Source organism: Chitinophaga pendula (assembly GCF_020386615.1).
In the GTDB taxonomy this organism is placed as follows: Bacteria; Bacteroidota; Bacteroidia; order Chitinophagales; family Chitinophagaceae; genus Chitinophaga; species Chitinophaga pendula.
The window spans coordinates 6,663,258-6,720,928 of sequence record NZ_CP077769.1 but is presented as its reverse complement, the minus strand read 5'-3'; the positions used below and the strand labels follow the sequence as shown (position 1 = coordinate 6,720,928).

Here is a 57,671-nt window from a genome sequence, read left to right as displayed (position 1 = left end):
GGATATTAATGCATAGAATAGTGCTTGATTGCGAAAGAATGAAATATCCTAACACCGGTCTGTTTGAATTTGGTAAACATCTTGGATATTCGCTGCTGGATCCTGCAACACGTCACACAAATGAAGAGATACATTTCTACATGTGGCCGTTTCAGAAAGGATTCTTCGGCCGTGACCAACATTATATCACTGTCAACTTGTTAGACAAATTCTACATGCCGCCGCATCGTAATATCGATGTGTGGCATACCTGCTTCCAGGGCTCACAATATAAACCTACGCGTAAAGAGACCAAACGGGTACTTACCATTCACGACCTCAACTTTATACACGAAAATAAGCCTCCCCACAAGATCCGGAAGTATCTCAAAAGGCTACAGCAGACAATCAATGAATCTGATCACATTGCAACCATCTCTCACTTTGTGATGGCAGATGTAAAGAAACATCTGCAGCTTGATCATAAGGCAGCCAGCGTAGTATTAAACGGCTGCGAACTGAAAACATTTCCGGGATTCGATACTCCCAGATATCGCCCTACTCAACCATTCCTTTTCGCGATCGGTACTGTATTCCCCAAAAAGAATTTTCACGTATTGCCTTGTCTGCTCAGAGGTAATGAATATGAATTGATCATTTCAGGCATCGCGGATCCTGCCTATACGGCCAGGATTATAGAAGAAGCCCGGCATCATGGGGTAGCTGACAGGGTCAGGATCACAGGCACCGTTACAGAAGAGGAGAAATATTGGTATTATGCCCACTGTACAGCGTTCGTATTCCCGAGTCTGGCAGAAGGATTTGGATTTCCGGTAGTAGAGGCAATGCATATGGGTAAACCGGTGTTTTGCTCCCGTTATACCTCTTTGCCAGAAGTTGGTGGAGATATAGCCTATTACTTTAACAGTTTCGACCCAGACGATATGCAAGCCACCTTTTACAAGGGTATGGAGCATTATCATACACATCAACCTCAACAAAAATTAAAAGAGCGGGCACATTCCTTCAGCTGGAAAGAAACGGCCCGCCAATATTTCGATATTTACAGAAGCTTGTATTAAACAGCTTGTGCTATCGGATGAGTTTATAGTTCCGGTAATCAAATAAGCGTTTGCCTGTCTTTTTCTCTATCCAATAGAGGATAGCATATTTCACTTTCCTGAATTTCTTCCGGCTCGTATCGAAGTTAAAATCCCAGTTCTTTTGAGAAATACGCGGTAACATCACCTGGGGATGCACTCCCTTAAAATGTTCCAGGGAATCTATATTGTTGTAGTCATAAAGTTCCTGGCTGGCTTTTTCTCTGATAGCAGCTTCATTTTCCCCATTATATAACTGCAGGGAGTTGGTTGTTTTCTTTGCTTGCAGATAGGGGTCTTTTACCCATCCATAGTGGTAAATAGCCGCAGCTACAGACTTTACATGCAATTTTTCATTGTCCTTACGAAATCCCTGTGCGTCCCGGTAAGAACGTATACGTTTATCATTGCGAACGATCCTGATCTCATGCTGATACCAGGTACGGGAATCTCCTACATAGTCGTAACTGCCATAAAAGTGAACATAGTTGAATAAGAGGCCTTCTACACTTGTATCATCTTTATATTTGATCATAGCGTTCCTGATCGCTTCGTATCCATCCTCATGTACGACCTCGTCTGCCTGGATATAAAAAGCCCAATCTGCATCCGCACTTATCGCGGCATATGCCTTATCTGTTTCCACTGCCAGCACACGACCATCCTTACGTAAAGAATCATCCCAAACAGAATGAGTAATACGGATTTTAGGAGAGTTAATAGACTGTATCAGTCCCAGTGTATCGTCTTCAGAATTGCCTACACTCACAACTACTTCATCGCATAATGGTAAAATGGATTTTATTGCTTCCACAACGGGGTAATCATACTTAATAGCATTGCGCACAAAGGTAAATCCGGATACTTTCATCTATGAAACACCAATAGCTTAATCACACTATACGGCACTGCAATTTAATGCAATAAAGACATACTTAGGTAGACATAGCCAGGCTTATCGGTAGCTATCGGATACTTTATTTGTAACTTTAAAAAGATACCTTTACAACACTTACATGATGCATTGTAACCTGGAGATCATATAGCATGGAATACCAACAATATCTGACGGGATTGACAAAAGGGGATATCAGAGCACTGGCCCGTTGTATTTCCCTGGTTGAAAACGAAGCACAGGGATATGAGCAGTTACTGACCCATCTCCCTGCCTCCGGGACAACCCGTGTTATAGGTGTTACCGGCCCTCCGGGTGCAGGTAAGAGTACCCTGGTAAATGCACTGATTGCTGCTCTGCTACACCGGCAACAGAAAATTGCCATCATAGCCATCGATCCTTCCTCCCCCTTCAATTTTGGTGCGCTGCTGGGCGACCGTATACGTATGAATCAACATTTCAATGATCCTAATGTATACATCCGTTCACTTGCCAGCAGGGGAGCGTTGGGTGGACTTAGCGCGAAGATCATAGAAGTCTGTGATCTGGTAAAAGGGGCCGGTTTCGATTATCTCTTTATTGAAACAGTAGGGGTAGGACAGAGTGAAGTAGAAATCGCCGGGATCGCTGACACCACTATCGTTACCGTAGTGCCAGAAGCTGGTGACGAAATTCAAACAATGAAAGCGGGACTTATGGAGATCGCCGACATTTTCGTTGTGAATAAAGCAGATCGCGACAATGCTAATGATTTTGTTAAAAATCTACGATTGTTAGCCCATAGCCGCATGAATGAGAACTGGCAAATACCAGTGATCAAAACGATTGCCACCCGGCAGGAAGGCATTGAAGAAGTCATAGACCATATACAACAGCACCAACAACTCATTACTCATAACAGGGAACGACATACACTTCTCCTTGCTGAAAAGGCCTATCAGCTGATACAACATCGCCGGATGAAAAACCTCAGCAAATACCAGTTGCAACAACAGATCGCTCAGTACAGCGAATTAACCTCCTTTAATATCTACCGCTTTGTCCAACAATTCGAAGAAGACGCACAAGTATAGTTAGCCGCCAATCTCCCCGTTTTTTCTTACATTTGCGCCATGCGACGATATCCGATACGTCAGATTTTGGTTGTTTATGCAATATTTAATTACGGCCTCTGATAAGCCGTAAGGGTATACTGTTCCTCTTTTTTATACCCATTACTCCCGTTAATTTTCCTCTACATTTTTACTGCATATTATTTCTAATTGTCTAAAAATTAATCATTATGGCATGGTTATTCTTAGTGCTTGGCGGTTTATTTGAGATTGGCTTCACCATTTCTCTTAAGTATTCTGAAAACTTCTCCCGCCTTTGGCCTTCTCTTGCGTTTGTAGCGTGTATATCCTTAAGTTTCTTTCTTCTGAATAAAGCTATTACCGGTGGCATACCCATGGGTACTGCCTATGCGGTATGGACAGGGATAGGTGCTGCAGGTACTGTAATCGCAGGTATCTTACTATTTAAAGAGCCCGCAGCCGTTTGGCGCATATTCTTCCTGATGATGCTTATCGGTTCTATCATCGGTTTAAAATTCGTGTCTTCCGGAGGCCACTAATATTTGTGATGAACTCACACCTGGAATGAACTATTAACCATATTTTTTGTTAGTAGTTAAACGGAAATTTTCAATTCTATATTAACCGTCCTTTCCCCAACAGGTGAATGACTTCACAAAACTAGTGTTTATGGAGGTTGCTATTTTTGATGCGTATGCGCAAAAGAAACAAGGAGGCTATATGCATTTCAATATCATAGTAGCTGCGGATACGCAATATGAGCGTGTTTTACATTTTGGAAAGGAATACCTCCAATCAAAGCTAAAAGGGACACATCCCCTTTCTGCCAGAGAATGCAGGTTCTGTCATACACAAGAAGTGATCCCCGCCTGGGAAAAAGCGATCCTGCAATACGGGTATTATATCTACGAGAAAAAGAATTTCGCATAATATCAAAAAAGGGGAAGGGCTATTAAAAACAGCCCTTCCCCTTTTCTATATAATTCTTTTTTCCCTAAAAGTTTTCCCCGTTATCATCCGTAGTCAGGATGCGATACTACTCTGGGCTCTGGTTGCTACGCCACCAGCGGTACCCCAGTACAGCGATCAACACCAATGGTGTAATCGCAAGGTAAAGGATACCTGAATTCAACCCTTTTGCTGGACCTTCTCCTAATTGCTGGGCAGTCTTCGTACACAAAGAACATTGTGCCATTACCTGCGCGCTAAAAGCAATTAATACACCCAATATCAACACTTTCTTTTTCATACTATCAAAGTTAGCGAATAACAGATATGTTGAAAAACCTTTTATGCTATGCGTAATAAGGAGAGATCATCACGTATACCACCACACCGGTCACAGCTACATAAAACCATATAGGCCATGTAATTCTGGCGATCTTCTTATGTCTTACATAGTCCGTCTGAAATGCCCGTAACAATGTAAACAATACCAATGGTACGATAATGGCAGCCAGCACTATATGTGTGAGCAAAATAAAATAATATACATAACGGGTACCGCCTATCAAGGCCTTCTCAGCAGCATCAACAATACCATCATGATTTAAGTCGCCAAATTTGGTCGAATCCGTATAAAAATGGTATGTCACGTATGAGATCAGAAACACGACGGATAAAATAACAGCGATCAGGTTGGTAATCTTGTGCGCTTTGATCTGACCTATCCTGATAAAATACAGGCTCCCTGCCAGTAATACAGCTGTAGCAGAGTTCAGGATCGCATGGAACAGCGGCAGTATATTAACGTTAAAACCTGCTTCACCTTCCGGTCTCGGCAAATAAAACAATATCGCCACCAATACCGGAATGACAATAGATATAATAGTAATGGCAACGTTCAGGTTCTTATTCTTCAGATCCATGATGGTCTTGTCTTTAAAATTGCGGAGCACAATATTGGATGGTGGTAGCGGATGCAATCAATATGACAGATAGCTAGTGCTGCTGTCCGGAAAAAATACGTTTAAGTAATCCGGGCTTGCTCCTGTCTTTCTCCAGATGAAGGGTAGCGATATCATTTGCAACCTGTTTGATCGCATTAGAGTCCAGGCCGTCATAATAGCCACGGATATGTCTGTTTTTGTCTATCAACACCAGCTTTTCCGTATGAATAAAATCATCAGGTCCACCGTTCCCTTCCGTAACACTCACAAAAAACTGATGTCTGGCCAGATCATAAATGGCCTTTTTATCACCGGTAAGCATCCACCAGTTGTCCGGGTTGATCTGGTGTTTGTAGCCATATTCCCGTAGCCGGTCTACAGTATCCCGGGTAGGATCTACTGTAAATGACAGTATCTGTAGTAAAGTATCGTTTTTAACGTAAGCATCCTGTATCTTCCTCAGGTTAGCAGTGAGAGTGGGGCAAATAGAAGGACAGGAAGTGAAGAAAAAATCAACCAGCAGTACTTTGCCTTCCATATCTTTCAGGCTTACTTGTTGTCCTAGCTGGTTAGTAAGGGAGAAATCGGCGATCTTATGAAAGACGGTATCCGTGTGAGGTTTACCATCTTTCATAATAGTATCTATCCTTTCTGGTATATAATAGCGGGGTACAGGCAGTACGTTTTTACTGTAGTGATTGGTGATTAAATAGCCAGTAATTGGAACCAGCACCGCCAACATAAGTCCTATGAGCCCCTTCCTAGAAATGATATGCCGTTTTAATGATTCGATTAATCGTTGTAATAACTAGTGATGTCCTGCTTCGTTAGATACTTTCTCTACAGGAGCAGGAGTACCGGGAGACAGATCTTTACGCATGTTCTTCCAAGAATCACCATCTGCCAGGAAAGCGATGATAAACCAAATGAACAGCAATAAAGGAATCAGAATGGTATAGATCAGGTTCTTGATCTCATGACGTAAGTGCATGAATTCGGCCACGATAAAGAACGCCTTGAACACAGTCAGGATAATGAATATACCGTTCAGGAACAATCTATTTGGAAAACCCGTTTCCAGATGCAAGAATGCCAAGCCCACTTCCACAACAGTGATAGCCAATAAGATCCAGAATGTTTTCCAGATATGTTTGGTGGATGAATCAACCTGGTGACCGTGACCTTCTGCACTATGTGTATGCTCCATTATAAAATAATTTAAATCTCAGTTTCTTTTAAAAATACAATGCTTTAAATCATCCCACTACACCGCTCAATCTTCGCCTATTAATTCTATTCCTTACTTATTACAACAAATAGAAACAAGTGAATACAAATACCCATACCAGATCCACAAAGTGCCAGTACAGACCTACTTTCTCCACCATCTCATAGTGACCACGATGCTCATAAGTACCTTTCAGCACATTCATCAGGATCACAATATTCAGGATCACACCAGAAGTTACGTGCAAACCGTGAAAACCAGTAATTGTAAAGAAGAAGTTAGTAAAGTTGGAAGAAGCAGCGGTACCGTCAACATTCGCAAAAGGATTACGTCCCCACCATGCACCTTCATGGAAAAGATGTGTCCATTCCCAAGCCTGACAAGCCAGGAATAATGCACCACCAATGATAGTCCAGATCATCCATTTGACAACGCTCTTACGATCACGCATATGTCCTGCATGCACCGCCAACACCATTGTTACAGAACTCATGATCAGGATAAAGGTCATGATACTCACAAACACCAGTGGCAGATTAGCATGGCCCATCAAGGGAGCAGACTTGAACACCTCGTTAGGGTCAGGCCAGGATGTGCTCATGAAGCGGATAGTACCATATGATATCAGCAATGCACCAAAAGTAAAAGCATCCGACATCAGGAAGTACCACATCATCAACTTTCCGTAGCTCACGTTAAAGGGAGAATATCCTCCGCTCCACCATTTTTTCTTCGCTGTAACTGCTGTATCCATTTTTAGTTTTGTAATTTTTATAATGTTTATCTAGCGATGCTAAAGAATATTAAAAGATATAACCACAGGACATCTACAAAATGCCAATAGGTAGCGGCCACTTCAGCAGGTACTGCACTGTAGGTACGTACTCTCGTTCGGTAAGCCCTGGCAAACATGATCAGTAAAACCACCACGCCGCCTAAAACGTGCAGGATATGTACACCCGCAATCACATAAATAAAAGAAGCAGAAGCCGGTCCGTTAAGCGGTAACCCGTTTTTATACATCTGCACAAAACCAAACCATTGACATACCGCAAAAGCTACACCTAATATCGCAGTCAATGTGATCAACTGCTTATAGCGGATCATATTGCGCTCCTTGAAGTTCTTCACGGCAAGCTGCATAGTAGCACTGCTGGCCAGAATAACCGCTGTAGAAACCCAGAAGATATGCGGCAGTGCAAATGTCGTCCAGTTTGCCTGAGCTCGTTTTACAACGTATGCACTGGTGAATCCTATGAACATCATTGTAATGCTGGCCATAGCAATCCATAGGGCATATTTGTGCGGATGTATTTTCTTTCGTTGTAAACTCATTGTTTGCATCACTTCTTCCAATACGTTTATACTTTATCTGCCAACAACGCCAGCTGTATCACAGTCAGGTAGATATAAGACCCGAACATCAGCTTTCTGGCTGCCGGCACATCACATTTTCTATACAGCATCACGGCCCGGTAAAGGAAAAATATACCTGCCAATATGCAAATGATAGCTGAGATCCATCCTGACAAATGCAGGAAGTAAGGAGCTACCCCTGCAGGAATAAGCAATAAGGTATACATTGCTGACTGCAGCGCCGTTATTCTGCTGGGTGCACCTGCCGATGGCAACAACCGGAATCCCGCATTGGCGTAATCCTTATGTGCAATCCAGGCTATTGCCCAAAAATGCGGAAACTGCCAGAGGAATTGTATTGCAAACAGTGACCACCCTCCTTCGCTCAGGTTGTTAGCACCTGCCGCCCATCCGATCAATGGCGGTAAAGCACCTGGAATAGCCCCCACCAGCACTGCCAGTGAATTCCATTTCTTCCAGGGTGTATACACAAATCCATAAATGAGCAGGGAGAACAAGCTCAACCCGGCACTTAACCAGTTGAAAGCCATTGCCATTATAAACACTCCACCAGTACCGGTAATAAGTGCTACAATGGATGCCTCAGTAAGAGAGAGTCTTCCTGATGGTAACGGCCTTACAGCGGTACGTGCCATCAGTTTATCCGTATCCCGTTCCAATATCTGGTTAATGGTATTGGCAGAACCAGATACCAACAATCCACCGGCAAATAATAAAAGAACTTTAATCAGGTCAAAACCTACTCCCGGCACCAATAAATAACCCACCACACTGGAAAAAACCACCATGAAGGTTAAATTAAACTTCATGAGCTGGAAATAATCCCTCGCCTTGCTGGCTACTGCATACGATGACGACAATTTTATGGAGTTTTCGCTGATCATTTTTTATACCGGTCAACCGGCTTTCGCCAATTGACCTATTTAAATTTCATACTTCACATTCTTTGCTCCATTCCGCCTTTGCGGAAGTCAAGCATTAGTGCTTGGACTCGTCAGGAGATACAGGTACCGTCTGAGGAATAAAGTCCTTACCGTCCTTACTGTAATCATAAGCCCAACGGTGTACTTCAGGAATCTCACCAGGCCAGTTACCGTGACCAGGATTGATCGGCGTAGTCCACTCGAGGGTAGTCGCATTCCAAGGGTTGGTAGTGGTAACCTTACGACCCTTCAGGATGCTATAGAAGAAGTTGAACACGAACAGCAGCTGTGCAGCAAACACCGCAATTACTACTATAGTGATGAACTGGTTCAGCGATGTAAATTGTTTGAAAGACTCCCAGTTGGAATAGTCGTAATACCTTCTGGGCATACCGGCCATACCTTCGTAGTGCATAGGCCAGAAGATCAGGTAAGCACCTGGCAGGGTAATCCAGAAGTGGATGTATGCCAATGTGTTATTCATATAACGACCGTACATTTTAGGGAACCAATGGTATACACCGGCAAACGTACCGAAGAACGCAGATACACCCATTACAATGTGGAAGTGCGCAATTACAAAGTAAGTATCGTGGAGGTGAATATCGATAGAAGAGTTACCCAACCAGATACCAGTCAGACCACCAGAGATGAAGGTGCTCACAAAACCGATAGAGAAAAGGGTAGCAGGTGTAAAGCGGATGTTACCTTTCCAGATAGTAGTTATCCAGTTGAACACCTTGATCGCCGATGGTACCGCGATCAACAAAGTCAGCAACACGAAGAAGGCTCCCAGGAAAGGATTCAAACCGGTTACGAACATATGGTGCGCCCATACCAGGAACGCCAGGATGGCGATGGCAAACATAGAACCCACCATCGCAAGGTAACCAAAGATAGGCTTACGGGAGTTAACCGCGAGCACCTCAGATACCATACCCATCGCAGGGAGGATGATGATATATACTTCAGGGTGACCCAGGAACCAGAACAAGTGCTGGTAAAGGATCGCGCTACCTCCTTCGTTAGACAGTGCTTTACCGGCAACGAACAGCTCAGACAGGTAGAAACTTGTACCCGCATGACGATCGAACAGCAACAGGATAAAACCTGACAGCAATACCGGGAAGGACAGTACACCGAGGATAGCAGTGAAGAAGAAGCCCCATATGGTCAGCGGCATCTTAGTCATGCTCATACCCTTCGTACGCATGTTAAGAATAGTAGAGATATAGTTCAGACCACCCAGCAACTGCGAAACAACGAACAGTGCCATACTGGCCAACCAAAGGTCCATACCAATTTTTGAACCGATAGATGCATCACCCAATGCACTCAGCGGAGGGTAGGAAGTCCAACCACCGGAAGCAGGCCCTGTCTGTACAAACAGAGAACACATCATCACAACACTGGCCATGAAGAAGAACCAATAGCTCAGCATGTTCATGAAGGGAGAAGCCATATCGCGGGCACCTACCTGTAAGGGAATCAACAGGTTAGAGAAAGTACCGCTCAGACCGGCAGTTAATACGAAGAATACCAGGATAGTACCGTGCATAGTTACCAGTGCATAGTACGCCTCCGGAGAGATGCGGCCACCTTTTGCCCAATGTCCGAGAATAGACTCAAGCCAAGGGAATGTGGCATCGGGATAACCCAGTTGCAAACGGAACAGTACAGAGAAGAAAGCACCAATGATAGCCCAGATAATACCTGTGGTCAGGAATTGCTTGGCAATCATTTTATGGTCCATGCTGAAAACATACTTCGAAATGAAGCTATCCTCATGGTGATGCTCATGGCCATCATGCCCGTTGCCATGATGATCATGCCCGTGCATTACCTCCTGTTGACTGTGCAATGTTGCTTCGTTACTCATAATCGGTTCTGTTTATTATAAACTACACCAGGGAAGTATAGTCGTTGTCTTTTTTCTTTTTAATTATTTTATTCCTACCGAGCTGATTGTCAGTAAATAACCCGCTTACTTTTACGCGCTGGCACACTTGTGGGCTATTTCCCGGACCTTAAGGGCTCACCTGAAGGTCCTTTGCGAATTTACGGCTTTAAATTGGCAGCTACCACTTTTTGAGCACTGTCAGCCGCGGGTGCTGCAGGAGCAGCAGGGGCCGGCGCAGCCGAAGTATTAGCCAGCTCAAACTGAGATTTCTGTTTAGCAGCCCACTCATCAAACTCAGCCTGTGTCTCTACTACAATGTTGGCTTTCATAGAGTAGTGACCGGAACCACACATCTGATCACAGGAGATCTCATATACAAAGTCCGGATTACCGGTCTTTTCTTTCATCTGTTTGGTAGTGAACTTAGGCGTAAACCAAAGCGTAGTAGGAATACCAGGCACAGCATCCATCTTCAAACGGAAGTGAGGCAGACCTACGTCATGAATCACATCTCTGGAACCGATGATCAGTTTTACCGGCTTACCTACTACCAGGTGCATCTCTGTAGCCATGAAATCATCTTTGTTCAGCGCGTCATTCCAATCCTGACCTACAGGGTTGGTAGCATCGTCAATATTCTTAAATACCTTACGACCCAGTTGACCGTCTTTACCAGGATAACGGATCAGCCAGTTAAACTGCTTACCGGTGATCTCAACTGCCATAGCATCCTGAGGAGCATCAGAAGTGATCTGGAACCAGTGCTTCAAACCAAAAGCTACCAGCACAGTCAGCACGATCGCTGGAATAACAGTCCAGATTACCTCCAGACGGTTATTATGCGGGAAGTAGAAAGCTTTACGGCCTTCTTTCTCCTGGTATTTGAAGGCAAACCAGAACAACAGTATCTGTGTAGCCACAAATACGATCCCGGTAATAACCAGCGTAATATGGATCAGGCTGTCAATCCCCTCACCATGATCAGATGCGGATTCGCCCAGAATCTTATCTTTTAATATCTCATTACAGTAGTATACACCAATCAGTCCCAATACCAGGAAAGCGATCATCAGAAACCCGTTGATCCGGTTGGACTGCTGACGAGACTTCTTTTCTCCTTTCAATATGGACACATACTCACTGGCCTTCGCAATCTGGAAGATGACTACGAATATGAGAACAACAACTAAGACTGCTAAAAATCCTGACATTGCTATTTGAAATAATTAAGTTATCTAATTGCTTTTCGTTGTTTGTTTCACTCGTCTACCTACTAGGTGTGGTGTACAATACTTTCTTTCAAATACGGATGGTTTTTCGGCGTCAGCGGCGCTTTCGTCAGCTGATTGGAAACGATCAGTATAATCAGACCCACAAATCCCAGGCCCAGACCCAGTTCGTACCAGGGGAAGTGCAACTCTTTCACCGTCGCAGGCATCACCATCTGGAAGAAATCCAGCCAGTGACCGAAGATGATCACACCAGCCATTACTGCAACAGTAGTATAGTTACGTTTTACATCGCGTTTCATCAGTATGAGCAGCGGTGTAACAAAGTTGATCAACAGGTTCAGGAAGAAAACCGGACGGAAAGGTCCCCATACACGTGGCTGGAAGTAAACAGTTTCCTCAGGAATGTTAGCATACCAGATCAGCATATACTGGGAGAACCACAGGTAAGTCCAGAATACGCTGAACGCAAACATGAATTTACCAAGGTCATGCAGGTGCTCCTCATTTACATAAGGCAGATAGCCTTTACCTTTCAGGTAGATCACGAACAATGCGATCAGGGAAAGACCCGATACCCAGGTGCTGGCAAATGTATACCAGCTGTACATAGTGGAGTACCAGTGCGCATCGATGCTCATCAACCAGATCCACGGAGTAGTAGAACCTACGCTCAGTGCAAATATTACAATGAAACCACCGCACCATACCGTATTTCTCCAGATCAGTTTTTTACCGGTCTCTCTGCTCAGATCCCAGCTATCTTCTTCGATAGACATCCTGCGGAGTCTGATCGTAAAGAATATCCAGAGACCAATAGTAATAGCAGTCGCTATAGTAAAGAAGCTCTTGTTCAGGAAAGGAGATTTGAAATTCAGTATCCGGTCATGTTTTACGTGCTCTGCATTCACCCAGTGGTAAATGTGCTCTTTTTCACCGAATACCAGGATCATCAGCACTAAGAAGGCAATCGCACCCAATACAGGTACCGCCATTGAGATGGCTTCAGGTACACGCCTGAAGGCGATCTGCCAGCCACCATGTGCCAGTGTGGTAGCTCCAATAAAGAAAGTACTGGCCAGTACCACCAAAAGGAAGAAAGTACTGTTCTGTAACAGGCCAGCCCAGAAACGTGTAGCGCCATGCTCACCGTGAAGCGCAAATAATCCGATCAATAAAGTCAGCAAGCCAATGCCCATTAACACGAAGCTGGTCGTTTTTAATCTTGCCGGTACTACAAATTGGTCTTTCATTACTGTATATTAAAATACTTGTTTGAAATTCTTTTTTTAACGTTCTATTTCTTCGCTGCCGCGCTATCCGCTGCAGGTGCTGCTTCCTTCGCAGGAGCAGATCCACCTGGCTGCATGCTCTTAATATATGCGGCAATCTTCCAACGCTGCTCGATATCCAGCTGGCTCGCATAGCTACCCATCACATTAAAACCATAAGTCATTACGTGAAAGAGGCGGCCTTCAGAATAGCTGGCCTTAGGTCCACTCACCAGGTTAGCTGGCGCTGCCGGATAAGGACCATCTCCTCCTTTATACAACGGACCATTACCATCCAATGCCGTACCATGGCAAATACCGCAGTAAATGTTAAACAGGCGCTTTCCTTCTTCCAGATCATTTTTAGTGATCACAAGCGGGTTCTTCACCAGATTAGCAGCCGCAGTATCCTGCGCTTTCAGGTGGTAAGGCAACGCATGCCCCCTTCTTACAGTCCCCTCCACCGGCTTCAGTCCAGACAGACGAGGATTGTAAAACTCATACGCACGGGATTCATACATATCTGGCATGTAAATTTTGCCGGGCTTTCTGGGATCCTTATTGCAGGCCGCGAGGAAAGCTCCGCTTGCCACTGCAACTGCAATCAATATGTTGGAAGTCCTTTTCATCTGTTTATTATTCTTCTTATTTATGCATCCCGGCTACCGGGAGAACCGGCATTACCCTGGTTCTTGTTATTGCTGTTCTTTGTTTACTAAGCGTTTAAAGGTGCTACCGGTTTGTTGAACACCATATCATCACGATCAAAACGTCCTAACCACCAACCGGTCTCCGCAGTCTGCTCATGTACATCCTTCGCACCAGCAGCTGTCAGAAAGTTCTTCAACTCCTCTACATTCGTCTTCTCCGTCAGCTCTATCGCCATCACAAACTTATCATCCGTCTGACGGGGATTGAAAATATGCTTCTTTACAAATGGTGCCAGCTGACACAGATAACAGAAAGTCAACACCATACCCACCGCAGAAAATAATACCGTCAACTCAAAAGTGATCGGAATAAATGCAGGCAGCGGTAAATGTGGCTTACCACCAATATTCAAAGGCCAATCTGTCGTAAATATCCAGCTCATGCAGGATAATGCTGTAGTGGTACCGGTGATACCATAGATAAAACCAGCCGTGTGCAGACTAGTCTCTCTCAGGCCCAACGCATGGTCCAAACCATGTACCGGAAAAGGTGTATACACATCGTGGATCTTGTACCCTGCTGTCCGCACTTTCTTCACAGCCGGAAACAGCACCGCCTCATCCTCAAAGTTGCCTACAACAAATTTTTTAACAGCCATATATTTTAAAGTTCAAATGCTTATTAACAAATTCCTGATTCCTTTTTACCCTTTATGATTAGTGAGCGTGCGCTACATCGTGTGCAAACTTCTCAGCGCTCTCTTCCTCATACTTCACCATCTCATTCTTGTAGTTCTCACCAGAAGTCTTCAATACATGCTTGATCTCCGCAACAGCGATTACAGGGAAGTATTTCGCAAACAGGAAATAGCAAGTAAAGAACAGCCCAAATGTACCTAAGTAGAAACCAACCTCCGGCCAGGATGGAGTATAATAGCTCCAGCTAGAAGGAATATAATCACGATACAGAGAGGTACAGATGATCACAAAACGCTCAAACCACATACCGATGTTCACAATGATAGACATCACAAATGTTACCATCACATTACGTCTCATCTTGGTAAACCAGAACACCTGCGGAGAAATCACGTTACAGGTCATCATGATCCAGTAAGACCATCCCAGCGGACCAGCAGCACGGAACTTGTAGAACGTGTCAAACTCATAAGGCACCGCAGAGTACCAAGCCATAAACAACTCCGTCAGATAAGCACAACCTACTATAGAACCAGTCAGAACGATTACTTTGTTCATCGCTTCCATGTGACCTATAGTGATGTAATCTTCCAGGTTCAGTATTTTACGGGTAATGATCAACAGTGTTTGTACCATCGCAAATCCGGAGAAGATCGCACCCGCCACAAAGTAAGGAGGGAAGATGGTAGTATGCCAACCCGGAATTACAGAGGTGGCAAAGTCAAAAGATACAATCGTGTGTACAGACAGTACCAGCGGAGTAGACAGACCTGCCAGTACCAGAGACAGCGCCTCGTGACGTTGCCAGTGCTTGGTAGAACCCGTCCAACCAAAAGATGCTATACCATATAATAACTTACGCAGTTTCGTTTTTGCCCTGTCACGGATAGTCGCAAAGTCAGGCAGCAAACCAGAATACCAGAACAACAGAGACACCGTAAAGTAAGTAGAGATCGCAAATACGTCCCACAACAGCGGAGAGTTGAAGTTCACCCACACAGGACCACGGGTGTTAGGATAAGGCAGAATGAAAAAAGCCATCCATACACGACCCATGTGAATGATCGGGAACTGACCCGCACACATTACCGCAAAGATCGTCATCGCCTCAGCCGCACGGTTCACACCCGTACGCCATCCCTGACGGAACAGCAACAGGATCGCAGAAATCAGCGTACCCGCGTGACCAATACCTACCCACCATACGAAGTTGGTAATATCCCAACCCCATCCAATCGTCTTGTTCAGATTCCATACACCCACACCGAAATAGATCTGCCAGAACACGGAAAACGCGCCAAAACCTAACAACGTCAGGGAGATGAAAAAGCCTACATACCACAGTTTACCAGGCTTTGCTTCAATAGGACGGATAATATCTTCCGTTACCTGGTGGTAATCCTTCACGCCGTCTACTAAAGGTTCTCTCAGTGTGGATTCGTACTTTAAATGCATAGTTATTTAAGCTTTTATCCCCTAAGGGAGCTTTATTGATCTAAACCTAAAACTTTTCTCTGTTTCTAATCTTTTATCAGATTGCCTTTACACTTACGGATCACCGCAAGATTAATGATGGGCTTCTGCTGCTTTATGTTCAGCCTCCTGATGACCATGACCTTCCGCTTTCGGCGCCGCATCCTTGTTACGGATCTTTGCCAGGTAGCTAATAGAAGGCAGTACGTGCAGGTGCTCCAACACATAGTACATACGATCAGCCTGCTCCTCATTGCGAACTTTGTAGATCGCACTGTCTTTATCATTCACGTTTCCGAATACGATCGCATCAGCAGCACATGCCATTTGACAAGCAGTACGCGCTTCTCCATCTTTCATCGGACGGCCCGCTTTCTTAGCAGTCAGTTTAGCATCCTGCAGACGCTGCACACAGAAAGAACATTTCTCCATCACACCACGGCTACGAACCACTACATCCGGGTTCAGTACCATACGGGTCAAGTTATCGTTCATATCAGCCACATCGTACAGGTTGTCCTCAAAACTATCAGCACCATTCCAGTCTCTCCAGTTCAGACGACGTACTTTGTAAGGACAGTTGTTAGCGCAATATCGGGTACCAATACAACGGTTATACGCCATCTGGTTAATACCTTCAGAGCTGTGGTTGGTTGCACCCACCGGACATACGTTCTCACAAGGAGCGTTATCACAGTGCTGACACAACATCGGCTGGAACACTACTTCCGGATTGTCCACATCACCGCTGAAATAACGGTCAATACGGATCCAATGCATCTCGTGACCAGTGATCACCTCCTGCTTACCTACTACAGATACGTTGTTCTCAGCCTGACAAGCAATCGTACAGGCACCACAACCAAAGCAGGTGTTCAGGTCGATAGACATACCCCATTTGATACCTGGGTAAGCAAAGTCAGGATACAGCGTAGCGTCCTTACGGAAGTTATCACCGTAGATCTTGAACTCCTCACGGTCTTCGTTTACCTCTTTAGGGTTCTTGATGAACTCTTCCAGGGTAGTTTCTTTTACGATCGGACGGCCTTCGTAGCTGTTATGGGTCTGCGTCAGACCGAGTGCATATTTGGCACCAGTAGCCTCAGCAGTAGCATCTACCGCAAAATAGTCGAACGTCTGACCGTTGAAGCTTACAAAAGGATAAGCATTCTTACCGATCTCACCGGCAGCCTTACCTGCATTCTTGCTACGGCCATAACCTACAGCGATAGCAATCACATCAGGATGCATACCAGGCACTATCAGCAAAGGCAGTTCAACTTCCTTGCCGTTAGCTTTTATCTTTAATACTTTCTTCTCAGGTGTGATCTCGTAGTTATCGCCCAGCTCAGTACTGAAAGTTTTAGCCAGTTTCGCGGAAACACAAGCGTAGTTATCCCAGGTAGTACGGGTGATAGGATCCGGCATCTCCTGCAACCAGGGGTTGTTAGCTAGCTTACCATTACCGATACCGATCTTCTCATACAGTACCAACTCCAGATTACCACCTTTTTTAGCACTGTTGATCTTAGCAGCAGCACCGGCAATATCACCGCTGAAAGCAGCACCACCCAGGGCAGCACCGGCAGCCGGCTCGATAATACCATCCTGCAGCGCTTTATCCCACAGGGATTGATCCCCCAGTTTGGTTACCCACTCATTTTTCAGGAAATCTACCCAGGTAGTAGTATTACCACTCCAGGCCAGCAGGCTATCCTCAAAAGCACGTGTTTTGAACAACGGTGCAATAGTAGGCTGCGTAAAGCTGAAATAACCAGTGCGGCCTTCCGCATCACCCCAGTTCTCCAGGAAGTGATGATCAGGAGCACCATATTTACAAAGCACAGAAGTTTCATCCTGGTGGTCGTTGAAGGAAACAGCCAGTTTCACTTTCTTCAGACCTTCCTCAAACTTCTTGGCGTCAAAATAATCATAGGCAGGATTCACACCGTGAATGAACAGCGCGCCTACATTACCGGCGTTCATATCATTCACCAACTGAGCCATTTCGCTGTCAATACCCTGACGGTAGTTGGCCGTAACCGCCCAGTCAATCGTAGTGCCGTTAGCTCCAGCCAGGTTGTTGATCGCATTTACGATGAGCTGTACATTCACATCGTTGGAACCACTCACTACCAGCGATTTGCCGTTATTAGCCTTAATAGCTTTGGCCGCTTTCTGAATACCTTCCGCCAGGCGTTTGTCTGCGATAGCAGGAGCTGTTACAGCACCACCCAGAGCACTCAACAATGCCAGCGCTACAGCACCGGTTTCAGATGGCTTGTGTGTGAAACGCTCGTCAGCATTCGCACCTGTAAGAGACATCAGGCTCTCGAAGTGGAAGTGTTTGCTCATTTCCGGCTTCTTCGCATTGATCTTACGGTTAGCTCCGTACTGACGGCTATGCTCTGCAGGGTTCAACCAGGTACCCAGAAAATCAGCACCCAGGCTCACCACCACTTTAGCATTCTCAAAATGGTAGGAGGGGAGTGCACGCTTACCATAGGAAGCCTCATTCGCCAGCAACATACCAGAATAAGAAACAGTATCATAAGTGACATGGCGGGAGTTCGGGAACTTCGCCAGGAAACCAGCAATCACCTTCTTGGTAGAAGGACTCAATATAGTAGAAGTAAGGAGCACGGCAGGACCTCCAAGGCCAGCCAGCGCTGCACCTACTTGTTTGTCCAGCTCTGTCCAGGTAGTCTCCGTTCCGCCAATAGTCGGGAAACGTAAACGGGAAGCATCGTACAGGCTCAATACAGCACCTTGTACTTTAGCGGTAGTAGCGCCTCCCGTTACAGAAGACATCTCGTTACCTTCAATCTTGATCGGACGTCCCTCGCGGGTCTTTACCACAACAGGTACAAACTCACCATCTACCGCATAAGTAGAAGCGTAATAGTTAGGTACACCCGGCGTAATATCCTCCGGCTTGTTAACGTAAGGAATAGCTTTCTTCACTGGCAGCTCACAGCTGGCAGCAATAGTAGCCGCGGCTGTAGTGAACCCCAGGTACTTCAGGAAGTCCCTGCGCGGGGTTGTAGCATTCAACAGGCTATCACTCTCTACAAAAGGCAAATCCTCATTAAATTCATGCTTCACATTCTCCTGATGAGATTTGGTATTGTGCAACTCCTCCAAGCCTTTCCAATACTTTTTTTGCTCCATGTTATTTATTACGAGTTACGTGATTGAAATTTTGATTTACCGGTCTTCAGATATGCCCAGCTTCCTAACCTGGTAATCGGTCCGAACTCCTCGATCTAACCTTACTTCCCAGCCCCCGGAATCGCCGCATCTCAATAGACCCGGTCGATATATATTAGTAGTGACATTTTTGACATTCAGTACCGCCCACCATCTCAACAGTTACACTGTCAATCTTCTTATCCTTGATATCCTGGTGCAGCTTCTCGAATATGCTGTAGTAGTTGTTGTCAGCAAACTGAACCTTAGTAGTACGATGACAGTTCACGCACCATCCCATAGACAGATCAGCAAACTGATGTACCTCATCCATATTCTGGATCTCACCGTGACAAGTCTGACACTGTACTTTACCGGCTACTACGTGTTGAGAGTGATTGAAGTAAACGTGGTCAGGCAGGTTGTGGATCTTGGTCCACTCAATAGGCTTGCCGGGTTTGCTGTATTTACCGGCTTCAGGGTCCCAGCCTACGTAATCATAAAGTTTGTGTATCTCAGCAGTCCCGTTCACTTTTTTACCTTCTGCAGTAAATAGCTCAGGACCAGTATATTCCGTGATCGCCTTGTGACAGTTCATACATACATTCTCCGCAGGAATCATCGCATGTTTGCTCTTCTCCGCACCAGAGTGACAATACTGACAGTTGATCTGGTTAACACCTGCATGCACTTTGTGAGAATAGAAGATCGGCTGCTCAGGCATATAATCCTTCTGACGACCTAAACCAATCGCTCCGTTGATCGTATAGTAACCACCCACAATGAACAGGATCATCACCACCAGCGCGATATAAGCCTTGTTCTTGTAGAAAGGCACCGGCTCAGATACCGCCTGGCCATCCTTATCAGCAGCCAGCTTGTTCAGGTTACTGTTGATCTGCATCAGGATCAGCGCTACCACAGCAAGTATCAATGTAATGATACCAAACACCAGGCTATTATCACTGGACTCCTGCGCACCAGCAGCTCCCTCAGCACCTGGAGTGCCTTTAGTCCCACCGGGCTCTTTAGCACCTTCAGCCTGAATAAACGCCAGGATGTTGTCTACATCCTCATCCGTAAAAGATGGGAAAGACGGCATCACCTGCTTGTTGTACTCATTGAAGAGCGCAACAGCATAAGCATCACCAGACTTAACGACAGAAGTGGAGTTGTGGATCCATTGGTGTAACAATTTCTTGTCAGACCATCTTTCCTCAACGCCCTTCAATGCAGGACCAGTAAGCTTTTTATGTACATTATGGCAAGATGCGCAATTCTGTTGGAACAATGCCTTACCCTTTCCCGGATCTGCCGCACTAGCGGTTGAAAACGAAAGTACTAGACCCGCGCATAGGACAAGAACACTCACAAAATGCTTGCGCAAACGAATGGAAACACGACGATACACAGCCTATATAGTTTAGATTTGACCTTAAGTTTCTTAAAAGTGCCAGCAAAAATAAGACAGAATGTTGACAATTTATCAACAATTAAAAAAATATTTATGGCCTTTCCTGACCAGTTTAACTGCCTTTTAGCCCGCTTCTATGGCGGATTATAACGTAATAACATTAATCAAAACATGACATTTATCATGTTTTGCAGATACCTTCTTAAAAGAACCCATATAACGTTTATTATTATATATATTACCGGGGCAGCAACCATACCCCCGTCCCGAAAAGTGACATTTATCGCCTTGAATCATAGCTCCTTAGTAACCATTTGACCCGCTCTTACACCTTAGCATATTATTTGTATTAACCTCCTACCGGTAAATAATGTTCGATTTAATCGTTTAAAAAGACAATTATGACCTCCCGGATAGCAATTTTTACCGTCCTCCTGGCCACCACCGTCGCCTGTAACAACCACACTTCTACCAACAATGACCATAATATAATGACCACCGTCCCCGCCAGCCCCCCATCCGTCCCCGCCGGCGCCTATCAGGGCACCATCCCCTGCGCCGACTGTCCGGGCATCATCTACCAGCTCACCTTCCTCGATAACAACCAGTTCCAGGACCTCACCCTCTACCAGGAACGAAATAACAACAAAGCCTTTACCGATGTCGGCAGCTGGAAATTGCTCAACGACTCCATTATTATATTAGAACGCAAACAACCCCAACAACTCCTCTTTAAAGAGAATCGCCTGTTTTTCCTCGATCAGACCGGCAATCGTAAAGGAGGCTCCCTCAACGATAATTATATATTACGCCCCGTAGAAGGAGCCAACGCATCCATCCGCAAAGACAAAGCCGCCAAAGGCATCTCCTTCACCGCTGGTGGCAACGAACCCAACTGGTCCATCGACCTCCGCAAAGGCAATAAGATCACCTTTCACACCAGCCAGCTCGACTCCCTCGAAATACCCATCCCCCCAGCCCGCCCCAATACCGACTCCCTCAAAGTATACACCGCCTCCACCAAAGCAGGCAACTTCAAACTCTCTATCAGAGACCAGGCCTGCCTCGACGATATGAGCGGTTTCATGCGCCCCATCGCCGTCGAATTACAACTGGGCGACAAAACCTATCACGGCTGTGGCGAGTATATCAAGTAAGCCACCCCGCATCTGTATTTTTTTTTACTTTTGCGGTCGGAACATCCACTAACTGCATCATCTTGAAAAATATTGCCATTTTCGCCTCCGGCACCGGAAGCAATGCTCAAAAGATCATCGATCATTTCAACAACTCTCAGAAGGCCAAAGTATCCCTCATCGTCTGCAACAAACCTGGCGCCGGGATACTCCAGATAGCAGAACGGGAAAATATCCCCTCCCTGCTCATCGAAAAAGAGACCTTCTTCCGTTCAGATATATATGTTAAACAACTACAGGACGCCCGGATCGACCTGATCGTATTAGCAGGCTTCCTCTGGAAAGTACCCGCCAACCTCGTCGCCGCATTTCCGAAACGTATCATTAATATACATCCCGCCCTCCTTCCCAAATTCGGTGGCAAAGGCATGTACGGCCAGTTTGTACACACCGCCGTTATCGAAGCAGGCGAAACAGAAAGCGGCATCACCATCCACTACGTCAACGAAAAATACGACGATGGCGCCCCCATCCTGCAGGAACGCTGCCCCGTATTACCAAATGATACCCCGCAGTCACTCGCACAACGGGTACTCGCCCTCGAACACACCTGGTATCCGGTAATTGTGGAACGATTATTGTCCTGATCCTGTCTGATGAATAGACCTCAGAACTACTGTGCAGCATGCCGATAATACCCGGAAGCATACATAACCTTACAGCATAATCCTAGCGCGCTACAACTGTATGAAAAAAATACTGCCCGTCTTACTCCTGGTACTTTTGTATACAATCGGGGCAAAAGCCCAGGACGACAAATCCCCCTCCCGCAGAAATACCTACATCAAGGTAAATCCGACCACCCTCATCAACGAACTCGATATCCTGATCGAACAGGAAATCAGTAACACCATGAGCATCGAACTGGGCGTTGCAGGTATCTACACAGATTATCCTGACTACGTACTGTCAAAAAAGATAGATATCGGACAAAAAAAACCAGATATCAGTACCGAACAGTTCGTAGAAGGCAGGGGACTGGGCTTCCGCGCAGGCCTCCGCTGGTACCTCATCCCCGGCAGCGCAGGCAATCGCGCTCGGGGTGCATACTTCCAACCTACCTTACTGTATAAAAAAGTCTTCTACCCCAATGAAGAAGTAACCATCAACAGCACCAAATACACCGAGTCCGCCAGCAAAAACGTATTCGGCCTCCAACTGCTGCTGGGCCGCCAATTCAGTAAAGACAGGATCATCTTCGATCCGTACATCGGCGCAGGTGCCCGCGTAAAAGTCTACCGGTACTCCAACTATAACGCAATAGAAAATGGCGGCATAGAACATAATGACGGCCGCCTCGTCAGCATACTGCCCAGCCTCCAGCTAGGTATCAAACTGGGCTTGAGACCCCGCTAATATACCCATAAAAATGCCCACCGGACGATACCGGCAGGCAGTGCCCATATGGCATTTCACTTTTAAAACCAACTAAATTAGCTTGACGGAAATCGCTACAGGCAAATGCCCGGCGCTGTATCACAATACCCGGCAGGAATGCCAGCATCTTCATCCTACTTTACCTTGTAATGTTCCATTAGCGCGCAATACAGCCACCGACATTCGCATCATATTATAATAGTGTCCACCGCACACCCAGGAATCCACGGATACCCTGGTTCGGCGCATACACATAACTAGTCTCAAACTTCATCCCGTAAGGATTGTAATAAAGCCCCGCATTAGGGTCCGTAACAGGAATAATATTACCGTCCGCCCCCTTCTGCACATACTTGTCAAATGGATCGAATGGCCGGGAAATTGCATCCTTACGTGGCCCGAAATTCAATAGGTTCTTTACCCCGCCATATACCTCCCAGTTATGGGCAAACTTCTTCGTAAATTGGATATTCTGTATGCTCCACACCGGCGACATGTCCGGCCTCGGATCCAATGGCCCCAACACTGGCAACCGCATCGGTCCATATATATTACCGGTATAGTCAATAGACAAACCCCACCGGCCTATCGTATAAGACACCGCCCAGGTACCCGTCACTCGCTCCGTCAGCATCGGACGCTCCCGTTTACGCTCCCCTTTATCCTCCTTCACCTGGTACACATCCATCAATGTTACGCCCGCCAGCACCTTCAACGGAAAAGGAAACACCAGGTCCGCATTCAGACTAACCCCCTTCGATACCGCATACCCGTTCAGGTTAGCATACCGTATCTGCTGGATATTCGTCTCATAATCAGGAATGATCTTATTACTGAATCGGGTGTAAAAAGTAGCAGCATCCAATCCCAGATAAGTATTCCCCAGATACAACTTCTTCACATAATTCAGGTTCAAATTCCAACTCTTCTCCGGCTTCAACGCACCTTCTATCACCACATCCCGCGCCCCTGTCAGCGCCGCATGATCCTCCGTGAAAATAGAAACCACCCGATAACCAGTACCGAAATTCAATCGCAACGTATTCTCATCGTCCGGCGCCCACTTATATGCCATTCGCGGCGTCAGGATATTCCCGTGTATAGAATTATAATCATAGCGCATCCCCAATAATAACGTATGATGCTTATGCAATGAGATTTCGTCCTGCACAAATACACCGGGCAGGTAAGTATGCTTCAGCTGCTGCCCCGTCTCATTCCCGGGCTTGTCCGCCGTAGCCGCCGTATTATCCTGGTAATAAGTATAACGGAATGGGATACCCGCCAGCAGGTTATGATTCTTTAACTGCTTATCCCAGGTCAGCTGCGCAAAAGCAATTTTCTGGTTCGCCAGAAAAAACCGGTCCCCGTAAGCCGAATTCTGATCATGAATATTCAAAGAGTACTGCAGCATGATCTTCTCCCGCAATGGCAACTGATAACTACCAATTACCTCCAGCCGGTTCGTATAAATGCTCTCCCCGTAAATACTGTCCGTACCCCGCCAACGCTTGCTCCATCCCATCTGACCTCCCCAGCGGTCCTCATAGAAGTAACGGGCCGCTAATGTAGCCACCCGGTTATGCTTACGGGCAAAATTCCATTTGCTGAACAACGATATCCGGTGCTGCTGCGTCACATCTGTAAAACCATCCCCGTTATGGTCCGTCGGGTTTTGATAGTTAAAATAATTCACCCCCAACAATCCCTTCGCCTTCCCCGCACGCAACCGTACCCCCAGGTCAGCATTCACCTCCTTCCAGGTAGTGCTGAACACATCCGCCGTAAACGTAGGCGCCGTCGCCGGATCCTTGGTAATCACATTGATCAGCCCCGCTACCGCCTCCGAACCATACAACGTAGAAGCCGGCCCCTTTACAATCTCTATCCTGTCCACCAAGCTGTTAGGAATACCCGATAAGCCATACACCGTCGACAGCGCACTCACGATCGGCATACCGTCGATCATCACCATCGTATACGGCCCCTCCAATCCGTTAATATGGATGTCACCGGTATTGCACACGTTACAATTCAACTGCGGCCGCACACCGTTCACATGCTGCAACGCATCGAAAATACTGGGAGTAGGATTTTTCTTAAAAAACAACGGCGTATATACTTCCACCGGCACCGGGCTGGCCATCTTGGATACCGGCCGTAATGTTCCCGTCACCACCACCTCATTCAAACTGGAAGAACTGGACTGTACAGATATAGCCAGCTCCGTCAGATCATCTCCCTTCACCACCACCGTCTTCGAATACTTCGCGTAGCCAATGGCACTCACCTGCAACATATGCCTCCCTGCTGGTATCTCCTTTAACACCAACTGCCCGTCATCACCCGTACGGCCCCCGACCTTCAGGTCGCTGATCCCTACGCTGGCAAAAGGTACCGGTTTACCATCGGACAGCACAGTGATCCTGAGCTGCCCGCCTGGTACCGACTGGGCTTTCAAATTAAAGACAGGAAGCAATGATATAAACAACAGAACTTGTAAATATTTAACCATTTTGAATATTTCATTTTAACAAAAGTATAATCAATAATGAAACTATTCTAAATAAATATTTAGTCTAGCCTAAATATTGGGTGTAAGTAAGCACGTCAGGGCAGGTAACGTACGCTCCATTTCCCACACCTTTCAGCAAAACATTCCTATATCATTCCTGTATCATTCCTATAGCATTCGTATAGTCATTGTATAAGCTAGGCATATAGTTGCATATACAATGCTTATACAACGCTTATACAACCTATATGCAACAAGTATGCAACCATATGGCCATCAACACTTTACATTTCCGGGAAGGGGTCCTGGAAGTATTGACCTGATTTCCAATGGTTTACCTCTTCCGCCGTGCAGATACAGGCATCCAGATTCCGGGTCATATCCAGCACGTCCAATCGCTGCCCTATAATAACCAGCTCATTATAACGGTCGGCAAACTGTGGGTCCCAACGCAACGACAGCCGGTCCCGGTCAGCATCTTCCATCTGCCAGCGCTCACGGGGTATCGCACACCACCAAGCGCCGGCCCGATCCGCACGCAACGAACCTCCCGCCTGGCTCCAGCTCACCGCCACATCAGGACGCGATGCCAGCCAGAACAATCCCTTACTCCGGATCACATTGGCCGGCCATCCCTCATTGAGATAACGCCAGAACCGCTCCGGATGAAAAGGCGCCCTGTGCCGGTACACAAAAGAAGAAATGCCATACTCCTCCGTCTCCGGCACATGCTCCTTCTCCAACTCCGCTATCCACCCCGCACTTTGAGAAGTACGCTCAAAATCAAAAAGACCCGTGTTCAATATCTCCTCCAAAGGCACCACCCCATTCACCGATGTCAGTATCCGCGCATCCGCATTCAGCTTACGCAATACCGCCTTCAACAGCTGCACCTTCCCCTCGCTCACCAGGTCGCACTTATTAAGTATGATCACATTCGCAAACTCCACCTGCTCCGTCAATAGGTTCACCAACGTACGCTGATCTGCCTCATCGTCCGTAAGCCCCCGCTCTTCCAACAACTCATTGCTATTGAAATCACGGATGAAATTGAAAGCATCCACTACCGTCACCAACGTATCCAGCCGGCTCATCCGGCTCAGATCAATCCCCGCCGCATCGTCCTGGTAACAAAAAGTCTGCGCCACCGGCAATGGCTCCGATATCCCCGTCGACTCGATCAGCAGGTAGTCAAACCTGTCCTGTTCCGCCAACACCGCTACCTCTCGCAACAGATCCTCCCGCAACGTACAACAGATACAACCGTTACTCATCTCCACCAGGCGCTCCTCCGTATGATGCAGCTCATGCTGCTGCTTTACCAGCTGCGCATCAATGTTCACCTCACTCATGTCATTGACAATAACAGCTACCCGCATATCAGCCCGGTTATGCAATACATGGTGGAGCAGCGTCGTCTTACCTGCGCCTAAAAAACCGCTTAATACGGTTACCGGAAGTTTCTTCATATTCAACAGTATTATTTAGTTATAACCTACACGCTTCAATGACTGCAACGCCTGCACTCCCGCAGGTTCTTCATATGAGCCGCAATGATCAACACCGCCCCGGTAAGAATCACTAACAACCCCCATAAATGTCCATGCAGTAAATGCCCCGCCAGCAAACAGATAAAACCCGATAAGAACATCCCCCCCGGCAACAACCGCTGATGATGCCGGTAATATCCCCTGTACATCGATACAAAACCTAACAGGAAAGACCCCGCCAGCAAACACCACTCGATCGACTCATTCTCAAATAATTCCAGTCCTAATAAGGGCAAAAAAGTCATCAATAACGGCAATAACGCACAGTGTACCGCACATACAAACGACGCCCCTATACCCAATGCATCCAGACTAAACTTTCTTAAAACATTTCCAAACATGACCTCCGTTTTTGTTCCGCCAACAAAGCTATGTCATTTATGCAACATCGTTGCAAATTATTTAAAGAAAAGATGATCACATTATAATACCAATGCTTTCCTTTGCATGGAATCAGTATTAGCAAAACCATGTCATTGAAGTCTTTACCTTGGCCTGTTATCCCAATGGTCTGCTTTTTCTCTTTATGTTTGCTCACCCGCTGCAACACACCACTGCCAGCGGATTATCAGCTGATATGGCTGGAAAGACCCCTCGACCAATACGGCAAAGACTCCGGAAAGATCGATACCCTCCGCATCGAATATTACCGGCAAAAAAAACTGAACAAACGCATTTTCTTCAACCAGGAACCCTATCAGAAATACACCACCTTACACGATAGCGCCGAACGCATCGTCACCTCCTTCCTCGAACGGCCCGATGCACCCACCCTGGAAATACATCAGCAATTCGACCGCTTCGGTAACTACCTGAGCAAAGACTTCGGCTTCAATGATGTCCGCTTTAAACACATCATGCAAAGCAAACTAGGCCCCGATAGCCTGGCCCTGCAAACCCGGTTCTTCAAACAACCGGCTAATACCCTCGAAACCATAGAGTCCTATATCTATGACGAGAATAAACACATCACCTCTATTACCAGCTACAGTATCAATGCCGCAGGTGATACCACCTTCGTATCCTATGTAGATAAAGTGTACAACCCACATGGACTCCTGATAAAAGAACAAAACAGCGCAGGCGCAGACGCCCCACATACCTGGACCATCTGGGACTATGACGACAAAGACCGGCTCATGAAATACCAACGATTCTCAAAAGAAAGAATGGAAGAAGAAATATCATTCGCCTACAAAGGAGAACGAAAAATCAGCGGCACCCGTACACTACCCCTACGAAATAAAAAATATACCCTCTCTTTTATCTATAACTAAAGCCCACCGCACCTCTAATCAGACATGACAGTCCTTTTTTGTATATTTTAACAAATGCAACTAGGTTGCATAATGTAGAATTGACTTACTTTTGAAGCAGCGAAAAATAATCGAGTATGCTTCAGACAACCGCCCTTTCATATGCACATACACACGATGGCCATACTTTAAGATTTCCACCATTCACATGTGCAGCAGGAGAGGTGCTGCTTATCACAGGTCCTTCCGGGGTAGGTAAGACCACCTTGCTGCATCTGCTGGCAGGTCTGCTGCTACCCGATACCGGCAAAATACATATCGCACAAACGGTGATCAATCACTTGTCTGCTCGACACCTCGACCAGTTCAGAGCACAACATACCAGCATTATCCACCAGCAACCTCACTTCATCGCCGCACTTTCCGTAGCCGACAACCTGCAATTGCCGGCCACCTTCACCCGGCAGACAACCACCGTCCGGCATCTGCAGGAACTTTGCCACCGCCTGGGCATCCACCACCTGCTGGAAAGATACCCTGCCGAACTTAGCCAGGGAGAACGCCAGAGAGCAGCTATCGCAAGAGCCGTACTCCATAGCCCGGCCGTCATACTTGCCGACGAACCCACCGCCAGTCTCGATGATAATAACTGCGAACACGTAGCCCGTCTCCTCCGCCAACAGGCCATACAACGGCAGACCGCCATGATCATCGTCACACACGACAACCGGCTCAAACAATTATTCTCTCATCAACTGGCACTATCATGATAGGAAAGATCGCGTTGAGCAACTTACGATACAGACCCCTGCCCGCCATCAGCAGCTGGTTACTCATCAGTTGTAGCACCGGTATGCTGGCATTACTCCTGCTCTTACAACAACAGACCGGCAAACAACTGGAAGAAAACGCGGCTGGCGTCGATATGGTACTGGGCGCAAAAGGTAGCCCGCTACAGCTAGTACTCTCTGCCGTATACCAGGCCGATGCCCCCACCGGTAATATATCACTGGACAGCGCCAGCAAGTGGATGCACCATCCCTTTGTGAAAACAGCGATCCCGCTCGCCATGGGCGACAATTATAAAGGCTTCCGCATAGTAGGATCCAATACACAATATATCCGGCACTTTGATGGTCAGCTCCAGTCAGGCCGGCTCTTTGCAAAGCCTATGGAAGCCGTGATAGGCAGCAATGTCGCACAACGGACCCACCTGCATCCTGACGATCATTTTGCCGGCTCCCATGGGCTGGCAGGCGAAGGGGAGGAACACACCGAACATCCCTACCAGGTTACCGGCGTACTACAGCCAACAGGTACCCTCCTCGATCAACTGATCATCACATCCATCAGCAGCGTATGGCACATACATGCTGCCCACGACCATCACCATGCACACAAAGAAGAAACAGCTGACGTCCCCGCTTCCGACGATCGGCAGATCACCGCTGTGCTGCTGCAATACAATACTCCGCTAGCTCAACTGCAACTACCCAGGATCATCAACAGCCAAACAGCGATGCAAGCCGCTGTACCGGCTATAGAAATCAATCGGCTGCTGTCGCTTATGGGTATCGGCATAGATACCCTTCGCCTCTTTGCCTGGCTGCTGATGGGCCTGGGTGCCTGTAGCCTTTTCCTCCTGTTATTTCAGTCCATACAACAGCGCCGCTATGAACTGGCCTTGTTACGCAGCATGGGGGCCAGCCCCGTAGCCCTGCTACAACTGGTGCTGACGGAAGCATCCCTGCTGGCAGTCGCCGGCATCCTCTCCGGATATCTGCTCAGCCGGCTTGCACTGCTGGCCCTGCAGCCGGTACTGCAACACAAATGGCATTACGAAACCAGTCTGCTATGGCAGCCAGCCAGCCAGGAATTGATACTGGCCCTCGCAGCCTGGCTCATATGTTTGCTGGCAGCTGTCATCCCCGGCATGATGGCCTTCCGGCTGAATATCTCTAAAACACTATCTCATGCGTAAATGGCAATACTGCCTGTGCTGGATCGGCGCATTCCTCCTGGTCTCCTGCAGCGATATCTCCCAGTTCTGTAAACATACCGGTATCGGCAACAGCTATCTCCTTCAATACCAGCAACTGCTGTCCCGGCACACCGCCCAACCTTCGCCCGCAGCAACGGCTGAAGACAGGTCCGTCTCTATAACTGCAACAGATCCCCCCCGCCGCATCCGCTGGAACCAGCTGAAAGACGTCGTCTTCAACCGCGTATGGGACGAAAAGCTGGACATGCCCATGCTTTACCCCCAGTTCAGCCGCAATATCAAAGCCCTCAATGGCCTCTATATCATCATATCCGGCTATGTCATCCCCCTGGATGTAAAAGGAGGGGTCTACGTCCTGTCTGCCAATCCCAACAGTTCCTGTTTCTTCTGCGGCGGCGCTGGCCCCGAATCCGTCATGACCCTCAAATTGAAAAAGGGACAACCCAGGTTCGAAACAGATGATTACCTGTCATTCCAGGGCACATTGAGACTAAATGAAAAGAACATATACGAACTTTACTATAATCTCGATCGCGCAGAAGCAGTAGGAGAGTAGCATAATCAACTGATAAACAGTTAATAAAATTCAATCATTATCTTTATACGGGACTAATCAATAGTAAATAACATCCATATGACGCCCCTCATTTAATTCTGTGCTACCTTTGCAGATAGATTCAAACAAGGGGCATTATGTCTAAAAAGGCTATATTTTACATCGGTTTTTTTTCCCTCCTGAGCATTGCATTTTTAAGTTATGCCGGCTATGTGATATTGGGTGAAACAGGTAGTTTTTTCGGAAAGGAGCGGCTACCGATATTAGGTACGCCAGGTCATACCATACAAGGGTTCTCATTTACCAACCAGGATGGCAAGAGCGTTACCAACAATGATGTGAAAGGCAAATTTTACGTGGCAGAGTATTTCTTTACCACCTGCACCGGCATCTGTCCAAAGATGAATGCCAACATGCAGAAAGTGTATGCCAAATACAAAGATCAGCCGGATTTCCTGATCCTCTCGCATACCGTTGATCCGGATCATGATAGCGTATCCGTGCTGAAAGCACATGCAGAAAAGCTCGGAGCAAACACCAAAAACTGGTGGTTCCTGACCGGTACTAAGAGAGAACTGTATAAACTGGCCAGGGAAAGTTATATGGTAGATGATGGCGTGTATACCGGTGACGAAGACTTTGTGCACACCCAGTGGTTTGCGCTGGTCGACAAACAAGGTCGTGTCCGCGGACTGTATGAAGGTACCAAACAGCAGGACATCGATAAGCTGATCCTAGACATAGACCGCCTGATAAACGAATAAAAGAAATTAAGGTTATCATGGGCAAGAAAAATAACAGAGAACAGATCGAAGAAATACTCAAAGCAAGTAAACTGAGTATTACAGATACCAGGGTCAGGATACTGGAGCTATTTATGCAAAGTGATGGCGCCCTGGAACATGGAGACTTTGATAAACTGACCGGTAAAGCTTTTGACCGCGTCACCATTTATCGCACCTTACAGACTTACCTGGACAAAGGCATCATCCATAAGATACCTACTACGGATACCTCCGTAAGATACGCACTTTGCAAATCGGAATGCTCCGAACATGATCACCATGATCACCATGTTCACTTCAAATGCGAAGAATGTGGTAATACCATGTGCCTGGAAGAAACAGACATCCCGCCTATTCATTTACCTAAAGGATATGCGGCACACAATGTAGAAGTAGTGGTAAGTGGTGTCTGCAAACAATGTAAATAATACTGATGACGGATGGGCTTCATCAGTCATCAGTACTTTATAAACCGCTATTCAGCGAGTGGTTGTATCTCCTGCTGTACAAAGTCTGCCAGCTCTTTAATATAAGCCGGTGAAAGATCAAACCGGATACCTGCTGCCTTATAGAGCTCAGGCAGGGTACGGGTCGCTCCCAGGCTCAGCGCCTTGATATAGTTATCCAACGCCTGCTCCTTATTCTCCCGGTACTGTTTCCACATCGCGATAGCTCCCAGTTGGGCAATACCATACTCGATGTAATAGAAGGGCACCTCAAACAAGTGCAGCTGCCGCTGCCAGCCAAATTCCCGGTACAACTCCAGTCCACTCCAATCTACCATATCCGGAGAGAATTCATTCAATATAGCCAGCCATTGCGCAGTACGCTCCTCGGCAGTATGCTCCGGATGTTCATATACCCAGTGCTGGAATTTATCAATGGTAGCGATCCACGGGAAGATAGACACCGAGCGCTCCAGCTGTTGCAGCTTAGCCCGGCGCAGCTCCTCCGGATCACTGAAGAAGATATCCCAATAGTCCATCGTCAACAGTTCCATACTCATACTTGCCACTTCCGCCATCTCCATCGGATATTCCTTGAAAGCACTCAGCGCCAGCGGATGACTCAGGAAAGAGTGTATCGCATGTCCGCCCTCGTGTACCATCGTAGTCAGGTCCTTCATCTGACCGGCCGCATTCATAAATATAAAAGGCACTCCCGTCTCCGGCAAAGGACAGTTATAACCTCCGGGCGCTTTACCCATACGGCTTTCCAGGTCCAACCGGCCCAGTCGTTTCATCTCCCGGAGACAGTCCCCAAAGAAAGGACGTAGTTGATCAAAGCACGCGCTGGCCTTCGTTACTAATTCCTCTCCCGTATGGAAAGGCATTAAGGGCTTTACACCTGCCGGCTCCGCATCAGTATCCCAGGGCCGTAAAGTATCTAACCCCAGCTTCCGCTGTTGCCGTTGCAACATTTGCCCCACAATAGGCAGGATATGTTCTCTCACCGCTGCATGGAATTGGAAACAATCCTCCTTGGTATAGTCAAAACGCCCCAGCTCCTCGAACTTATAGTCACGATAATTAGCAAAACCTGCATTCGTAGCTACCTGGTGACGTTTCTGTACCAGCCCGGTATATAATCCATCCAATGCAGCACGATCCTGTAAACGACGCTCTCCCGTCTTACGGAATACCTCCTCCCGGAGTGACCGGTCACTGCCTTCCAGGAATTTTGCAGCCTGCTGTAAAGTGTATTCCTGTCCGTTCACGGTCACAGTCATTCGCCCATTTATTACACCATATTGCTGCGCCATCACACTCAGCTCAGCTTGCAGCGGTACATTGGCTTCGCGGAACAGCTTCACCTGCTTACGTACATTACGCAGAAAGGTCTTATACAGTTCAGGATCCAGCTCATGGAGGTATGGGTTGTCCAGCAGACGCTTATTCAGCTGATCTTCATAAGGCAACAGCTTAGGCTGTATCTCCATCATAAAGTAGGTGAATGCCTCCTCCAATGACTTATTGTTAGTATCACATGTCATACGGATCTGCCTCCAGCACACATCCTCCGTTACTACGGCCTGTATCTCACTACTGTCCTTCAGCCATTGTTCCAGTGCGGCCGTACTATCCAGCGGCCTTTGCAGTAAGGCTTCATAGTATGGCTGTAATGCCTCCCACGTTGTTACCGAAAAGTCTTCAGGTAAAAACTTCCGCGGAAGCGGTTTGATATCTGCATTTAGTATTTTATCCATATTGCTAAAATAAAAAATTCCAGGCGCTATACAACGAATGCATAATGCCTGGATATTGAAAGATGGTTTCCCGAGGAATATCCTTATTCTTCTTCTGTTTTCTTCTTACGGGTGCGGGTAGCTTTTTTAGGAGCTTCTTCACCTTCTTCAACAGGTGCTTCTTCTTTCTTAGCCTTTGCAGTTGTTTTCTTCGCAGGCTTTTCTTTCTCCGCTGCAGGTGCTGCTTCATCAGCATCAGCATCTTTAGCAGCCGCTTTCTTTTTAGTAGCTTTTTTCGCTGGTTTTTCTGCTTCAGCAGGTGCCGTCTCAGCTACCACTTCTGCTACAGGCTCAACTGTTGCGCCCTCTTCCGCTTCTTCAGTAGCCAGGATCTCTTCAAACTTCAGCAGGTCGTTATGCTTCAGAATAGCATACCATTTCACCATCTTCTTCATATCGCTCACGTATACCCTGTCCTCATCGAAAGAAGGGAATACCTGTTTGAAGTATGTTTTAATGGCGTTATTATCACCTTTCACTTCAGCAGGGGATATCTCTGCCTCTTTTTCCTGCATGGCTTTAAATACCTCTGCCAGGTTTACATTATCACCAGTTGTAAATACTTCAATACTCTCAAGCGGGGTAAAATTGTGTACGCGGGAAGATACAAACCTGGTGCTTTTATCCTCCAGGGATCTAACAATAGCACCATCCTGCTTGCTGGCTATCAGTTGAAACAAACCGCCCAAACCGGTTACTGCTACAATTTCTCTGTACTGCATGTTCAAATTTTTAGGAAGCGCAAATATAAATAATTATAATAGAACGCATGATTATTTACCTTTTTAACCGAATCATTTATCATTTACTGTACAAACGACTCATTTTCAGCTTAAAAGATATCTGCTCAATTCAACTTTCGTGCCACTACCACTGGTAATTTCCAACGTTTTACCTTTCCCTCCGGGTTGAATATTTCGGCGAAGATAATATATATACCCGTTCCCAGCATCTGTCCGGCCTCATTCCGGCCATCCCAGGTGAAACGTCCCCGGGTATCTAGCGTTATGCTGCTGGCCAGTCTGCGGACCAGCCGCCCTTCCCCATCGAAAATACTAACCGTACCAACATAACCGCCGGCCGGCAGCTCATAATACAGAACGGCCCAGTCATCCATCCCATCCCCATCCGGGGAAAAGGTCTGCGGTGACACGGTCATAGTCCCTTGCAGCACATGGGCCTCTACCTGTGAATTAGGCCCGCCCGGCGTGGCATACCCTGCAGTACCAGCTGCAGAGTGCCAGTTGGAAAGCTGCTGAGTAGGCATATCCGCGTGCGACCGCTCCAGGGATACGCCTTTCGTCGCGTTGGCCATTATATGATGGAACCGGGGATCATACAGGAATTCATCTACCACCAGGCCACTGGTATCCGTCAGTAACACTACGGCGCCATCATTCCTCAATGCAGGCAAATCCACCGTCCACCGGGGCTGGGTACCACCCATACAGTAATAATGCGTACACAAAGCCGATGGGTCCCTGCACACGATCATATAGCCACCTGGCAGTAACCACCGGGGCGACGCACTCAGTACAACCATCCGGTCCGGCGCTCCAGCTACATCGCGCGTACCGATCATGTACTGCCGCAGGTCTACCGCCCGCTGACTGCGATTGTATAGTTCCACAAACTCAGGTATCCCCGCCGGCGGATCATATAATACTTCGTTGATTACGAGGTCCCGGACAGATGGCCGGTAGTAACGGAAATAACCAGTATAGGGCAACATGATATTGCCAGCCATATCCTTTATCCCGCTAGCCTGAAAAGATATACTATCTACATCCGGAAAGGCAGCCCCGAAATACAACCGGACCACATCGCCCGCTGCCGTCGCACGCTGAGGCTTCCCGACACCAGCTCCAACCATATAATTGGACAGTTGTGCTACCGTCCTGATATCTGGTATTTCTGAGAACCGGAGCGATAATTCCTGCTTGCCGGAGGCAACTACCTGCTGCAACACCGGGGGCTCCATGTCTGGTTGGAAAGGTGTGATATGGCAATCATCGAAAAAGTGCTTCTCAAAAAAGGAAGGAGTGGATTGCCTTATCATCCAGCCAAACCAAGGCCCCGCAGGCTGCAACACTTCCTGCGTGCTACCCAGCGACTCAAAAACACCATCACTGCCATTAGCAGCACGAAGGGTCCACACTCCTTCAGGACTGCAACCTACGCTGATCCGTAATGTATTGCTACGATGATCCGTCCACCCATCAGGCCCTTCGATCAACAAGCGCATACTACCACCACTTCGCCGGTAAAGACATATGTTATCAGCCGTACCGCCTATGCGTACAAAATACCCGTATACGTTCGAGTCCGTCAGCAAAGGAGTATTCGCCCGCAGATATACATCGACGTAATTAGCGGAAGAAGTATTAAAATCCAACCGCATCCACCACTCCCAATTAGCAGCGGGTTGCGTGCCTGCATCCATAGCCAGACAGAAACTGGTATTCCTTTGATGACAATTACTTTGTAACCGGCCATCCTTTACCTGCCATAATGTATCAATACCCTTCCAGGGAGGAGCGACCGTGAAGTTACCATCGCTAAAATCGTCCTGCACCTGTGCAAATGAGAGAGAAGTTAACAGTAGCGAGCCTGCACAAACAATAGTACGTATCATATGTTCGTATGGTGATGAAGGATCGCTAATACAATGAAAATAAGATTTTCATGCATATGAGCCAAGTACTGGTATATTTAATACACTGGTTATGAAAAGCGGTCAGTATGTAGTAATTTTGCCCTGCCAAAAGCAGGTCGACACCCGGTCTATAGTAAAATCGGGCATATAAGTACCTGACAAAGAGGGTAATAGCTCAGGGCTCATTAGTGTATTCATCATCAAATCATAAATTACCAATGAAAGTTGCCGTAGTAGGAGCCACCGGACTGGTAGGCTCAAAAATGTTGCAAGTACTGGAAGAAAGGAATTTTCCTATTACAGAACTCATACCTGTAGCTTCTGAGAAGTCTGTAGGTAAGGAAGTAACATTTAAGGGCAAGCCGTATAAGGTAGTTAATGCGGATACAGCTATTTCAATGAAGCCGGCTATTGCATTATTCTCCGCAGGTGGCAGCACCTCCCTGGAGATGGCCCCCAAATTTGCAGCAGCTGGTATCACCGTGATCGATAATTCCTCTGCCTGGAGAATGGACCCATCCAAAAAACTGATCGTACCCGAAGTAAATGGCGATACACTCACCGCAGCGGATAAGATCATTGCCAACCCTAACTGCTCTACTATTCAGATGGTAATGGTGTTAAGCCCATTACACAAGCAGTATAAAGTGAACCGTGTAGTAGTATCCACTTACCAATCCGTAACAGGTACTGGTGTGAAAGCAGTAACGCAGCTCATGAACGAGCGCCAGGGTATAGAAGGAGAGAAGGCATATGCTTATCCGATCGATCTTAATGTTATCCCCCAGATAGATGTCTTCACAGACAACGGTTATACCAAAGAAGAAATGAAGATGGTAAAGGAAACTGTTAAGATCATGGGAGATGACAATATCCGTGTAACAGCAACGACTGTACGCATACCTGTGATCGGTGGCCATAGCGAAGCAGTAAACATAGAATTTGAGAACGAGTATGAAGTAAGCGCCGTTCGTGAAATATTATCCAATACACCTGGTGTGGTGGTAGTAGATGACCCATCCAACCTGCAATACCCCATGCCAAAAGATGCCCATGACAAAGATGAAGTGTTCGTAGGACGCATACGCCGTGATGAGACACAGCCCAAGACCATCAATATGTGGATCGTATCAGATAATCTGCGTAAAGGCGCAGCTACTAATGCCGTGCAAATCGCGGAATACCTGCATGCGCAAAAATGGGTGTAACGACCGGAGCATAACGAAAGGTATATGTGCTAAACGTATTATTTTCGTGAATGCGTCTACGTTATTTTGTAAGTAATTAAAAGCAAGCGTATTATCGCTTGCTTTTTTATTACAACTTTACAAAAGCATAACATCATTAGCGTAAAAATTACACAGAAGTAGTATTGATTTCTGACAGATTAAATTCAATTTTGGAACATAATCCTATGCCAGTTTTTTCGAGAAATGATGTGCCGTTGTATAGAGAGCAATGAAGTGAATAACAATTAATTTTCTAATCAGTAAATACCCTTAGTCCTATGAAAACCAACGCTAACCGTGAGCTTTTATTGATGCACAAGTTTACTGAAGAATGGAGCGCAAACTTCTCTTCTCAGGTATCCAGGATCATGAATATCGTCGACCAGCAGGACACGCTGGATGGGATAATACCCATTATTGAGGTAGCGAATGTTTACAATCAACGCTTTGCCCATAACCGTATGGACAAAGAAAATCTCTTAAAGGACCGCAAAGCGCGCCCTTTTGAATTCTTGATCTACAAGAATTAATTTTTACAGAATAATTAAGAATGAATAATTAGTAATACCGGGGCTATTAAATATCTGTACAAGGCAGTACTGATCATACAAAAAGGCTATTAGTTATTCATTCCTGTATTATTCCACGATCTATTCCATCTATCCTGTTTTTCCCTATTCCAATTATCTTTTGCTGTTTACCCCCTATGCCTATTAGAGTGTATACATTATCGTTATACACCGTACATTCTCGACACCTGACACTAACCCCTCACTATTACAGTGAGCATATGAAGTCATGGGTATAGCGTACTGGTTAAAAACAGATCAGGCATCCTGCACTATGTGCGGGATGCCTGAGGGTGGGGAATGATAGCATCCGATCAAACACCGTGAGATAATTAGTCCAATGCCCGGTCCAGGAATTTCACGAATGGTTGCATTACAGCAAACACTTTCAGTACTTCACGCACCAACGTTGGTTGCGTACACATTTCATCGGTAATACGATGCCAGGTAGTGAAACTTTTAAGTTTCAGATAAGCAATGGCAGGGTTATCAGGCTGATAGCCCTGAGGGACTGTTTTTAATGACTCTCCCTCTATCTTACCAAAATATTTGATGAATTCCTTATTGGATATAATATCCTGGAATTCATCGAAGTTGTAGTCAATCTCCTGTCTTACCTTTTTCAACAGCGGTCCATCTGGCATCCAGAGGCCACCGCCGGCAAAACTTTGCCCGCCGGGCTGTAAATGAAAATAGTAACCGGGACGAGGAGACTTGCGCCCTCCAGGACTGAAGGCGGCACCCATATTTGTCTTATAAGGCGTCTTGTCTTTTGAGAAACGAACGTCCTTATATATACGGAACACACAATCCTTCACCTGTAATCCCTCCACCGCAGCATCCTGCTTAGCTAACCCGTCGATCAGCTGCTGTACCATACTCTCATAATCCGCTTTTGCATCCTGATAGGCGTCCTTATTAGCCTCAAACCAGGGTTTGTTGTTGTTTTTGTCCAATGTTTTCAGAAACTTCAACGTGGTAGCTTGTAACATGTGCGTTCGCTTTGAAACTGTAAAATAATAAAAAATGCCAAGGGTGTCCCCTGCAGTGGGACACCCTATCAGCAACTGACTAAAAGAATGGTTAAATCTTGTTATATAATAAAAGATTGGGTAATGATGTATGCGGCTATATTAAAATTTGTAAAGTACCGCCAGCAGTGCATTTACTGTATTCTTCTTGGGAATATCCTTTTTGGAGAACACTGTTTCTGACGCCTGATCCAGTCTCACCTCCGGCACAATCGTCAAACCACCGATCCGGTAGTTTCCAGATAAAGTAAACGCCAGCACATTGCCTCCCCTAGGAAAAGCCAGCGGATCTGTAAACACCTTAAGCTGATCCTTATCTCCAAAATATTCTGTCCTCAGGGTCAAGCCGAATTTCTCAACCGGATCATAGTTCAGGTACAATGCTGATCCATACCAGTTTCTTTTATCAGAACTTGGTTTGCCATTGCCGTTGGCGGTCTTGAAATTGAACATGCTGTAGGTGCCGTTATAACCAATCCCAAACTTAGGACTGAACTGATAGGTGATGACCAGGTCTACCTGGTCATTACGGGTCCCCACAGTATCAACGCCTCCGATATAGTTCAAATAAGCTTTCAACGGCGCTTTAGCAGAAGAGTAGCCATATTGGGCACCTATATATTTTTTGCTCGTCAGGTTACCGTCTTTGAAAATAGCAGACTTGAAGTCCGTGGGATTGAATACACCCAGCATGAAGCTATGCTCTCCAAGGCTGAGATCGGCCTTAATACCGGTATGAGAGAACGGGCCGTTGGTAAACATATAGGACATGCTATAGTTCCTGTTCAGACACGCATCAACCAATTCATATCCAACATGCGTACCATAGCTACCCATAGTAAATTTGAGATTGGAAGTCACCGAATAGCTGATAAACAATTGTTTTATTGCGATGGCAGAAGAAGACGAAGTACCCTGGCTACCTATATCTGTATACGAGAAGTCTGCTGCCCGTTTGCCAAAGCCGATATCAGCTACTACACCTACTTTATCAGTATTATGTTCCAGTTTCAGAGAGATCATTCCCAGCTCGAAAGAATTATGGGAATTAGTGAAACTAGTCTTGTTATCCGTATAGTTCTCGTTAAAGTTATATTTATAATATACATCTGCATTACCGGATATCCTTAGTCCCTTTGGAATAGAATCTGTTGACTGGGCAAAGGCAGTAAGGACCTGAACGGCAATCAGTGCCGTCAATAGCGCTTTTTTCATGTAGCAAATTTTGGTTGATAAAATGGAAAGTATGCTGCCTGCTTAGGTATGATATGGTTATTTCGGGGAGATGTAGCAGTGAGGTATGTGCTGTACGTACGCATACGTACAGCACATATTTATTGTTATAACAGGGTGATATTGATATTAGTGTACGAGCTCTTGTTCCTTTAGATTTCCCGCATCATTTACAGACATCATTGCAGGGTGATAATTTTCATTATGCTGCGTAATGTCGAGGCCTAGCTCCTCTTCTTCTTCAGACACTCTCAGCGGATACAGGAAGTCGATCAGTTTGAATATTGCAAATGATACGACGAAGCTATAGCCTACTACAAGCACCAGTCCCAACACCTGATTCTTGAACAGTTCGAAGTTGCCATAGAAAAGGCCATCATTGCCGGCAGCATTTACTGCCTTGGTAGCAAATATGCCGGTAAGCAGCATACCTACCATACCACCTACACCATGACAAGGGAACACATCCAGGGTATCGTCTATCGCCGTTTTGGATTTGTAATGTACCAGCAGATTAGATACGATAGCCGCAAAGAAGCCGATCATTACACTCTGGGGGATTCCTACAAAACCTGCGGCAGGCGTGATGGCGACCAGTCCTACTACCGCTCCTATACAGAAGCCAAGCGCAGAAGGTTTACGACCACGGATCACATCAAAGAATACCCAGGAAAGGCCTGCTGCTGCTGTAGCAGTGTTGGTAGTTGCGAACGCAGAGGCAGCCAGCGAGTTGGCTCCCAGTGCAGAACCAGCGTTGAAGCCGAACCAGCCAAACCATAACAAACCAGTACCCAGCAGTACAAAGGGAATATTTGCAGGTGTAAGTTCTTTCTTCTCAATATGGTCCTTTCTCCGTTTAAGTACCAGGGCGCCTGCTAGTGCTGCGCAACCAGCGGATATATGTACTACCGTACCGCCGGCAAAATCAAGTACGCCCATTTTAAAGAGAATACCATCCGGATGCCAGGTCCAGTGTGCAATCGGTGCATACACCAAGAGACTGAACAGTACCATAAACAATACATAAGAGGTAAAACGGATCCTTTCAGCAACAGCACCTACTACCAGGGCTGGTGTAATAATGGCAAACTTCATCTGGAAGAGTGCAAATAACAGCAGCGGAATAGTGGGGGCAAGACTCCAGGGCTCACCGGAGCTAACATTCTGAAAGAAAAAGAAAGTGGAAGGGTCTCCGATCAGTCCTCCTTTGGATTTTCCGAAAGCGAGGCTAAAACCGACAGCCACCCAAACAACGCTGATAAGGCCGGTAGCAATGAAGCTCTGCATCATGGTAGAGATCACATTTTTCCTGTTGACCATCCCTCCATAAAAGAAGGACAAACCAGGGGTCATCAGAAACACCAAGGAGGATGCTACCAGGATCCATGCGATATCAGCATTATTGTATTTACCACCATCTGCGAAGTTGGGCAAAACGGGAATGAACATCCCAATTATGGCTAATGCTGCCAGAAAAATGAAAGGCAAATAGTCAATAAGTGATATTTTCTTCATAGCGTTTGATTTTAAAATTCTTAAATAAAAGTAGATTTGAAATTTAAAAAATCAAACTTTAGGCCCTAAAAATAGAAATGTTTAAATATTCACTAACAATATTGAGATATTCCTAATAATATTAGGAATAATATACATATAATAATAGAAATGATATCTTACATCAAAGCAAAAACAGCGCAATATTTAACAATAACAAATTATTTATCAATAAATTATAGATTAACTACTTGGTGATTAGCATTTTTCTAAAAACTGGGAAGATGGGGTTACCACAATTTACTACAATTCCAATATGTTGTTTGAATTACAATTATTTATAAATAAATAAAATATAAATAGAGCAAAAAAAGACGCACTCATATTAAATATATTCACATCTAATATTTATTATGCGTCTCTTTCAATTTTATCTTTAAAACACCTCAAAAACCAAATGTTTACCCCTGATGCTTCATGTCTTCTAATTCCCGTTGCATGGCAAACATTTGATCTCTCAAACGGGCAGCTTCCATAAAATCCAGGTCTTTTGCTGCCTTTTCCATATCCTTTTTGACCTTTACAATCGCTTTCTCCATTTGCGGGATAGTCTTTGCAGCTGCGGTTGTTTTGGCATATTCCGCTGCATCTTCTGCAACTAGGGACACCTCGTCATGGATGGCATATGGTGAACTATCATCAAATTGTTTGATAGACAATACAGATGTTTGCCCCAAGATCTGTTCTTTCGTTTTTCGTACGGTCCTGGGGATAATACCATGGAGAGTATTGTAAGCTGCTTGCTTTTCCCGACGGCGATCTGTCTCATCGATCGTCCGCTGCATACTGTCGGTCATTTTATCTGCATAAAAGATAACAAGTCCATCGACGTTACGGGCGGCACGGCCGGCAGTTTGCGTGAGCGAACGTTCATCTCTCAGGAACCCTTCTTTATCTGCATCCAATATAGCGACCAAAGACACCTCCGGTAAGTCCAACCCCTCTCTAAGCAGGTTCACCCCTACCAACACATCAATATTCCCCAACCGGAGATCCCTCAATATCTCCACCCTGTCTAATGTATCTACTTCAGAGTGTATATAGCGTGATTTCACATTGATGCGATGCAGGTATTTATCCATTTCTTCCGCCATTCGTTTTGTCAAAGTTGTAACCAGCACGCGATCCCCTTTCTGTACCCGTTTATCTATTTCTTCCAGGAGGTCATCCACCTGGTTGATACTGGGTCTCACTTCGATAGGGGGTTCCAGCAATCCTGTAGGCCTTACCACCTGTTCGACTACGATACCCTCCGTTTGTTTCAACTCATACTCACCAGGTGTAGCGCTTACGAAGATGGTTTGGTTAAGCAGGTTCTCAAACTCAAAGAAATTGAGAGGCCTGTTATCCAGAGCGGAAGGTAAACGGAAGCCAAAATCCACCAGCGTCAGTTTCCTGGAACGGTCACCGCCGTACATACCACCTATCTGTGGTATTGTGACGTGACTTTCATCTATTACCAGCAGGAAATCCTTGGGGAAATAATCCAGGAGACAGAAAGGACGTGTTCCGGGTTTACGGCGATCCAGGAAGCGGGAATAGTTTTCAATACCACTGCAATAGCCGAGTTCCCTGATCATCTCTAGATCGTAATTTACCCTTTCGGAGAGTCGCTGAGCTTCCAGGTGTTTACCCTGGGCGCGGAAGTATTCCACTTGTGCCAGCAGCTCATCCTGTATCTCGAAGATGACCTGTGTCATAATATCTTTAGGTGCCAGGTAGAGGTTGGCAGGAAAAATGGCAGCATTGTCCATTTTTCCAATACGTTTCCCGGTGGCGACGTCAAAACTTTCGATCTCTTCTATATCGTCCCCAAAAAACGTGATACGGTATCCGTAGTCGACATAAGGGAGGTTAATATCTACAGTATCTCCCTGCACCCGGAAATTACCCCGGTTAAAATCGCCGGTAGTCCTTGTATAAAGAGAATTGACCAATCCATGCAACAGGGTATTACGACCTAATGTCTGTCCTTGGTGAATACGAATGATCCCGTTTTCATAGTCAGTAGGGTTTCCCATACCATAAATACAGGAGACGCTCGCTACTACTATAATATCCCGTCTGCCGGATAACAGATTGGAGGTGGCTTTCAATCTTAATTTATCCAGTTCTTCATTGATAGCCAGGTCCTTTTCAATATAAGTATCGCTTACCGGCATATAGGCTTCCGGCTGATAATAGTCGTAGTACGACACAAAGTACTCTACCGCATTATCCGGGAAGAACTGGCGTAACTCCCCGTATAGCTGTGCTACCAGGGTCTTATTATGTGTGAGCACAAGGGTGGGTCGTTGTACATTCTGTATGACATTCGCTACGGTAAAGGTTTTACCGGAACCGGTCACACCCAGCAGGGTCTGAAATGGTTCTCCATTGACCAATCCCTCAGTCAGTTCCTGAATAGCCCTGGGCTGATCGCCGGCAGGCTCATATGGTGCGTTTAATTTAAAAGGCATATTCTTTTTAGGTCCAGTAGTAAAATGATGTTGTTGCAAAGCGGCAGGCCGCTATTCTTATTCCTATTTTTAAAAGGGCTGTGGGGGAGTTACTTGTTTGTTGTTGCAAGTTACAAATTTACGAAACGTTCGTCTACGTATCTGTTATGAATATGCAAAATAGGCACTCAGGTTTCTTCATTTAAGAAAATGAACAGACCTTTACACCTTCTTAAAAGATTCCTATGCAGAGAAAAGTTATCTATTCCCTAGTAATAGGGCTATTACTGCCTTTATTACCGTTGGCAGGTTATGGTTGGGGACCTACAGGACACCGGGTGGTTGCAGAGATTGCTTATCAGCACCTTACTCCCAAGGCCCGTAAGCAAATCGATGCTATAATCGGACGTCAGCCCTTAGCGATGATCGCCAACTGGCCGGATTTTATTAAATCCGATACTACTCACAAGTATGACGGGACCTCCCGTTGGCATTATGTGGACTTCCCCGCAGCTTGTAGCCGGGTAGCATTTGATAGCCTGTTAAAAAGTTATCAGCATGAAAACCTATATACCCAATCCCAGGCAATGATGCAGCAACTGAAGCAGGCTAAACTTACTCACGAGCAACAGCTGTTTTCGTTGAGCTTTCTCGTTCATCTCATAGGCGATATGCACATGCCTCTACATGTAGGCAGGGATGAAGACCAGGGCGGCAATAAAATAAAAGTGTATTGGTTTGATAAACCCAGCAACCTCCACCGGGTATGGGATGAGGACCTGATCGATTTTCAACAGTTAAGCTATACGGAATACAGCAAGGCGTTGGACGTTGTATCTCCCGAAGAAGTAAAGGCCTTGCAAAAAGGGTCTATGCAGGACTGGATGTTTGAGTCGCATGAGTTGGCGGAGGTGATCTATAGTAAGACCAAACCTGAGGACAAACTCAGTTACCGTTATAACTATTGGTTTTTGGGTGATCTGAATAAGCAGCTGTTAAAAGGAGGTTTACGTCTTGCAGCCTTGCTCAACGAAACATTCAAATAACTATCTTATTAATACGATGAAGGCAGCCTTTCGCATTGCGGGAGGCTGTTATATTTTATTTAAAGAGGAGAGGGGGATCAAACCTCTCCAACCATTATAGCTGGAGAGGTGAGTAGTATTTACAAATGGGATATCGGCCTATACCAGGTCAATATCAAACTGCACGAGTTCTACAAACTGCTCAATACGGGTATTGATATCAGCCATGCTGATCTCTTTCAGGCGATCGGTACCAAATTTTTCCACACAGAAGGACGCCATCGCAGATCCTACGATAATTGCTGTCTTCATATTTTCGAAGGAAATATCTTTGGTCTTAGCCAGGTGTCCGATGAAGCCACCAGCAAAAGTATCACCTGCACCGGTCGGGTCAAATACCTCATCTAACGGCATAGCAGGAGCGAAGAATACATGATTCTCGTGGAACAATAAGGCGCCATGTTCTCCTTTTTTGATAATCAGATAGCGAGGGCCCATTTCCTGGATCTTGCGCGCTGCTTTTACCAGGGAATATTCTCCACTGAGTTGGCGGGCTTCTCCGTCATTTACAAGCAGTACATCTACTTTTTTTAGCACCTTTTTAAGGTCATCCAGGGCGATATCCATCCAGAAGTTCATGGTATCCATGACAATCAGCTTAGGCCGTACCTTGAGTTGATCGATCACGCTCATTTGCACCTGTGGGGTCAGATTACCCAGGATCAGGAAGTCACTTCCCTGATAGCTGTCAGGTATAACGGGCTGAAAGTCACCCAGTACATTCAGTTCTGTCGCCAGGGTATCGCGGGTATTCATATCCATATGGTACCTACCCGCCCAATAGAATGATTTTTCATCTTTCTTAATTTGTACGCCATCCAGCGCTACGCCTTTAGCGGTGAGCGCATCCAGTTCTGATTGGGGAAAGTCTCCACCGACAACAGATACCTGGTTAATGGGTTGCACGAAGTTGGAGGCGGCCCAGGCGATAAAAGTGCCGGAACCTCCTATGATACGACCTGACTTTCCGAATGGCGTTTCAATCTCATCAAACGCCATGGAACCTACAACTATAAGCGACATGTTTGCTTCTTTTTTGTTTAAGGGTTATGCTATATCTACGTCTGCCGACAATCCTGTTTAATGAGGTTTTCAAACGGCAAAACAGTGCCAAAGGTAATATGATTTGTTATATGATGCCACTATTTAAGATGACCATTAGATGAAAAATTCCTGATAGTGGCGGTTTTACGATAATTGCCCTGTAATGCTGCCGCTGCGGGTTTATTTACACCTTTACCTTTTTCCAGGCTCCTCTTTTGAAAAGGATGATAGCAAGGATAGCTGTAGCACTCTCAGAGATAGCCATTCCCCAGAAAACACCGACCGGTCCCCAGTTTAACAATATCCCTAGTGCGTAAGCCAACGGAACCTGTAGGACCCAGAAACCGAACAAATTGATAATCAGTGGTGTGCGAGTATCCCCTGCCCCGTTAAATGACTGCGACAGCACCATTCCATAGGCATAGAATATATACCCCAGACCGATGAGATGCAGGCAACTTATGCCGTATGACAGCACGTCTTCCATATTGGTAAAGAATTGCAGGATAGGCCTAGCAGCAATAAAGAATAATAGTGATACGATCCCTAGGAAGAACATATTAAATATGGCAGCCCTCCAGGCTGATTTTTCGGCCCTGTCGGGATGGCCTGCACCCAAATTCTGCCCTACCAATGCAGCCGCAGCGTTTGCCATTCCCCAGGCAGGCAAAATAGTGAATATGATGACCCGGATAGCGATTGTATAGCCTGCTACTGCATCCTTGCCAAAGGTAGATATGATACGCACTATGGCAATCCAGCTGGCGGAGGCGATCAATATCTGTACGGTACCGCCAGCCGCAATTTTAAGCATGCGCCAGATCACGGAAAAGTCCGGACGTAAATGTGATGTTTTAATACGCACCAAGCCTTCTCCTTTAATCAACAAGTAAACCTGATAACAAACACCGATACCACGTCCGATAAAGGTAGCCAAAGCGGCTCCTTTCAGCCCCAATGCCGGTATAGGTCCCCAACCATTTATCAATAGCGGGCATAATACGATATTTAATATATTGGCGATCCAGAGGGCACGCATCGCGATCGCGGCGTCTCCTACTCCTCTGAATATTCCATTGATGAGGAATAGTAGTATGATAACAAAGTTGCCGCCAAGCATGATCGTGGTGTAGATATATCCATCATTGATCACTTCTGCAGATGCGCCCATCAAACGCAGGATATCTTTTGAGAACACCCAGCCGGCGGCACTTATCAAAGCAGAGAATGTTAATGCAATATAAAATGATTGCATGGCAGCATGTGCTGCTGCATCCGGATCTTTCTCGCCGGTACGGCGGGCTACAATAGCAGTTGCTGCCATACTCAGCCCCATAGCACCGGTATAGACCAATGCCAATATTGATTCGGTAAGACCAACAGCGGCCACTGCGTTTATTCCTAATTTGCTGACGAAGAAAATATCTACTACTGCAAATAATGATTCCATAACCATTTCCAATACCATGGGTACTGCCAGGAGGAAAATAGCACGGTTGATATTGCCGCTGGTAAATTCTTTTTCCTGGCCACGGACAGCGATCATAAACAGATGAAAAAACTTTTTTACACGCGATAGTGATTGCGCAATAAGGCTCATATAAGGAGATTAATGATTATAAAATTCATGAATGGCAGGCTGATACGCCTATGTCCAAGGAGTGTGTTGGCTGGTATCCATTAAGTTGGAAAGGATCAAACAATCATATGTGTTTCATTGAGGATTTCAAATATAGCAATTTATTCTTCCGACTTATAATTTTTCTGTCCAGGGGCATACTTCTATCTTGTGTTGATGTAAGTAGAATATTTTTTTAACCTCATTTGTAACTTTTAACGACCCTTGCCGTTTAACAAACATCTCAGCGCTGAAATACTTTGCATCTTATGGATGCCAACTTACAACTACAACCTAGTTCTATTACAAAAACCTATTAACAAAACTAAACATCATGTTGAATCAAAAAAGACGTGCTTTCCAAGTGGGAGTGATGGTGGCTGCGCTATCGGGAATTATTTTAGGTGCCTGTAGTAAGAGTGGAGATGATTCTCCTCCTCCGACAAGGAGTGCTGTATATAAGATATTCGGAGACCCCAAGAGTGCAGATGCTGCCAAACAAGTGGGTGTAGTAACCATTAAAGAAAATACCAATAAAACCTTCGACCTGACGATGAGCCTTGACAAGACGTTGAAAGATGTCAAACACAGGCTGTATATAATTACCGGTGATACAGCTGCACCTTTGATTGACACTATTTACAATAAGGAGGTAGCAGGTACAGGTAACAGCATCGTTTTTGAGATTGCTAAAAATGAGAATAGATTTTCTTATGACAGTGCATTGAACCGTAAGGCCTTTGTTAAGATACTGAAAGCACAGGGTAGCGACAGTATTATTTCCAGAGGTAATATATTCAAGAGTTTCAAGCCATAGGCCTTTCTAATTTATTCTATCAATTATCCTATTCCGTGCTGTCAGCTACGTGTGAGTGACAAAATAGGTATAAAAAACAATAGCCGTGCGAACTGCCGGCTATTGTTATGATGGTCTTCTCTTATAGGATATGGCCACAGCAGGAATTGCTTCCGCTGGTGTACCGAGCTTAATCAATATCTTTTTACAAGTTCCGTAGTACTTTAAATTCCGTTCTACGATTAAGTTGTCTTCCGTCGGGATTGTCTTTACCGTTTATTGTATTCGGCGCTATTGGGCGTGTTTCCCCATATCCTTTAGCGATCATCCTGGATGAAGGAATTCCTCTGCTGATAAGATAGTCAACACATGCCTGCGCTCTGGCCTGTGAGAGTTTCATATTATATGCATCAGACCCTTTACTGTCCGTATGGGCGCTCATTTCTATCACGATATTCTGATTATCCTGCATTATAGATACGACGGTATCAAGTACTATTTTAGATTGCTCTCTTAGCGTAGCCTTATTGAAATCGTAATAGATATCTTTCAATATGATCGGTTTACCGATCTCATATCTCTTCAGACATATAGTCGGGTTTACAAGTGAGTCCACTTTAGTTAATTCTTCTGTAGAGAAGTAGATGGCTTTAGAGAAATAGTTTTCTTTTTCTGCCAGCACCTTGTACTTTTTAAGCGGATCGACTTCAAAGCTGTATCGCCCGGTTTCGTCAAGTGTTAACTGCTGTAATACTTTCTGCACGGTGGTATCCAGCAGCGTCACTCTGGCGCCGGTAAGGGGTAGTCCATCGTCACAATCCAGCACTTGCCCGCTTACTATCTTAGAATTCTTTTTAATAGCGAATACTTCCAGACAACAAACTGACTCGCGATCTGAACTGATAAATCCAGCGGCCAGCGGATGTTCCTTATTAGCTGCGGTATAATAAATATCGTCTTTAGACGAGTTCATTGGGGCTCCCATATTACGTGGAGGCGTCCAGTTACTGAAGTCTCCTTCACTAACGTAAAAGTCCAGTCCTCCTAGTCCAATACGGCCATCAGAGCTAAACATCAACGCCTTCTTTTCTGCATCATAAAAAGGTGCCTGATCTTCGTCGCGGGAGTTGATACCGGTTCCCATATTCCTCGCGGCACCTGGTGTACCATTCGATAGTGGGCAATACCACAAATCGTATTTACCCATCCCTCCAGGTCTGTTAGAGGCAAACAACAGGTACTTACCGTCATCTGTCACGAACGGTTGCATAGAACTATATCCGGTCACATTCACATTGGCACCCAAGGCTTGGGGTTCAGTCCAGCCGGCACCCTGTTTTTTGCTCATATAGATAGCGGCGACCCGTTCTCCATTCTTATAAGACCAACGGGTCAGGTACAGGCTATTACCATCTGGCGCAGTCATTCCAACCCCCTGATGCATTCCTTTTACTACCGGGATATTTACTTTACTTACTTTATCAAAATTAGTAGCACTTCCTTCTGCAATATAAAAGTCATTGACGTAGGGGTTTTCCTTTTTCTTTTTATCATTCTTAGACTCGATAATTGCTTTTTCTGGTCTTGAAGATGTATATAAGAGTGTATTGGGATCTATTATTGCCGCTGCATAGTTAGCGCCACCTTCATTTACATTCCCTCCTAATTTTGTAAGGGTAAATCGTGGAGCGGCAGCAGCCTGTTCGATTGCAAATTCACAGCTGGCGATCTCTAATGCAGCTCTGGCAGATATCTCATCCGTATTTGTATACGTCTGTTTGAATTGTTTAAATTGATCCAGTGCTTCCTGATATTTTCGATTTGCTCTCAGACATACGCCATACCAATATCTTGCTAATGGAAACAGGGTGTTATTATTAAATCCAACTACCTGTTCGTATGTTTTTTCTGCATTTCCAAAATCTGCATACAGGCGATAGGATTCTGCCAGCCGATAAACTACTGTTTCATAATCTTTGATCCTGGCAGGTTCTTTTCCTTTTTTTTCTACGGCGTAAGGCAGTATCTGCTCTGGTTTAATATTAAACGTCCCCAATGCTTTATTGTAGTATTGGGCGGAAGAGTAGTAATCTCCAGATGCGAAATATACATCTGCAGTACGTTTATAGTCGTAAACGTATTGTGCATTAGAGGGTTTTATCGCCCAAATAAGAGATATCAGGCAGAACAGTGCAATTTTTTTCATGAGGGTGCCATTTGTTTTTTCGATGAGGCGGAACATTTACTTACAATCTTGGACAGATAAAGTATTCTTCATTCAATATTCTGCGTTTACGACTGATAAAGGATAATGACACTTCGAAACTATTGCTGCCGTTTACTAGTCTACGTAGATTGGAAGTGTTAGCGTCATAGCTCAGGCCAAGTGTAAAATTCTTAAAATGGAAGCCTGCAAAAGGAATTGCGGAATCTTTAATACGATAGTTAACTCCACCGAGGAGATCAAATTCAGGGTTGACAGTAAATTGTACATAAGCTCCAACGACGGTCTCATTTGCATTGCCCTGCCGCATGTGTAATGCATGGGGGGTAATTCCAAAAACCTCCGACAATTGTATCCTGGTTCCACCATGCACCAAGTAACGTAATGGATATTTACGGGTATCATTCTCTAAAAATGGGTCTTCCGGTTGTGTTAGGTGCCCTGCGGAGAATCCGACGAAGGGATTAAAGCGGTGATTGGGATTCCCATCGAATAACATCACGCCCGCAGATGCATCAAAAACGGTAGATGTTGTCGTGTTAATATTCTCTCCGTGGAAAATACTGGGATCAAAACCAATGACGGGATTGTACTGACTGCCGGATTGAAATTTTGCCGGGTCCACCCTTCTATTGATGATACCAGCCTGTATCCCAAATACCAATCTGGTAGTTCCCGTAGCGCCAAATTTCACCCCGCTATAGGAGAAGCTGGCCATTGCATTAAAGTAATTATACCCCGCATCACCGGCCGAGAGATTCATTATATTCAGGCCAACACCCATGTTTTTCTGTGTAGCGGCATCGAAGGATACCCCTGCTGTCGAAAAAGCTTTACCAAAGTTGTTCCACTGGGTACGATAATTACCGCTGACTCTGAAGTCACCGTCAAGAATACCAGTTAGGGCAGGATTTAGCCAAAGCGGATAGGCATAATATTGTGAAAAATGAGGATCTGTCTGGGCTTTTGCAAGTTGTGTCGCCAATACACAGAACAGCATCGCCAATATTGTAATATTCCTCTTCATGGGAGTATTTTTAGATAAGTTTTGATGAATGGCCGGAACCGTATGATCGGCTCCGGCCTTTATGTTGGGCAGCCTTCAGTTTTATCTGATGATTGTTACATTACCTTTTCTGGTTACGGTAGTACCGTTTTGTAGTCTTACCTGTACGACATATACGTATACACCTGCCGGTTGTTTAGTACCACTCATAGTACCATCCCATCCGCGGCGTTGGTCTTTTACGACAGCGACTTGTTGTCCCCATTGGTTATAGATATACATTTCCATAGACAGGATAGTGCTACCATATATTGTGAAGACGTCATTTACACCATCTCCGTTCGGGCTGAACATGTTTGGTATGTAAACATTATCACCTGCCGGATTAGTAGCTCTACCGGTTACTGCAGCAGAGAGCTGGCTCGTTTCACATGGATTAGTACCTACTGCGCGTATCCTGATAGTTACCTCCTGGTTTGGAGACAGTCCTGTTATTGTATGAGACAGACCACTGGCACCGGAGCTTGGTGTTATGAAAGTGATGCCATCGTCGCGGCTTACTTCATAGCGCACTGCGTTTGGCACGGCAGTCCAGGTAAAGGTGACGCTATTCGGTGTTGTAGTTCCTACTGTAACTGTTGGTGTGGCAAGTGCCGCGAATACTTTCACTTCGGCAGCTGTTCTTGTACTACTTGCACATCCACCAGTAGTAAAGGCTTCCACATAGTATGTGGTGGTGGTGGTAAGAGCTGGCGTAGTAAAGTTAGCGCCTGTTGCCAGCAGTGTTCCACCTGTCGCAGCTGAATACCAACGGAATCCTGCAGCGGCAGTAGCTGATGTTGCTGTCAGAGAAGCGGTACCACCAGGGCATATTGCCGCCGCGTTGCCGGTCACGGTTATATTTCCGGGAGGCGGTCCTACAGTTACACTTACACCTGTTCTTACCGCGCTACTACATCCATTGGCGTTCACAGCCTCTACATAGTACATCTGGTTAACATTCACTGACGGCGTAGTGAAAGTAGCACCTGTGGCTACCTGTGTACCACCAGTTGGTGCATCATACCAGCGATAAGTTAATGCCGGATCCGGGTTTTGTACTGACAAGGAGGCTGTTTCTCCTATACAAGCAGGCACTGTAGCATTAGCCACTGCCGGTGTTGCCGGTACATTATTAACCGTAACTAATACTGGTGTACGGCTAGCGCTTATACAACCTCCGTTGGAAGATGCCTCCAGATAGTAGGTGATACTTGCTGTGAGCGGATTGGTGGTAAAGTTTGTTCCGCTGAACACCGGCGTACCACCGCTGGTTGTAGTATACCAGTTATAAGTAATTCCTGCCAGTGGGCTGGCAACCTGGAGAACAGCCGATTGACCACTACAGATGGTAGCACCAGATGCCACAGGAGCATCTATCGTTGTTACGACCTGTGCTGTCACTCCTATTCTCGCCGTGCTGCTACAACCGCTTCCATTCAGCGCTTCAACATAGAATGTTGTTGTCTGATTTAAGGCAGCCGTTGTGTATTGCGTACCTGTCGATACGAGGGTTCCATTAGCCGGTGCATCGTACCAACGATATGTCAGGGCTGGATTCGGATTGAGAATATTAAATGTTGCTGTACCACCCACACATACTATCACATTTGTGGCTGCGACGTCAGGAGTAGCTGGTGCATCGTCTACTACTACGCTGACTTTGGCTCTGGTTGCACTGCTGCACCCTCCATTACCTATTGTTGCCTGTACATAGTAGTCAATATTGGCGGTCACTGCCGGCACTGTCACCGAAGCTCCTGTCAATACCAAGGTACCTCCTGTTGCTGCATCGAACCACTGATAGATTACATTTGGTTGAGGATTCTGTACAGCCAGCATTACATCTCTGCCGGCACATACTCTCACGCTTCCAGCTACTGGCACCGGCACTACAGGAGCCGGTACAACGGTAGCGGTAATAGTCACTCTTCCTCCGGCGTTGATGCACTGTGAGGTAGTACTCACCGCTTCTACGTAATAGATAGTTGTGGTTGTCAACGCCGGCGTCACAAACTGAGGTCCAGTGAACACTGCAACGCCTCCGGTAGCTTGTGTATACCATTTATAGTCAACACCCGTTGTTGAGGATATTACCTTCAAGGTAGCGGAGCTTCCTGTACAAACAGTAACATTGGCAGCTTCCGGCACGGGGTTAGGAACGGTCTGATCGATCGTTACACTTACCCTGGCTCTTACTGTGCTACCACAATTACCATTGCTAGCCTCTACATAGAAGTCAGCATTTGTAATCAAAGCAGCGGTATTGTATACCGCTCCGGTGAACAGTAATGTTCCGCCGCTTGGGGCATCGAACCATCTGTATGTAAATGATGCATTAGGATTCTGCACACTGAGTGTTGCACCGGAACCGCGACATACGCTTACAGCAGCAGCTGCTACTGTCGGAGTAGCCGGAGCCGGGTCAACCGATATGCTCACTTTTATTCTGCCACCGGCATTTGCACATCCGCTACTATTTACTGCCTGTAAATAGTAGTCTACAGCGGCGGTTACTGCTTTCACGGTGAAGGCAGGGCCTGATGATACCAGTGTTCCACCTGTTGGTGCGCTGTACCATTCATATACCAGGTTCGCCTGGGGATCCAATACTCCCAGTACAGCATCCTGTCCGGCACAAGCTCTCACGCTGGCGCTAACCGGTTGTGGAGCAGGTGGTACAGGAGCGACGTTGGCTGTCGCCGTCACTCTTGCCGTCGGAGCAGTACATGCAGACGATGCATTTACGGCCTCCACATAGTATACAGTCGTCGTATTCAACACTGGTGTTATATACACAGGCCCGGTGAATATCTCCGTACCTCCTACCAGTGAGGTATACCATCTATAGGTTATACCTGTTGTATTGGATGTTACAGTGAACGTGGCTGTTTGTCCCTGACAAATTGTAACATTATTGGTTTGCAATGTTGGCATCGGCGCGCCAGCATTTAAGGTCACATTTACTTTTGTTCTGGCCGGACTGGCGCAAGCTCCATTATAGGCTTCTACATAGAATGCGGTATCAGCCGACAGTACATTGGTAGCGTAGGTTGGGCCTGTAAACAGGAGTGTTCCTCCTACAGCTGCGCTGAACCATCTTAGCTGTACGCCGCTACCTGCCGCGGTGGCTGTCAGGGTCGCAGACTGACCTGCGCAAATCGTGGCATTATTTGCTGTTGGAGCAGGCAGTGCAGGCAGGACGTTAACGGTTACTGACACGCGGTTTGGATTTACGCAGTTGTTACTTAACCGAACGCTTTGTACGTAGTAAGTGGTGGTAGTTGTCAGCACTGGTGTTTCAAATGCTGTTCCCTCACCGACTTTATTACCACCTACTGGCGCATCATACCATTCAAGTTTCGCTACTGGCGTTACTGTCGCATTCAGGGTTGCTTTAGTACCGCTACAGATATCTACATTTCTTATGCTAACGTTTGGTGCAGCTACCTGCTGTGTTGCATAATAGATGTTCAATCTCAGCAATGCGGAAACAATACCTGCTTTTAGCCTTACCCGAACCCGGTCGTAGGTCGCGCCGGGAGCAAATGTGATCATGTATTTACTGGCGCCCGACAACAAGCTAACATTAATAGTAGCGTTATCCAGCAGGACAGCGTCTCCATTGGCGGTAGCGCCATTGAAGCTGGATACTTCTATTGCAGATCTGATGGCAGCATCCAGTATTTGTGCCGGAAGCTCAACCGTTATTCTTACACTATCGCCTTTAGCAGCAGGTTGCGGGAATATAAGTGTTTGCTCAACGCCACCATCGCCAGCTCCCAGCGGGATAGACAAGGTAGAGAAGTTGTTCAGATCAGCGTCTGTTGTATTCGCTGCATTCAGAACATCACAGAGCACACATATCGCCTGGGTACTGTTAGTCTGTGCATTTGCAAAGTCACAACTAGGGTTGGGCACTGGATTGACACTTAGGCTAACAGCGGTACGTGCGCTCGGGCATGCTCCGGTAGCGGTAACGGCTTCTACATAGTAAGTGATATTGCTGGTTAATGCAGGGGTTACGAATGGATTATCAGTGAATACGGGACTTCCGCCTGTTGCCACTGTATACCATTTAAATGTAACACCAGGCGTTGCGGAAGTAGCTGTCAATGTTGCTGTTTGTCCAGAGGTTACAATTCCTCCGGCCGGCACTACCGTTACGTTAGGTGCCTCTGGTGTCGGATTTACTGTAACTACTGCAGCTGCACGGGTGGCACTAGCACAATTTCCAGTCGCGGCTTCCACATAGTAAGTAGTATTTGCCGTTAATACCGGTGTGGTGAAATTAGCTCCTTCAAAGATGGAGGTACCACCCACCGCGGTAGTATACCAACGGAATACCACACCAGTTGCGGTAGACGATGCTACCAGTTGGGTAGTGGTATTAGCACAAATACTGGCACTAGATGGGGTAACTACCGGTACGGGTGGTTGTGCCGTTACATTTGCAGTAACCTGAGTGCGGGTTGTATTTGCACAATTCTGTCCATTGGATGCTTCTATATAATAAACAGTGGTGGCAGACAATGCTGGTGTCGTGAAGGAAACGCCCTCAAATACTGGTGTTCCGGCAGTTGGGGTAGTATACCAGCGATAGGTTACTCCTACAGCGACATTGTCGACATTAAACGTGGCGGTCCCACCTGCACAAACCGTTATAGTAGCCGTATCCAATTGCGGAGCATCCGGAACCGGTGTTACGGTTGCGACTACCGGTACCCTCAATAAGTTCGGGCAATCCAGGCTGGTTTTCACTGCTTCCACATAATAAGTAGTGGTACTTTGGAGAGCAGGTGTCTGGAAGGTATTACCGGTAAATATCGGCGTACCACCGATAGCCTGAGAATACCAATTGAATTTAACATTTGCCGGACCATTTGCCTGGAGTGAGGCGCGGGTGCCAGCACATATTGTGGTGCCCTGTACTATTGCAGGACCTACAAGACGGCTTGCATAATTGATATTTACGGCACTCAGAGCGCTTGCTACGCCAGAGTTAAGTCTGATCTCAATTCTGTCAAACAGTCCTTTAGGTTTGAAGCCTAACATCGCCTGCTGGTTTCCACTCAACAGTACGACTTTCACGAGTGGATCATTTATAGCGACAAAGTCATTATTGGATTGTGCTCCATTGTAAGAACCTATCTGAATACTTGAAAGCAATCCGATATCTGCCAGGCTGGCAGGAAATGACAAGCTTACCTGTACGCTATCATTTAGCTCACTTACATTCGGGAAGATAAGCGTCTGTTGAGTGTAACCACCTAACAATCCGAGAATGACATGTAAGGTAGATCCTGTTTGTGTGCTGCTATCTACTGCAAGTGACGGGTTTTCTACATAGCAACCTACACATACGCCATTTGCTCCAT

Annotated in this window: 48 protein-coding genes (1 of these 48 only partly in view); 17 read left to right on the top strand and 31 right to left on the bottom strand. The window is 46.1% G+C overall.

Going from position 1 to position 57,671, the window contains the following annotated elements; genetic code table 11:
- Nucleotides 1-8 precede the first annotated feature (8 nt).
- Entirely contained in the window at nucleotides 9-1,061 is a 1,053-nt protein-coding gene (locus tag KTO58_RS25250) for a glycosyltransferase family 4 protein (protein ID WP_095836743.1), read from the top strand.
- A 10-nt stretch (nucleotides 1,062-1,071) separates the two neighbouring features.
- On the opposite strand, the gene KTO58_RS25245 is transcribed toward KTO58_RS25250, so the two are convergent.
- Entirely contained in the window at nucleotides 1,072-1,893 is an 822-nt protein-coding gene (locus tag KTO58_RS25245) for a glycosyltransferase family protein (RefSeq protein WP_225859912.1), read from the bottom strand.
- Nucleotides 1,894-2,126: 233 nt separating this feature from the next.
- Between KTO58_RS25245 and meaB the strand changes: the two genes are divergently transcribed.
- From meaB to KTO58_RS25230, 3 genes are all read left to right on the top strand, one after another.
- A complete protein-coding gene (meaB, locus tag KTO58_RS25240) occupies nucleotides 2,127-3,047 on the top strand; it encodes a methylmalonyl Co-A mutase-associated GTPase MeaB (protein ID WP_095836745.1) in 921 nt (306 codons plus the stop codon).
- A gap of 209 nt (nucleotides 3,048-3,256) precedes the next feature.
- On the top strand, nucleotides 3,257-3,586 hold the full coding sequence (locus KTO58_RS25235) for a DMT family transporter (RefSeq protein WP_095836746.1): 330 nt from the start codon (nucleotides 3,257-3,259) through the stop codon (nucleotides 3,584-3,586).
- A gap of 130 nt (nucleotides 3,587-3,716) precedes the next feature.
- Complete coding sequence (locus tag KTO58_RS25230) at nucleotides 3,717-3,977, top strand: DUF2024 family protein (protein ID WP_095841398.1); 261 nt, start codon at nucleotides 3,717-3,719, stop codon at nucleotides 3,975-3,977.
- A gap of 106 nt (nucleotides 3,978-4,083) precedes the next feature.
- Here the strand turns inward: KTO58_RS25230 and KTO58_RS25225 are convergent, their stop codons facing one another.
- The 15 genes from KTO58_RS25225 to KTO58_RS25155 all read right to left on the bottom strand — a co-directional run bounded on the left by KTO58_RS25225 (nucleotide 4,084) and on the right by KTO58_RS25155 (nucleotide 20,247).
- Nucleotides 4,084-4,296 (bottom strand): CAMCR motif-containing small membrane protein, encoded by a 213-nt coding sequence (locus KTO58_RS25225; RefSeq protein ID WP_095836747.1) that lies wholly within the window; start codon nucleotides 4,294-4,296, stop codon nucleotides 4,084-4,086.
- 46 nt (nucleotides 4,297-4,342) lie between these two features.
- A complete protein-coding gene (locus tag KTO58_RS25220) occupies nucleotides 4,343-4,915 on the bottom strand; it encodes a DUF420 domain-containing protein (RefSeq protein WP_095841399.1) in 573 nt (190 codons plus the stop codon).
- A 73-nt stretch (nucleotides 4,916-4,988) separates the two neighbouring features.
- Nucleotides 4,989-5,570 carry an SCO family protein gene (locus KTO58_RS25215; protein ID WP_157752747.1) on the bottom strand — a complete coding sequence of 194 codons (582 nt, stop codon included), beginning with the start codon at nucleotides 5,568-5,570 and terminating at the stop codon, nucleotides 4,989-4,991.
- A gap of 174 nt (nucleotides 5,571-5,744) precedes the next feature.
- Nucleotides 5,745-6,143, bottom strand: a complete 399-nt coding sequence (locus tag KTO58_RS25210) for a cytochrome C oxidase subunit IV family protein (RefSeq protein WP_198315117.1) — start codon at nucleotides 6,141-6,143, stop codon at nucleotides 5,745-5,747.
- A 100-nt stretch (nucleotides 6,144-6,243) separates the two neighbouring features.
- A complete protein-coding gene (locus KTO58_RS25205; protein ID WP_095836750.1) occupies nucleotides 6,244-6,918 on the bottom strand; it encodes a cytochrome c oxidase subunit 3 in 675 nt (224 codons plus the stop codon).
- A gap of 26 nt (nucleotides 6,919-6,944) precedes the next feature.
- Nucleotides 6,945-7,511 carry a cytochrome c oxidase subunit 3 gene (locus KTO58_RS25200; protein WP_225860277.1) on the bottom strand — a complete coding sequence of 189 codons (567 nt, stop codon included), beginning with the start codon at nucleotides 7,509-7,511 and terminating at the stop codon, nucleotides 6,945-6,947.
- 14 nt (nucleotides 7,512-7,525) lie between these two features.
- On the bottom strand, nucleotides 7,526-8,425 hold the full coding sequence (cyoE, locus tag KTO58_RS25195) for a heme o synthase (RefSeq protein WP_095836751.1): 900 nt from the start codon (nucleotides 8,423-8,425) through the stop codon (nucleotides 7,526-7,528).
- A gap of 94 nt (nucleotides 8,426-8,519) precedes the next feature.
- On the bottom strand, nucleotides 8,520-10,343 hold the full coding sequence (locus tag KTO58_RS25190; protein ID WP_095836752.1) for a cytochrome c oxidase subunit I: 1,824 nt from the start codon (nucleotides 10,341-10,343) through the stop codon (nucleotides 8,520-8,522).
- 179 nt (nucleotides 10,344-10,522) lie between these two features.
- Nucleotides 10,523-11,575 (bottom strand): cytochrome c oxidase subunit II, encoded by a 1,053-nt coding sequence (locus KTO58_RS25185; protein WP_095836753.1) that lies wholly within the window; start codon nucleotides 11,573-11,575, stop codon nucleotides 10,523-10,525.
- Nucleotides 11,576-11,637: 62 nt separating this feature from the next.
- Entirely contained in the window at nucleotides 11,638-12,846 is a 1,209-nt protein-coding gene (locus KTO58_RS25180) for a quinol:cytochrome C oxidoreductase (protein WP_095836754.1), read from the bottom strand.
- A gap of 44 nt (nucleotides 12,847-12,890) precedes the next feature.
- Nucleotides 12,891-13,385 carry a c-type cytochrome gene (locus KTO58_RS25175; protein ID WP_225859911.1) on the bottom strand — a complete coding sequence of 165 codons (495 nt, stop codon included), beginning with the start codon at nucleotides 13,383-13,385 and terminating at the stop codon, nucleotides 12,891-12,893.
- A 194-nt stretch (nucleotides 13,386-13,579) separates the two neighbouring features.
- On the bottom strand, nucleotides 13,580-14,173 hold the full coding sequence (locus KTO58_RS25170; protein WP_095836756.1) for a DUF3341 domain-containing protein: 594 nt from the start codon (nucleotides 14,171-14,173) through the stop codon (nucleotides 13,580-13,582).
- 58 nt (nucleotides 14,174-14,231) lie between these two features.
- Nucleotides 14,232-15,668, bottom strand: a complete 1,437-nt coding sequence (nrfD, locus tag KTO58_RS25165; protein WP_095836757.1) for an NrfD/PsrC family molybdoenzyme membrane anchor subunit — start codon at nucleotides 15,666-15,668, stop codon at nucleotides 14,232-14,234.
- Between the two features lie 111 nt (nucleotides 15,669-15,779).
- The gene (locus tag KTO58_RS25160; RefSeq protein ID WP_095836758.1) at nucleotides 15,780-18,857 is read right to left on the bottom strand and encodes a TAT-variant-translocated molybdopterin oxidoreductase; all 3,078 of its coding nucleotides are present in this window, start codon (nucleotides 18,855-18,857) and stop codon (nucleotides 15,780-15,782) included.
- Between the two features lie 154 nt (nucleotides 18,858-19,011).
- Nucleotides 19,012-20,247 (bottom strand): c-type cytochrome, encoded by a 1,236-nt coding sequence (locus tag KTO58_RS25155; protein WP_095836759.1) that lies wholly within the window; start codon nucleotides 20,245-20,247, stop codon nucleotides 19,012-19,014.
- 443 nt (nucleotides 20,248-20,690) lie between these two features.
- On the opposite strand from KTO58_RS25155, the gene KTO58_RS25150 reads away from it, so the two are divergent.
- The 3 genes from KTO58_RS25150 (at nucleotide 20,691) to KTO58_RS25140 (ending at nucleotide 22,841) form a co-directional block, all read left to right on the top strand.
- Nucleotides 20,691-21,446, top strand: coding sequence for a copper resistance protein NlpE N-terminal domain-containing protein (locus KTO58_RS25150; RefSeq protein ID WP_095836760.1), 756 nt, complete (start codon nucleotides 20,691-20,693; stop codon nucleotides 21,444-21,446).
- A gap of 62 nt (nucleotides 21,447-21,508) precedes the next feature.
- Nucleotides 21,509-22,072 carry a phosphoribosylglycinamide formyltransferase gene (gene purN, locus KTO58_RS25145; protein WP_095836761.1) on the top strand — a complete coding sequence of 188 codons (564 nt, stop codon included), beginning with the start codon at nucleotides 21,509-21,511 and terminating at the stop codon, nucleotides 22,070-22,072.
- Between the two features lie 100 nt (nucleotides 22,073-22,172).
- Nucleotides 22,173-22,841 carry a hypothetical protein gene (locus tag KTO58_RS25140; RefSeq protein ID WP_095836762.1) on the top strand — a complete coding sequence of 223 codons (669 nt, stop codon included), beginning with the start codon at nucleotides 22,173-22,175 and terminating at the stop codon, nucleotides 22,839-22,841.
- Nucleotides 22,842-23,055: 214 nt separating this feature from the next.
- On the opposite strand, the gene KTO58_RS25135 is transcribed toward KTO58_RS25140, so the two are convergent.
- The 3 genes from KTO58_RS25135 to KTO58_RS25125 form a co-directional block, all read right to left on the bottom strand.
- The gene (locus KTO58_RS25135; protein WP_225859910.1) at nucleotides 23,056-25,323 is read right to left on the bottom strand and encodes a TonB-dependent receptor; all 2,268 of its coding nucleotides are present in this window, start codon (nucleotides 25,321-25,323) and stop codon (nucleotides 23,056-23,058) included.
- Nucleotides 25,324-25,661: 338 nt separating this feature from the next.
- Entirely contained in the window at nucleotides 25,662-26,846 is a 1,185-nt protein-coding gene (locus KTO58_RS25130; RefSeq protein WP_095836764.1) for a GTP-binding protein, read from the bottom strand.
- Nucleotides 26,847-26,881: 35 nt separating this feature from the next.
- Nucleotides 26,882-27,268 carry a MerC domain-containing protein gene (locus KTO58_RS25125; RefSeq protein WP_095836765.1) on the bottom strand — a complete coding sequence of 129 codons (387 nt, stop codon included), beginning with the start codon at nucleotides 27,266-27,268 and terminating at the stop codon, nucleotides 26,882-26,884.
- A 135-nt stretch (nucleotides 27,269-27,403) separates the two neighbouring features.
- Between KTO58_RS25125 and KTO58_RS25120 the strand changes: the two genes are divergently transcribed.
- From KTO58_RS25120 to KTO58_RS25095, 6 genes are all read left to right on the top strand, one after another.
- Nucleotides 27,404-28,204: a hypothetical protein gene (locus KTO58_RS25120; protein ID WP_157752748.1), complete on the top strand. Its 801-nt coding sequence runs from the start codon at nucleotides 27,404-27,406 to the stop codon at nucleotides 28,202-28,204.
- Nucleotides 28,205-28,320: 116 nt separating this feature from the next.
- Nucleotides 28,321-28,953, top strand: a complete 633-nt coding sequence (locus tag KTO58_RS25115; RefSeq protein ID WP_095836767.1) for an ABC transporter ATP-binding protein — start codon at nucleotides 28,321-28,323, stop codon at nucleotides 28,951-28,953.
- Complete coding sequence (locus KTO58_RS25110) at nucleotides 28,950-30,164, top strand: ABC transporter permease (protein WP_095836768.1); 1,215 nt, start codon at nucleotides 28,950-28,952, stop codon at nucleotides 30,162-30,164. Before KTO58_RS25115 ends, KTO58_RS25110 begins: the two co-directional genes overlap by 4 nt.
- Nucleotides 30,157-30,741, top strand: a complete 585-nt coding sequence (locus KTO58_RS25105; protein ID WP_095836769.1) for a DUF3299 domain-containing protein — start codon at nucleotides 30,157-30,159, stop codon at nucleotides 30,739-30,741. The genes KTO58_RS25110 and KTO58_RS25105 overlap by 8 nt, the downstream gene beginning before the upstream one ends.
- Before the next feature lie 137 nt (nucleotides 30,742-30,878).
- Nucleotides 30,879-31,505, top strand: a complete 627-nt coding sequence (locus KTO58_RS25100) for an SCO family protein (protein ID WP_095836770.1) — start codon at nucleotides 30,879-30,881, stop codon at nucleotides 31,503-31,505.
- Nucleotides 31,506-31,522: 17 nt separating this feature from the next.
- Nucleotides 31,523-31,954, top strand: coding sequence for a Fur family transcriptional regulator (locus tag KTO58_RS25095; RefSeq protein ID WP_095836771.1), 432 nt, complete (start codon nucleotides 31,523-31,525; stop codon nucleotides 31,952-31,954).
- A gap of 47 nt (nucleotides 31,955-32,001) precedes the next feature.
- Here the strand turns inward: KTO58_RS25095 and KTO58_RS25090 are convergent, their stop codons facing one another.
- The 3 genes from KTO58_RS25090 to KTO58_RS25080 all read right to left on the bottom strand — a co-directional run bounded on the left by KTO58_RS25090 (nucleotide 32,002) and on the right by KTO58_RS25080 (nucleotide 36,406).
- A complete protein-coding gene (locus KTO58_RS25090) occupies nucleotides 32,002-33,732 on the bottom strand; it encodes a M3 family oligoendopeptidase (RefSeq protein ID WP_095836772.1) in 1,731 nt (576 codons plus the stop codon).
- A gap of 83 nt (nucleotides 33,733-33,815) precedes the next feature.
- Nucleotides 33,816-34,493, bottom strand: coding sequence for a DUF5606 family protein (locus KTO58_RS25085; RefSeq protein WP_095836773.1), 678 nt, complete (start codon nucleotides 34,491-34,493; stop codon nucleotides 33,816-33,818).
- Nucleotides 34,494-34,618: 125 nt separating this feature from the next.
- A complete protein-coding gene (locus KTO58_RS25080; protein ID WP_095836774.1) occupies nucleotides 34,619-36,406 on the bottom strand; it encodes a lamin tail domain-containing protein in 1,788 nt (595 codons plus the stop codon).
- 239 nt (nucleotides 36,407-36,645) lie between these two features.
- Between KTO58_RS25080 and KTO58_RS25075 the strand changes: the two genes are divergently transcribed.
- Both KTO58_RS25075 and KTO58_RS25070 read left to right on the top strand, forming a co-directional pair.
- Nucleotides 36,646-37,635 (top strand): aspartate-semialdehyde dehydrogenase, encoded by a 990-nt coding sequence (locus KTO58_RS25075; RefSeq protein WP_095836775.1) that lies wholly within the window; start codon nucleotides 36,646-36,648, stop codon nucleotides 37,633-37,635.
- Between the two features lie 299 nt (nucleotides 37,636-37,934).
- On the top strand, nucleotides 37,935-38,186 hold the full coding sequence (locus tag KTO58_RS25070) for a hypothetical protein (protein WP_095836776.1): 252 nt from the start codon (nucleotides 37,935-37,937) through the stop codon (nucleotides 38,184-38,186).
- 371 nt (nucleotides 38,187-38,557) lie between these two features.
- Here KTO58_RS25070 and KTO58_RS25065 read toward each other — a convergent pair whose 3' ends face one another.
- The 4 genes from KTO58_RS25065 to uvrB form a co-directional block, all read right to left on the bottom strand.
- Nucleotides 38,558-39,217 carry a DUF2461 domain-containing protein gene (locus tag KTO58_RS25065; protein WP_095836777.1) on the bottom strand — a complete coding sequence of 220 codons (660 nt, stop codon included), beginning with the start codon at nucleotides 39,215-39,217 and terminating at the stop codon, nucleotides 38,558-38,560.
- 141 nt (nucleotides 39,218-39,358) lie between these two features.
- Nucleotides 39,359-40,471: a porin gene (locus KTO58_RS25060; protein WP_095836778.1), complete on the bottom strand. Its 1,113-nt coding sequence runs from the start codon at nucleotides 40,469-40,471 to the stop codon at nucleotides 39,359-39,361.
- A 147-nt stretch (nucleotides 40,472-40,618) separates the two neighbouring features.
- On the bottom strand, nucleotides 40,619-42,004 hold the full coding sequence (locus KTO58_RS25055; RefSeq protein ID WP_095836779.1) for an ammonium transporter: 1,386 nt from the start codon (nucleotides 42,002-42,004) through the stop codon (nucleotides 40,619-40,621).
- A 440-nt stretch (nucleotides 42,005-42,444) separates the two neighbouring features.
- Nucleotides 42,445-44,502 (bottom strand): excinuclease ABC subunit UvrB, encoded by a 2,058-nt coding sequence (gene uvrB, locus KTO58_RS25050; RefSeq protein WP_095836780.1) that lies wholly within the window; start codon nucleotides 44,500-44,502, stop codon nucleotides 42,445-42,447.
- Nucleotides 44,503-44,726: 224 nt separating this feature from the next.
- On the opposite strand from uvrB, the gene KTO58_RS25045 reads away from it, so the two are divergent.
- The gene (locus KTO58_RS25045) at nucleotides 44,727-45,527 is read left to right on the top strand and encodes a S1/P1 nuclease (protein ID WP_095836781.1); all 801 of its coding nucleotides are present in this window, start codon (nucleotides 44,727-44,729) and stop codon (nucleotides 45,525-45,527) included.
- A 138-nt stretch (nucleotides 45,528-45,665) separates the two neighbouring features.
- Here the strand turns inward: KTO58_RS25045 and KTO58_RS25040 are convergent, their stop codons facing one another.
- Nucleotides 45,666-46,589: a PfkB family carbohydrate kinase gene (locus tag KTO58_RS25040; protein WP_095836782.1), complete on the bottom strand. Its 924-nt coding sequence runs from the start codon at nucleotides 46,587-46,589 to the stop codon at nucleotides 45,666-45,668.
- A gap of 205 nt (nucleotides 46,590-46,794) precedes the next feature.
- Complete coding sequence (locus KTO58_RS25035; protein ID WP_095836783.1) at nucleotides 46,795-48,210, bottom strand: MATE family efflux transporter; 1,416 nt, start codon at nucleotides 48,208-48,210, stop codon at nucleotides 46,795-46,797.
- A gap of 352 nt (nucleotides 48,211-48,562) precedes the next feature.
- Here KTO58_RS25035 and KTO58_RS25030 point away from each other — a divergent pair, with 352 nt between their 5' ends.
- Nucleotides 48,563-49,045, top strand: a complete 483-nt coding sequence (locus KTO58_RS25030; RefSeq protein ID WP_095836784.1) for a hypothetical protein — start codon at nucleotides 48,563-48,565, stop codon at nucleotides 49,043-49,045.
- A 184-nt stretch (nucleotides 49,046-49,229) separates the two neighbouring features.
- Here the strand turns inward: KTO58_RS25030 and KTO58_RS25025 are convergent, their stop codons facing one another.
- From KTO58_RS25025 to KTO58_RS25015, 3 genes are all read right to left on the bottom strand, one after another.
- Nucleotides 49,230-51,230 carry an OmpA family protein gene (locus KTO58_RS25025; protein WP_198315119.1) on the bottom strand — a complete coding sequence of 667 codons (2,001 nt, stop codon included), beginning with the start codon at nucleotides 51,228-51,230 and terminating at the stop codon, nucleotides 49,230-49,232.
- Between the two features lie 40 nt (nucleotides 51,231-51,270).
- A complete protein-coding gene (locus KTO58_RS25020; protein WP_095836786.1) occupies nucleotides 51,271-52,275 on the bottom strand; it encodes a PorP/SprF family type IX secretion system membrane protein in 1,005 nt (334 codons plus the stop codon).
- 81 nt (nucleotides 52,276-52,356) lie between these two features.
- On the bottom strand, nucleotides 52,357-57,671 hold the 3' end of the coding sequence (locus KTO58_RS25015) for an Ig-like domain-containing protein (protein ID WP_095836787.1). Its footprint extends 9,442 nt past the window's final position; only the last 5,315 of its 14,757 coding nucleotides appear in the window; its start codon lies off the right edge, out of view; it ends in the stop codon at nucleotides 52,357-52,359.

What these genes read in the sequence shown, in the direction of transcription:
- KTO58_RS25210 (WP_198315117.1), bottom strand. Translation starts at nt 6,143, where the DNA reads ATGGAGCATACACATAGTGCAGAAGGTCACGGTCACCAGGTTGATTCA.
- KTO58_RS25215 (WP_157752747.1), bottom strand. Translation starts at nt 5,570, where the DNA reads ATGAAAGATGGTAAACCTCACACGGATACCGTCTTTCATAAGATCGCC.
- KTO58_RS25130 (WP_095836764.1), bottom strand. Translation starts at nt 26,846, where the DNA reads ATGAAGAAACTTCCGGTAACCGTATTAAGCGGTTTTTTAGGCGCAGGT.
- KTO58_RS25080 (WP_095836774.1), bottom strand. Translation starts at nt 36,406, where the DNA reads ATGATACGTACTATTGTTTGTGCAGGCTCGCTACTGTTAACTTCTCTC.
- KTO58_RS25175 (WP_225859911.1), bottom strand. Translation starts at nt 13,385, where the DNA reads ATGTATGAATCCCGTGCGTATGAGTTTTACAATCCTCGTCTGTCTGGA.
- KTO58_RS25160 (WP_095836758.1), bottom strand. Translation starts at nt 18,857, where the DNA reads ATGGAGCAAAAAAAGTATTGGAAAGGCTTGGAGGAGTTGCACAATACC.
- KTO58_RS25040 (WP_095836782.1), bottom strand. Translation starts at nt 46,589, where the DNA reads ATGTCGCTTATAGTTGTAGGTTCCATGGCGTTTGATGAGATTGAAACG.
- KTO58_RS25100 (WP_095836770.1), top strand. Translation starts at nt 30,879, where the DNA reads ATGTCTAAAAAGGCTATATTTTACATCGGTTTTTTTTCCCTCCTGAGC.
- KTO58_RS25150 (WP_095836760.1), top strand. Translation starts at nt 20,691, where the DNA reads ATGACCTCCCGGATAGCAATTTTTACCGTCCTCCTGGCCACCACCGTC.
- KTO58_RS25095 (WP_095836771.1), top strand. Translation starts at nt 31,523, where the DNA reads ATGGGCAAGAAAAATAACAGAGAACAGATCGAAGAAATACTCAAAGCA.
- KTO58_RS25220 (WP_095841399.1), bottom strand. Translation starts at nt 4,915, where the DNA reads ATGGATCTGAAGAATAAGAACCTGAACGTTGCCATTACTATTATATCT.
- meaB (WP_095836745.1), top strand. Translation starts at nt 2,127, where the DNA reads ATGGAATACCAACAATATCTGACGGGATTGACAAAAGGGGATATCAGA.
- uvrB (WP_095836780.1), bottom strand. Translation starts at nt 44,502, where the DNA reads ATGCCTTTTAAATTAAACGCACCATATGAGCCTGCCGGCGATCAGCCC.
- KTO58_RS25055 (WP_095836779.1), bottom strand. Translation starts at nt 42,004, where the DNA reads ATGAAGAAAATATCACTTATTGACTATTTGCCTTTCATTTTTCTGGCA.
- KTO58_RS25030 (WP_095836784.1), top strand. Translation starts at nt 48,563, where the DNA reads ATGTTGAATCAAAAAAGACGTGCTTTCCAAGTGGGAGTGATGGTGGCT.
- KTO58_RS25250 (WP_095836743.1), top strand. Translation starts at nt 9, where the DNA reads ATGCATAGAATAGTGCTTGATTGCGAAAGAATGAAATATCCTAACACC.
- KTO58_RS25105 (WP_095836769.1), top strand. Translation starts at nt 30,157, where the DNA reads ATGCGTAAATGGCAATACTGCCTGTGCTGGATCGGCGCATTCCTCCTG.
- KTO58_RS25045 (WP_095836781.1), top strand. Translation starts at nt 44,727, where the DNA reads ATGCAGAGAAAAGTTATCTATTCCCTAGTAATAGGGCTATTACTGCCT.
- KTO58_RS25075 (WP_095836775.1), top strand. Translation starts at nt 36,646, where the DNA reads ATGAAAGTTGCCGTAGTAGGAGCCACCGGACTGGTAGGCTCAAAAATG.
- KTO58_RS25205 (WP_095836750.1), bottom strand. Translation starts at nt 6,918, where the DNA reads ATGGATACAGCAGTTACAGCGAAGAAAAAATGGTGGAGCGGAGGATAT.
- KTO58_RS25185 (WP_095836753.1), bottom strand. Translation starts at nt 11,575, where the DNA reads ATGTCAGGATTTTTAGCAGTCTTAGTTGTTGTTCTCATATTCGTAGTC.
- KTO58_RS25190 (WP_095836752.1), bottom strand. Translation starts at nt 10,343, where the DNA reads ATGAGTAACGAAGCAACATTGCACAGTCAACAGGAGGTAATGCACGGG.
- KTO58_RS25060 (WP_095836778.1), bottom strand. Translation starts at nt 40,471, where the DNA reads ATGAAAAAAGCGCTATTGACGGCACTGATTGCCGTTCAGGTCCTTACT.
- KTO58_RS25125 (WP_095836765.1), bottom strand. Translation starts at nt 27,268, where the DNA reads ATGTTTGGAAATGTTTTAAGAAAGTTTAGTCTGGATGCATTGGGTATA.
- KTO58_RS25085 (WP_095836773.1), bottom strand. Translation starts at nt 34,493, where the DNA reads ATGCAGTACAGAGAAATTGTAGCAGTAACCGGTTTGGGCGGTTTGTTT.
- KTO58_RS25020 (WP_095836786.1), bottom strand. Translation starts at nt 52,275, where the DNA reads ATGAAGAGGAATATTACAATATTGGCGATGCTGTTCTGTGTATTGGCG.
- KTO58_RS25225 (WP_095836747.1), bottom strand. Translation starts at nt 4,296, where the DNA reads ATGAAAAAGAAAGTGTTGATATTGGGTGTATTAATTGCTTTTAGCGCG.
- KTO58_RS25110 (WP_095836768.1), top strand. Translation starts at nt 28,950, where the DNA reads ATGATAGGAAAGATCGCGTTGAGCAACTTACGATACAGACCCCTGCCC.
- KTO58_RS25070 (WP_095836776.1), top strand. Translation starts at nt 37,935, where the DNA reads ATGAAAACCAACGCTAACCGTGAGCTTTTATTGATGCACAAGTTTACT.
- KTO58_RS25140 (WP_095836762.1), top strand. Translation starts at nt 22,173, where the DNA reads ATGAAAAAAATACTGCCCGTCTTACTCCTGGTACTTTTGTATACAATC.
- KTO58_RS25090 (WP_095836772.1), bottom strand. Translation starts at nt 33,732, where the DNA reads ATGGATAAAATACTAAATGCAGATATCAAACCGCTTCCGCGGAAGTTT.
- cyoE (WP_095836751.1), bottom strand. Translation starts at nt 8,425, where the DNA reads ATGATCAGCGAAAACTCCATAAAATTGTCGTCATCGTATGCAGTAGCC.
- KTO58_RS25065 (WP_095836777.1), bottom strand. Translation starts at nt 39,217, where the DNA reads ATGTTACAAGCTACCACGTTGAAGTTTCTGAAAACATTGGACAAAAAC.
- KTO58_RS25180 (WP_095836754.1), bottom strand. Translation starts at nt 12,846, where the DNA reads ATGAAAGACCAATTTGTAGTACCGGCAAGATTAAAAACGACCAGCTTC.
- KTO58_RS25230 (WP_095841398.1), top strand. Translation starts at nt 3,717, where the DNA reads ATGGAGGTTGCTATTTTTGATGCGTATGCGCAAAAGAAACAAGGAGGC.
- KTO58_RS25115 (WP_095836767.1), top strand. Translation starts at nt 28,321, where the DNA reads ATGCTTCAGACAACCGCCCTTTCATATGCACATACACACGATGGCCAT.
- KTO58_RS25235 (WP_095836746.1), top strand. Translation starts at nt 3,257, where the DNA reads ATGGCATGGTTATTCTTAGTGCTTGGCGGTTTATTTGAGATTGGCTTC.
- nrfD (WP_095836757.1), bottom strand. Translation starts at nt 15,668, where the DNA reads ATGCATTTAAAGTACGAATCCACACTGAGAGAACCTTTAGTAGACGGC.
- KTO58_RS25025 (WP_198315119.1), bottom strand. Translation starts at nt 51,230, where the DNA reads ATGAAAAAAATTGCACTGTTCTGCCTGATATCTCTTATTTGGGCGATA.
- KTO58_RS25170 (WP_095836756.1), bottom strand. Translation starts at nt 14,173, where the DNA reads ATGGCTGTTAAAAAATTTGTTGTAGGCAACTTTGAGGATGAGGCGGTG.
- KTO58_RS25035 (WP_095836783.1), bottom strand. Translation starts at nt 48,210, where the DNA reads ATGAGCCTTATTGCGCAATCACTATCGCGTGTAAAAAAGTTTTTTCAT.